Below are 57,116 nucleotides of genomic sequence, written 5' to 3' on the forward strand. Positions count from 1 at the left end.
GGGCGACACCCGCCTCCCGCACCTCCGGGCGGTCGAAGAACCGCTCCGCGCCCCGGAGCTGATAGGGCACGCCCGCGTCCGCGAGGGCCTGCTCGTAGACCTCGGACTGGGAGTTGACCCGGTAGAGCACGGCGATCTCACCGGCCGGGACTCCGGCGGCGATCAGATCCCGGATACGGCGGGCGGTGCCCTCGGCCTCGGCTGGTTCGTCCGCGTACTCCAGGTAGGCGGGTTCCGGGCCGGACTCGCGCTGCGAGACCAGTTCGAGCCGGTGCTCGGCGGCCCGCCCGCGGGCCTGCGTGAGCAGCCCGTTGGCCAGATGGACGACCTGGGGCGTGGAGCGGTAGTCCCGGACGAGCTTGACCACCGTGGCCCGTGGGTGGCGGGTGCGGAAGTTGAGCAGGTGGTCGGGCGTGGCTCCGGTGAAGGAGTAGATCGTCTGGCTTGCGTCGCCGACGACGCAGAGGTTGTCCCGGTCGCCGAGCCAGAGATCGAGGAGCCGCTGCTGGAGCGGGCTCACGTCCTGGTACTCGTCGACGACGAAATGCTGGTACTGACGGCGGACGTGATCGGCGATGTCGTGGCGGTCCTGCAGGATGCCGACGGTGAGGAGCAGCACGTCCTCGAAGTCGATCACCGTGCGGTCCCGCTTCAGCTGCTCGTACATCGCGTAGACCTGGGAGATCTCGGCGGGATCGCGCGGGGCGTCCCGCTGGGACTTGGCGACCACGGCCGGATAGTCGGCGGGCACGGTCTGGGTGACCTTGGCCCACTCGATCTCGCTCGTGACATCGCGCAGCTCATTGCGGTCGAGCCGGATGCGGCAGCGGGCCGCCGCCTCGGCGACCAGCTGGACCTTGCGCTCCACCAGCCGGGGCAGATCGCCACCGACTGCTTTCGGCCAGAAGTACTGGAGCTGCCGCAGCGCCGCGGAGTGGAAGGTACGCGCCTGCACCCCGCCGGCTCCGAGCTGGCGCAGGCGCCCGCGCATCTCGCCGGCGGCACGGTTGGTGAACGTGACGGCAAGCACACTCGTCGGCTGGAGTATCCCCGCGCGCACCCCGTACGCGATGCGGTGCGTGATGGCCCGCGTCTTGCCCGTACCGGCTCCGGCCAGCACGCATACCGGGCCCTGCAGGGCCACGGCGACCTCGCGCTGCTCGGGGTCGAGCCCGTCGAGGACGGCGTCGGCGGTGTCGGGGACCTGGGGGAAGAGGGTGGAATGCGTTGCTGATGTCACCCCGCCATGCTGCCAGGTCGAAAGGGGCGGCCGCGGAAGTTGTCCACAGGGGTGCCGCATCTGTCGTACTAATACGAAGGGGGGAGCGGCCCCCTGCCGAGGGTTCCCGGCCGACGTGGGGGCGGCCCCGGGAATGGTGGCCAGGTCACGTACGTTCCCCTTCCGTGCGGCAACGCACGTCCCGGATTCTCCGTGTGACCCCGTCGTGATGGACGGGTGTGACGGAAGAGACCACGACGGGACGTGACGGGATTGCCGTGACCGATGAGACAGAGGAGCGCGAAGACATGCCGGGCACTGTGACGATGTACAGCACCACGTGGTGCGGCTACTGCCGTCGGCTCAAGGGCCAGATGGACCGCGAGGGCATCGCGTACACCGAGATCAACATCGAGCAGGACCCGGAGTCGGCGGCCTTCGTCGAGAAGGCGAATGGCGGGAATCAGACGGTGCCTACCGTCCTCTTCCCGAACGGCTCGACCTTGACGAACCCGAGCCTGGCCCAGGTGAAGCAGGCACTGGGCGCCTGACCCGCAGCACGGACACGACCCCCGACCGGCCCGGCGCCGGATCGGGGGTCTTCGTGTATGCCCGCACCCGCGCGACGCGGCCCTCGCGTCGGCGCGACCGGTGCTGCGCTCCGCCCAGGGTCGCGCCGGCCGTCTCGTCCTCGGTGATCGTGCCGTCCGACCGCCGATTGCCCGCTGCCGCGTCAGCTCGCGCTGACCGCTCGCCAAGCCAGACACCGGCCCCGCCCGCACAAACCGACTATCGACTGCCGACTGCCGACTGCCGACTGCCGACTGCCGACTGCCGGATCAACTCGCGCGGACCGGCTTCGGGAGCGGCTTGCCGTACCAGATCTCGATCAGGCGGGCAGCGATCGAGATGCCGAACGGCGGCAGGATCTCGCCCGACTCGAAGGCGGCCGTCAGCTCCTCGCGGGAGAACCAGCGGGCCTCCTCGATCTCCTCGCCGTCGACGTTGATGTCGAACGTCGTGGCCCGTGCCATGAAACCGAGCATCAGGCTGGAGGGAAAGGGCCAGGGCTGGCTGGCGACGTAGTCGACCTCGCCGACCGTGATGCCCGCTTCCTCGAACACCTCGCGGGCCACGGACTGCTCGATGGACTCGCCCGGCTCGACGAAGCCGGCCAGTGTGGAGAACCGGCCCTCGGGCCAGTGGACCTGGCGGCCCAGCAGTGCGCGGTCCTGGTCGTCGGTGACGAGCATGATGACCGCCGGGTCGGTACGCGGGTAGTGCTCGGCGCCGCAGGCCTGGCAGCGGCGGATGTGGCCGGCCGCCGCGATGACCGTGCGTTCGCCGCAGCGCGAGCAGAAGCGGTGCAGCCGCTGCCAGTTCTCCAGTGCCACCGCGTGCACCATCAGGCCGGCGTCGCGGGCGCCCAGGAGCAGGCCCGCCTCGCGCAGGCCCGCCGGGCGGGCGGACTGGTCCATGCGGCCCGGCAGCGAGTCCTTCTGGAGGGCGAAGTAGCTGACGCCGTCCTCGTCGGTACCGAGGAAGTAGCGGTGGGTCTCGGTGACCGGCGCCTCGAAGGCGGGGGTCATCACGAGTTCGGTGCCGTCGGCGGTGTCGTCGATCAGCACCTGCCCGCCGGACACGACGAAGACCCGGGTCGTCGGGTGGCTCCACGCGGCGGCCAGCCAGGCCTCGTCGAGGCGGTGGTGCGCCGCGCGGTCGATGCCGCTCGGCGCGGTCAGACCGATGGGCCGGTCCGTGGTGGCGTTGTCGAAGGTGCTCACAGGTGCTTCCTACTCCCCCGGGATGGATCGGGTGTTCAGAGGATTCAGCGGAGTGCGGCTGCCAGTTCGCCCCAGAGGTGGGCGGTGGTCTCCACGCCCTTGAGCAGCAGGTCGAGTTCGACCTTCTCGTTGGGGGCGTGCCAGCCGTCGGACGGTACGGAGATGCCCAGGAAGAGCACGGGTGCGCCGAGCACGTCCTGCAGGTCGGCGGCGGGTCCCGAGCCTCCTTCACGGGTGAAGAGGATCTTCTGGCCGAAGGCCCGTCCCATCGCGCGGGCCACGGCCTGAAGCGCGGGGTGGTCCAGCGGCGTGAGGCAGGGGCGGGTGGCGGGGAGGAAGGTGATCCGGTGGCGGATGCCGGCCGGGATGCGGTCCTCGGCCCAGGCCCGGACGGCCTTCTGGACGTGGTCGGGGTCCTGGCCGGCGACCAGGCGGAAGCTGATCTTGACGAGCGCGGAGGACGGGATGACCGTCTTGCTTCCGGCGCCCTGGTAGCCGCCGCCGATCCCGTTGACCTCGGCGGTGGGGCGGGCCCAGATGCGCTCCAGCGTGGAGTAGCCGGCCTCGCCCGACGCGGCCCCGGACCTGGCGGTGCGCAGCCAGGTGGCCTCGTCGAAGGGCAGCTCGGCGAAGAGGGCGCGTTCGGTGTCGGTGAGTTCGGCGACGCCGTCGTAGAAGCCGGGGACGGCGACCCGGCCGTCGGTGTCGTGGAGGGCCGCGACGAGGCGGGCGATCTCCGTGGCGGGGTTGGGGACGGCGCCGCCGAACGATCCGGAGTGGATGTCCTGCTCCGGCCCGTGCAGCTCGATCTCGCACTCGGCGAGGCCTCGCATGCCGGTGCAGACGGTCGGGGTCGTCTCGTCCCACATGCCGGTGTCGGAGACGATCACGGCGTCCGCGGTGAGCCGGGCGGCCCGCTGCTCGACGAGGGCGCGGAAGTGCGGGGAGCCGGACTCCTCCTCACCCTCGACCAGGAGTTTGAGATGGACGGCGGGGGTGGTGCGGCCGGTGGTGGCGAGGTGGGCCCGGACCCCGAGGGTGTGGAAGAACACCTGCCCCTTGTCGTCGGCGGCGCCACGCCCGTACATCCGGCCGTCCCGGATCACCGGTTCGAAGGGGTCGGTGTCCCAGCCGTCCTCGCGGGCGGCGGGCTGCACGTCGTGGTGCCCGTACACGAGGACCGTGGGGGCGTCCGGGTCGTCGGAGGGCCACTCGGCGAAGACGGCGGGCGCACCGTCCGTCTCCCAGATCTCGGTGACCGGGAAACCGGTCTCCTTCAGCTTGGCGGACAGCCAGGCGGCGCTGCGCCGTACATCCCCGTCGTGCTCCGGCTGCGCGGATACGGACGGGATGCGCAGCCACTCGGCGAGGTCGTCGAGGAAGGGTGCGCGGTGCTGCTCGGTGTACGTACGGACGGCGCTGTCCGGGGTGTCGCTCATGACCTTCAGCTTATCCGTCCGTGGGAGGTGGCTCGTCCAGGAGGATGCGCTCCAGTTCCGGGCGGCCCGGGAGGCGGGCGGGGCGGACGCTCTCGCCGCTGCGCACGAAGAGGAAGGTGGCCGTGACGTCGGTGAGCGGCAGCCCGTGCAGCTCGGCCCAGGCCAGCCGGTAGACGGCGAGCTGGAGGGGGTCGGCGGTGTTCGTGCGGCTGGTCTTCCAGTCGACGATCTCGTACGTGTTCCCCGTGCGGTACACCGCGTCGATACGGCCCCGGATCACCCGGCCGGCGAGGGTGATCTGGAACGGCGTCTCGACGCGGTAGGGGGTGCGGCGGGCGTACGGGGTGCGCTCGAAGGCCTCCTTGAGCTCGGCGAGATCGCGCTCGTCCGCGATGTCTGCGTCGCTCCCGTCACCGCCGGGCAGCTCGTCGGGGCCGAGCATGGGCAGCGGCAGCTCCTCGAAGCGGGACTCGACCCAGGCGTGGAAGCGGGTGCCCCGGCGGGCGGCGGGCTGCGGGGGGCGGGGCATGGGGCGGGCCAGTTCCTGGGCGAAGCCGTCGGGGTCGTCGGCGAGGCGCAGCAGCTGGGTGGCGGAGAGCGAGGCGGGTACGAGGACGTCGCGCACCGTGGCGCGGGCCCGGCGCAGCTCTCCGGCGAGGGCGTCGAGGTCGCGGTCCCAGGAGGCGAGGGTGCGGGACTCCTCGGGGGTGAGGCGTGCGGGGAGGTGCTCGGGGGCGCGGGCCGCCGGGACGTGCGGGGCGACGGGGGTCCGGGGCAGGCCGTCGTCGGGGAAGGGGGCCTCGTCCAGGAAGGGGTCGTCCTCGGGAAACGGCTCGTCGTCCGGGAACGGCTCGTCGTCCGCGAAGACCTCCTCGACGTGAGGCCCGTCCGAAGGGTGCGGCGGCGCCGTGGCAAGCGCCTCAAGGTGAGCCATGACCGTGTCGGCGGCGGCCCGGCGGCGGGCGAGCGCGGCGCCGTCGAGGGGCAGCGGCCAGGCGTGGTCGGCCGTGGCCTCGCCGAGGGCCGGGTTCTCCTCGTCCTCGGCGGGCTCGTCCGCCCACGCCTCGATCTCTCCGTGTCCGGCCGCGCAGTGCTCGTACAGCGCGTGCAGGAAGGCGGACGGGCCGCGCGGCTTCTTCTGGCTCGGCCCCCACCAGTGGCCGGAGCCGAGCAGCAGGGTGCGGGGCCGGGTGAAGGTGACGTAGCCGAGGCGGAGCTCCTCGGTGTGCTGGTGCTCCTTCATCTCCTCCTTGAAGCCCTTGAGCCCCTTGGCGTCGAAGGAGTGGAGGACGGGCAGCGTGGCCGTGTCGCCGCGCAGGGCGTGCGGCAGGACCTGGGGCTGGGAGGTCCAGGCCTCCCGGGACCTGCCGCTGGGGAACTGGCCGGCGACCAGGCCGGGCACGGCGACGACGTCCCACTCCAGGCCCTTGGACTTGTGGGCGGTCAGGACCTTGACGGTGTTCTCTCCGCCGGGCAGCGCGTTGTCCAGGCCCTTCTCGTACTGCGCGGCGGTGCGCAGGAAGCCGAGGAAGGCGAGCAGCGTCGCTTCTCCGTCGACGGCGGCGAACCGGGCTGCGACGTCGAGGAAGTTGGCGAGGGTCTCGCGGCGGCGGGCCGCCAGGGCCTGGGGCGAGGCCGAGAGCTCGACCTCCAGGCCGGTGGTGGCGAGGACCCGGTGCAGGACGTCCATCAGAGGGTCGGAGAGCGAGCGGCGCAGGTCGCGCAGTTCGGTGGCGAGGCGGGCGAAGCGGATGCGGGCCTCGGCGGAGAACGGCAGGCGGTCGTCCTGTTCGCCACCGGAGTCGAGGAAGGTGTCCAGGGCGTCGGCGAGCGAGATCACCTCGGCCGGGTCGATGCCCTCGACGGCCTCGGCGAGCCGGCGGTCGGGGTCGAAGCCGTCGTCGTCCGCGCGGGCTGCGCGGTGGACGAGGAGGCGGGCGCGGCGGCCGAGCAGGGCCAGGTCCCGGGGGCCGATCCGCCAGCGGGGGCCGGTGAGCAGCCGGACCAGGGAGGCGTTGGCCCCCGGGTCCTGGAGGACCTCGCAGACGGCCACGAGGTCGGCGACCTCGGGGAGGTGGAGCAGCCCGGAGAGGCCGACGACCTCGACGGGGATGTCCCGGGCGACGAGCGCGGCCTGGATCTCGGGGAAGTCGCCCGCGGTGCGGCACAGGACCGCGATCTCGCCCGGGGCCTTGCCGGTGCGCACGAGGTGGGCGATCGAGTCGGCGAGCCAGTCGAGCTCCTCGGCGTGGGTGCGCAGCAGGGCGCAGCGGACGAGGCCGTCGCGCTCGGCGCCCGGGGCGGGGCGCAGGGCCTCGACGCCCTCGTGCATGGCGCGCAGGGGGGCGGCGAGCCCGTTGGCGAGGTGGAGGAGGCGGCCGCCGCTGCGGCGGTTCTCGCTGAGGGAGTAGCGGGCGGCCGGGGTGCCGTCGGTGTGCGGGAAGTGGCTCGGGAAGTCGTCGAGGTTGGCGACGGAGGCGCCGCGCCAGCCGTAGATGGCCTGGCAGGGGTCTCCGACGGCGGTGACGGCGTGTCCGGACGCGACGCCGTCGGGGCCGCTGCCGAAGAGGGCGGAGAGCAGGAGGCGCTGGGCGACGGAGGTGTCCTGGTACTCGTCGAGCAGGACGACGCGGTACTCCTCGCGCAGGATCGCGCCGACCTCGGGGCGGGTGAGGGCGAGCTGGGCGGAGAGGGCGATCTGGTCACCGAAGTCGAGGAGGTCGCGGCTCCGCTTCGCCTCCCGGTAGCGCCGGGCCAGGGAGAGCAGCTCACGGCGGGCCTCGGCGGTCTCGGGGATCGTGCGCAGTTCCGCGTTGCTGAGCTTGGCGGTCTCCAGGGTGCGGAGCAGCTCGGTGTCGTACTCCGCGAGCTGTCCGGGGCGCACGAGGTGCTCGGCGAGCTCCGCGTCGAGGGCCAGCAGATCACTGACCAGGGTGGGAAAGGACCTGGTCAGGGCCGGGTAGGAGCCGGGCGCCTCGCGCAGGACGCGGGCGGCGAGCTGGTAGCGGGTGGCGTCGGCGAGGAGGCGCGTAGTGGGTTCGAGTCCTATCCGCAGCCCGTGCTCGGTGAGGAGCCGGCCGGCGAAGGCGTGGTACGTGGAGATGCCGGGCTCACCCGGGGGGTTGTCCGGGTCGATGATGTCCGGGTCGGTGACGCCGGCGGCGATCAGGGCCTTGCGGACGCGTTCGGCGAGCTCGCCCGCCGCCTTGTTGGTGAAGGTGAGCCCGAGGACCTGCTCGGGGGCGACCTGACCGGTCCCGACCAGCCACACCACGCGCGCCGCCATCACCGTGGTCTTCCCCGACCCGGCCCCGGCGACGATCACCTGTGGGGCGGGCGGCGCGATGATGCACGCCGTCTGCTCCGGGGTGAAGGGGATCCCCAGCAGCTCCTTGAGCTGCTCGGGATCGGTGATACGTGAGGACACTCCACAGAGGCTAACCGGCAGGACCGACAACCCACGAAGCCGTGAGGGTCGGCCGGGGTGAGGGCCCCTGCCCCTGTCCTGACGGCGCACAAGCGGCGACAGACCGTCTAAATTGACTGCTTGTCTCATCAACAGCCTTACGAGGACGGTCACATGAGCGCCGAAGCACCCGCCCCTGACGCCGCGGACCTCAGGAAGCGCATCGACACCACGAAGGCGCACCCGGCACGGGTCTACGACGTCTTCCTCGGCGGCAAGGACAACTACCCGGCCGACCGCGAGGCCGCTGCCACGGCCCTGGCCGCCAATCCGCGCGCGTACCTCACCGTGCGGCACAACCGGGACTTCATGCGGCGGGCGGTGACGCTCGCCGCGAAGGCCGGCATCCGGCAGTTCCTGGATGTCGGGACCGGGCTGCCGACCCAGCAGAACGTGCACCAGATCGCCCAGGCGATCGCCCCCGACGCGCGCGTGGTGTACGCCGACAACGACCCGGTCGTCCTCGTCCACGCGCAGGCCCTGCTCACCAGCGGTCCCGAGGGCCGCACCGACTACGTCGAGGCGGACCTGCGCGACCCCGCCCGGATCCTCGAGGCCGCCCGCCGCACCCTCGACCTCGACCGGCCCGTCGCCCTCGTCCTCGCCGCCGTCCTCCACTTCATCGAGGACGACGAGGCCTACCCGATCGTCGAGCAGCTCCTCGACGCGTTGGCGCCGGGCAGTCTCCTCGTACTGAGCAATGTCAGCTCGGACCTGAACCCCGAGCAGGTCGGGCAGATCACGAGGTCGTTCAAGGAGCGCGGTTTCGCGATGGTCCGCCGTTCGCACGCGCAGGTCGGGCGTTTCGTGACGGACAACGGGCTGGAGATGCTCGACCCCGGTGTCGTCCCGGTGCACCGCTGGCGGCCCGAGCAGGTCGTCGACCTGCCCGAGTCCCAGGACCCGGATCCGGAGTTCGTGGCAGGGCTGGACGCGCTGGACCGGACGCGTTACCAGGGGATCAACGACGTCACCGACGCCGACGTCAGTGTGTACGGGGTGGTGGCCCGCAAGCCCTGACGGCCCCGGCGGGTCCGATCCGGCTCAGTCCAGGACGTGCCGGCCCTCCGGCTGCGCGCTGCACGAGGCCCTGAAGGTGCAGTGGGTGCAGTGCTGGCCCGTGGAGGGGGTGAACCGTTCGTCCAGGACCCGGCCCGCAGCGGTGGCCAGCAGATCGGAGACCCATTCGGTCTCGGGCGGCTGCTGGGCCTGCACCTTGGGTACCGCGTCACCGCCCTCCTTCCGGGGGGCGGGCTGGCGCAGCTGTACGAGTTCGGCACCCCCGGACTCGGGACGCGTGCCGTCGAAGACCTCGTCGACCGCGCCCTCCCGGACGGCCAGCTGGTACACGGCGAGCTGGGGGTGGCGGGCGACCTCGTCCTTCGTCGGGGACTGCTTGCCGGTCTTGAAGTCGACGACGTAGGCCCGGCCGTCGGCGTCACGTTCGACACGGTCCATGGAGCCGCGGATGCGCACCTCGTACTCGCCTGCCTCCAGCGTCACGTCGAAGTCGTGCTCACTGGCGGCCGGGGTGCGGCCGGTGCGGTCCATGACGTGCCAGCGCAGGAAGCGTTCGAGGGCGATGCGGGCCTGCTCCTTCTCCTGCTGCGACTTCCAGGGCGCGTCGAAGACCAGCCCGTCCCAGACCGAGTCGAGCCGCTCCATGAGAACGGCCAGGTCGGCCGGCGTCCGGCCGGAGGCCACTTCGTCGGCCAGGACGTGGACGACGTTGCCGAAGCCCTGGGCCGCGGTCGCCGGGGCGTCGGCCTTCACCTCCCGGCCCAGGAACCACTGGAGCGCGCAGGTGTTGGCGAGCTGGTCGAGCGCGCTGCCGGACAGGGCGACGGGCTGGTCCCGGTCGCGCAGCGGGACGGCCGAGCGGGTCGGCTCGTACAGGCCCCACCACCGGTAGGGATGGGCCGACGGCACGAGCGGCTGCCCCTCGTCGTCGCTGAGGGCGGCGAGGCGGGCGAGGCGGTGGGCGGCCTCCTCGCGCAGCGCGTCGGAAGCCGCCGGGTCGACGGTGGTGGCGCGCAGCTCGGCGACGAGGGCGGCGACGGCGAGCGGGCGGCGCGGGCGGCCGGTGACGTCGCGTGGTTCGACGCCGAGCTCGGTGAGGAAACGGGACGGCTGGTCGCCGTCGTCGGCGGGCGCCTTGACCGCGGTGACGATCAGTCGCTCGCGGGCGCGGGTCGCCGCCACGTAGAACAGCCGGCGCTCCTCGGCGAGAAGGGCGCCGGGAGTGAGGGGTTCGGCGAGGCCGTCACGGCCGATCCGGTCCGCTTCGAGCAGCGAGCCACGACGGCGCAGGTCGGGCCAGAGGCCTTCCTGTACTCCGGCGACGACGACCAGGCGCCACTCCAGGCCCTTGGACCGGTGCGCGGTCATCAGCCGTACCGCCTCGGGCCGCACGGAGCGCCGGGAGAGGGTGTCGGCGGCGATGTCCTGGGCGTCGACCTCCTCCAGGAAGTTGAGCGCGCCGCGGCCGCCGGTGCGCTCCTCCGCCCGGGCCGCGGTGTCGAAGAGGGCGCAGACGGCATCGAGGTCACGGTCGGCGTTGCGACCGCCCGCGCCCCCGCGCAGCGCGGCGCGCTCCAGCCTGGCAGGCCAGGGGGTGCCGGACCACAGCGCCCACAGGGCCTCCTCGGCGGTGCCGCCGGCTTCGAGGAGCTCGCGCGCCGTGCCCAGCAGCGCGCCGAGGCGCTGGGCGCCGCGGGCGTACGCCGGGTCGTGCGTCACCAGCCGCTCCGGTTCGGCGAGCGCACGGGCGAGCAGTTCGCCGGAGGGCGCGGGCACGCGGTTGCCGGCGGCGCGCTCCTCGTCGCGCAGGGCCCGGCCGAGCCGGCGCAGGTCGGCGGCGTCCATGGAACCGAGGGGCGAGGCGAGGAGGGCCAGGGCGGTCTCGGTGTCGAGCCAGGAGGGGGCCCCGGCAGGCTCCTCCCCCTCGGCCGCCGCCCGGCGGAGCGCCGCCGTGGCCACCGTGCGCAGGGCGGTCAGCAGCGGGGCCACCGCCGGTTCGTGGCGCAGCGGCAGGTCGTCGCCGTCGACCTCCAGCGGCACGCCGGCCGAGGTCAGTGCCCGGCGGACGGCGGGGATGGTGCGGCCGCCGGCCCGGACCAGGACGGCCATCTCGTGCCACGGCACCCCGTCCTCCAGATGCGCCCGGCGCAGCAGGTCGGCGATGTTGTCGAGCTCGGTGGACGCGGTGGGGTAGGTGTACGTCTCGACGCTGCCGCCCTCGCGGACCGCGCCGAGCTCCCGGTGGGCGCGGACCTTGGCCGACGGCAGCCGGGTGAGGGGCATCCGGCGGGTCAGGAGCCGGGTGGCGGCGAGCAGCCGGTCGCCGGAGCGGCGTGAGGTGGTGAGGACGCCGACCGGGGCCGGGGCACCGTCCGCGCGCCGGAAGATTTCCGGGAAGTCGAGGATGCCGTTCACATCGGCGCCCCGGAACGCGTAGATCGACTGGTCCGGGTCGCCGAACGCGATCAGGTTCCGGCCGCCGCCGCCGCCCGGGGTGCTCCCCCGGTTCCCGGCCAGCGCGTGCAGCAGCCGTACCTGCGCCGGGTCGGTGTCCTGGTACTCGTCGACGAACACGGTGTCGTAACTGCCGGCCAGCAGCCCCGAGACCTCGGGGCTCTCCGCGAGCAGCACGGCGCGGTGGACGAGTTCCGCGTAGTCCAGCACCCCCTGGGCGTCCAGTACGTCCAGGTACTCGGCGAGGAACGCGGCGGCCGCTCCCCAGTCGGGCCGGCCGGTGCGCCGGGCGAAGTCGGCCAGGGCGTCCGGGCCGAGGCCCAGCTCGCGGCTGCGGGCGAGCACGGCCCGCACCTCGTCGGCGAAGCCGCGCGTGGTCAGGCAGGCCCGCAGTTCGTCGGGCCAGCGAATGTGGTCGTGGCCCTCCTTCTCCAGGTCGAGCTGGCCGGCCAGCAGATCGCGGACGGTGACGTCCTGCTCCGGGCCGGAGAGCAGCCGCAGCGGGTCCGCGAAGAGGTCGGCGTCCTGATGGGCGCGCACCAGGGCGTAACAGAAGGAGTGGAACGTGGTGGCCTGCGGTCCTCGTACGGCCCCGAGCCGGGCGGCCATCCGGTCGCGCAGCTCCACGGCGGCCTTGCGGCTGAAGGTGAGGACCAGGATGCGGGCCGGGTCGCCGCCCCTGGCGACACGGGCGGCGACCGCTTCGACGAGCGTGGTGGTCTTGCCGGTCCCGGGGCCCGCGAGGACCAGCAGCGGGCCGCCGGTGTGGTCAACCACCGCCCGCTGCGCCGCGTCCAGGAGAGGGGGATCCACGGAGCCCGGCAGGGTACGCACCAGCCGGTACGCGCCCGTGGTCCGACGCCGTGCCTGACGGTGCGGACTGTTCCGGGTGGTGGAGGAGGAGCTCACGTTGGGATCGCCGGTCCTGGTGGGTGTGCTGGAGGTGAGGGCGCGGCGCGGGCCGCGAACTGACGACGCTACTCCCGCGAGGCCCCCGATCGGGGCGGGACGGGTGCGTGGATCGTCACGTTCCGCCGGGCACGCCGGCCGGTCACGGCCTCCGCTTCACGCTTCCAGCAGGTCGCACGGGCCCGGCTCCGCCCGATGTGCCGCCGAATGGCGGAAGCTGTCAGGTGTGAGCTCCCCCGCCGTCGTCGCCCCCCTGGCCCGCGCCGCCGTCCCACCGTGCACGCCGCATGTCCAGACGCGGAACATGGCCCCCGGCGGCCCGCGAGGCCTCGCGCAGGGGGGTGCTCTCCTCGCGGTAGTGATCCAGCGCACGCAGTTCGTGGCCGGGCAGCAGCGCGCCGTCGGCGCGCACCACGCGCCACCACGGCACCGCGCTCCCGTACAGCGCCATGACCCGGCCGACCTGGCGCGGTCCGCCGTCCCCCAGCCACTCCGCGATGTCGCCGTAGGTCATGACGCGGCCGGGCGGGATCAGTTCGGCGACGTCGAGCACGCGCTCCGCGTACTCCGGCAGCGCGTCACTCGTCGGGTGTTCGCTCATCCGGCCCATCCTGCCGTACGCCGCCGACAGTCCGGCCCGTGCCGTGTCCGGTCGCACACGGAGTGTGCACGCGAAGGGGATGGGGCGTATCTTGCGCATCGCGCGGTCGCGCATCCCACCCTGATGCCCCCCTCCGCCCGCCGGCCGTGCCACCATCATCCGGGCGGTGACCGGTGATACGAGAAGACGAAGACCAATCAGAGGCGACGAAGGAGCAGGGCGTGCAGCCACCGAAGGCGGCCGACGCCTCTGACGCCGAGCCGCACCCCGAGGGGAGCGGTCAGGAGCCCGGCGCCGGCCCGCGGACGCCCCCGGAGCACCTGGCCGGCTCGACGCTGTCGACCTCCGAGGCCGAGCTCTCCGACCGTGTCTCCGGTGACGAACCCCTGCTCCCCGCCCGGGTGCACCGCCCCTCGGATCTGCTGCGGCTCCTCATCGGGGTCCTGGCGATCGTCGTGCTGTTCGCCGTCGCCGCGTTCGCCCACGGCACGACGACCGGCCTCGAACAGGACATCAACAAGGGCACCGGCCAGGCGCCCGATCTGCTCATCAAGCTCGCCGGCCTGGTCTCCAGCATCGCCGTGCTGCTCGTCCCGGTGGCCTTCGCCATCGAGCGGCTGATCAAACGTGACGGGCTGCGCATCGCGGACGGGGTGCTGGCCGCCGTGCTCGCGCACGGGGTGACGCTCGCCACGGATCTGTGGGTCGCCAACTCCGCACCCGGCACCATTCAGGACGCCCTCACCCAGCCGCAGCCCGGCGACGCGCTCACCGACCCCGTACACGGATATCTGGCCCCCGTGATCGCCTATATGACGGCGGTCGGCATGGCGAGACGGCCGCGGTGGCGGGTCGTGCTGTGGGTGGTGCTGCTGCTCGACGCCTTCGCCATGCTGGTGGGCGGCTACACGACCCCGTTCTCGATCATCCTCACGGTACTCATCGGCTGGACGGTCGCCTACGGCACGCTGTACGCGGTCGGCTCGCCGAACGTCCGGCCGACCGGCCAGCACCTGATGGCCGGGCTGCGCCACGTCGGCTTCCGGCCGGTCACCGCGATGCGGGCCGATGACGCGCCCGACTCGGGCGACCAGAGCGACCGCGGGCGCCGCTACGTGGTCTCGCTGGAGGACGGCCCGCCGCTCGATGTGACCGTCGTGGACCGCGAACAGCAGGCGCAGGGGTTCTTCTACCGCGTGTGGCGCAGGCTCACGCTGCGCGGCATCACCCAGCGGCGCTCCATCCAGTCGCTGCGCCAGGCACTGGAGCAGGAGGCGCTGCTCGCGTACGCGGCGATCGCCGCCGGGGCCAACGCCCCGAAGCTGATCGCCACCTCCGAGCTCGGCCCGGACGCCGTGATGCTGGTGTACGAGCACATCGGCGGGCGTTCCCTGGACGCGCTGGAGGACTCCGAGATCACCGACGACCTGGTACGCGGCGCCTGGCGTCAGGTGCAGGCGCTCCAGTCGCGGCGGATCGCGCACCGCAGGCTCACCGGTGACGCCATCCTGGTGGATCGTTCCGGCAAGGTGTTCGTCACGGATCTGCGCGGTGGCGAGATCGCGGCGGGCGATCTGGTCCTGCGGATGGACGTAGCCCAGCTGCTCACCACCACGGGCCTGCGGGTGGGCGCCGAGCGGGCGGTCGCGGCCGCGCTGGCGGTGCTGGGGCCGGACGCCGTCGCGGACTGTCTGCCGCTGCTCCAGCCGATCGCGCTCAGCCGCTCCACCCGTGCCCATCTGCGCAGGCTGGCCCGGGAACGCTCGCAGCGCGAGCGGGAGGCCGTGCTGGAGGCGTCGGACGCGGCGAAGCGGGCCCGGGCCCATGACGCGGAGCGTCCCGAGGACGCCGCGCGCAAGACCGCCCGCAAGTCGCAGCGCACCGAGAAGCAGGCCGAGAAGCGGGCCATGGACGACGCCCTGGACGGCGCCCGCGAGGAGGACCTCCTCTCCCGGATCCGTCAGGAGGTGCTGCTGATCCGGCCGCAGGCACCGGTCGAGCCGGTCCGGCTGGAGCGCATCAAGCCGCGGACCCTGTTCAGCTTCATCGCCGGTGCCATCGCCGCGTACTTCCTGATCTCGCAGGTCACCGAGGCCGACTTCGGTGCGGTGGTCGAGGAGGCGGAGTGGGGCTGGGTGGCGGCCGCGCTCGGCTTCTCGGCGCTCAGCTACATCGCGGCGGCGATGAGCCTGCTCGGCTTCGTACCGGAACGGGTCTCGTTCGGCAGGACGGTGCTGGCGCAGGTCGCCGGCTCGTTCGTGAAGATCGTGGCCCCGGCCGCGGTGGGCGGTGTCGCCCTGAACACCCGCTTCCTCCAGCGTGCCGGCGTGCGTCCGGGGCTCGCGGTCGCGAGTGTCGGCGCCTCGCAGTTGTTCGGGCTGGGGTGCCACATCCTGCTGCTCGCGGCGTTCGGGTACCTGACGGGCACGGAGAAGACGCCGTCCTCCCTCACCCCGTCCAGAACGGTGATCGCCGGGCTGCTGACGGTCGCCGTGCTGGTGCTGGTGGTGACGGCCATCCCGTTCATGCGGAAGTTCGTCGTGACCCGGGTGCGGTCGCTGTTCGCCGGGGTCGTGCCCCGCATGCTCGACGTCGTGCAGCGGCCGCAGAAGCTGCTGACCGGAATCGGCGGGATGCTGCTGCTGACCGGTCTGTTCGTGATGTGTCTGGACGCGTCGGTCCGGGCGTTCAGCGGTCCGGACACGCCGCACCTCAGCTACGCGAGCATCGCGGTGGTCTTCCTCGCCGGCAACGCGCTGGGGTCTGCGGCGCCGACGCCGGGCGGTATGGGCGCGGTCGAGGGTGCGCTGACCCTCGGCCTGATCGCGGTCGGCCTGCCCAAGGAGGTCGCGGCGCCCGCCGTGCTGCTGTACCGGCTGCTGACGCTGTGGCTGCCGGTGCTTCCGGGCTGGCTCTGCTTCAACCATCTGACGCGCAAGGGCGAACTCTAGGACGTCGTGTCCACCCGCTTGGACCGGCGCCCCGTGCACCCCCCGGGGCGCCGCCGCACGATGGAGCGATGAGGACCTCCCCTGCCCTGCGCGCCGCGGCCCTCGCCGCCACCGTGACCGTGCTGCTTCCGCTCGCCGGCTGTTCGGACGGGGGTGACACGGATACGGGGGGCCGATCGCAGAGCACTCCGCGGGCGGCCGAGGCCGCCGCGACCACCACCCCCGCCGGCCTCGCCTCCCAGCAGCTGAAGTGGAAGCCGTGCCCCGCCCCTTCACAGGCGCAGGGTGGCGGGGCCTCACCGTCCCCGCTGCCCGGCGGGGCCGTCTGGGAGTGCTCGTTCATGGATGCCCCGCTCGACTACGCGGAGCCGGAGGGCGAGACCATCGAGCTCGCGCTCATCCGGGCGAAGGCGATCAACGAGAAGAAGCGGATCGGTTCTCTGATCTTCAACTTCGGCGGCCCCGGCGCCTCCGGGGTCGCGACGCTGCCCGCGTTCGGCACGGAGTACGACAAGCTCCGCACGCGGTACGACCTGGTGAGCTTCGACCCGCGCGGAGTCGGCCGCAGCGCGGGCGTGGAGTGCGAGGACGACGCTCAGCTGGACGTGCGGTACGAGGGCGACGGCACGCCCGACGACGCGGCGGAGGAGAAGGAGTTCACCAAGGACACGAAGACGTACGTGGCGGCCTGCGAGAAGAACTCGGGCGAGGTGCTCCCCTTCGTCGGGACGACGAACGCCGCACGCGACATGGACCTGATGCGGCAGGTCCTCGGCGACGACAAGCTGTACTACTTCGGCATCTCGTACGGCACCGAACTGGGCGGCGTCTATGCGCACTTGTTCCCCGAGAAGGTCGGCAGATCGGTTCTGGACGCAGTGGTCGACCCGACCGAGGACGCGGAGCAGTCCTCCCTCGGCCAGGCCAAGGGGTTCCAGCTCGCACTGGACAACTTCGCCAAGGACTGCGTGGACCGGGGGGATGCCTGCAAGCTGCCCGGCTCCACCGCCGAGGAGGTCGAGCAGGCAGTGGCCGGGCTGCTCGACGGGCTGGAGACGAAGCCCATCCCGGGTATCGGCTCCCGGAAGCTGACGCAGACGCAGGCCACCACCGGCATCGCGGCTGCGCTCTACTCCAAGGAGACCTGGCCGCTGCTGGAACAGGGCGTGGACGAGGCCGACGGCGGCAACGGCGCACTGCTCCTCGCCCTCGCCGACTCCCTCAACGGCCGCTCCGAGGACGGCCACTACGACAATTCCGCCGCGGCCAACACCGCGATCAACTGCGCCGACTCCAAGGAGCGGTTCACCCTCGACCAGACCAGGGCGAAGCTCCCTGCGTTCCACGCGGCCTCACCGGTCTTCGGCGACTACCTCGGCTGGGGTCTGATGGCGTGCACCGGCTGGCCGGTGGCGGGTGCCTGGGACACCCCTGACGTCAGCGCCGGGGGCGCCGCCCCCATCCTCGTCATCGGCAACACGGGTGACCCGGCCACCCCGTACGCGGGCGCGAAGGCGATGGCCGAGGAGCTGGGCGAAGGGGTCGGTGTCGAGATGACGTACAAGGGCGAGGGCCATGGCGCGTACAACAGCGGCAGCGCCTGCGTGCAGAAGGCGGTGGGCGGATATCTGCTGGACGGCGAGGTGCCGGCGGACGGAAAAGTCTGCGGCTAGGCACTCCCCGGGCGCGCCTACCATGGGCGAACTGCCGGACCGGCAGGCACGACGGGGAGGGACGTACACGTGGTCGCATACGGACGTGCCGGGGCGCTGGCCGCCGCCGCACTGCTGCTGACGGGGGTGCTCGCGGGCTGCGAGGACGCCGCCGACGACAAGCCGGGCAGGCCCGGGGACCGGACCACGGCCTCGGCAGCCTCGCCGTCGGCCGCCCCCTCGGCCGATGCGAGCGGAAAGCCCCTGCCCGCGGCCCTCACGTCGCAGCGCCTGGCCTGGAAGCGCTGCAAGGCCCCCGAGGGCGGCACCGCTCCGGGCTCGGCCTGGCGGTGTACGACGGTCAGGGTGCCACTGGACTACGCGAAGCCGGACGGCGACACGATCGGGATCGCGTTGATCCGCAAGGAGGCCCGGGACAAGGGCCGGCGGCTCGGCTCGATGCTCTTCAACTTCGGCGGGCCGGGCGGCTCGGGAGTCTCCACCCTGCCGCGCGCCGCCGGTTCGTACGGGGCGCTCAACACCCGCTACGACCTGGTGAGTTTCGACCCGCGCGGGGTGGCCGGGAGCGCCGGGGTGCGGTGCCGCACGGACCGGGAGCAGGAGAGCTCCTACCGCAAGATCGACATGACGCCGGACACGGCGGCGGAGGAGGCGGCGTTCATGAAGGACGGCGCCGGGTTCGGCGCCGGCTGCGAGAAGCGCTCGGGCAAGGTCCTGCCGTTCGTCGGCACGACGAGCGCGGCCCGGGACATGGACCTGATCCGCGAGGTCCTCGGCGACAGGAAGCTGACGTACTTCGGCATGTCGTACGGCACCGAACTGGGCGGCACGTACGCGCACCTCTTCCCGAAGCACGTCGGGCGGACCGTCTTCGACGCCGTGGTCGACCCGACCGCGGACACCACCGGCCACGCCCGCAACCAGACGACCGGCTTCCAGCGTGCGCTGGAGAACTACCTCAAGGACCGCGGCCAGGATCCGCGGGCGGGCACCCGGCGCATAGCCGCGCTGCTGAAGCGGATCGATGCCAAGCCGCTGCCGACCGGTACGGGCCGCGAGCTGAACGAGTCGCTGGCGATCACCGGGATCGTGCTGCCGCTCTACTCCAAGGACAGCTGGCCGGTGCTCACGCAGGCCCTGGACGAGGCGGAGGGCGGCAAGGGCTCCCTGCTGCTGCAGCTCGCCGACTCGTACAACGGCCGTGACGAGAACGGACATTACGACACGCAGAACCATTCGCAACGGGCCATCTCCTGTGCCGACACCAAGGCCAGGCCGACAGCGGCCGAGGCGAGGGCGTTGCTGCCGGAGTTCAGGAAGCTGTCCCCGGTCTTCGGGCCGTTCCTGGCCTGGGACACCGCCGGCTGGTGCGCCGACTGGCCGGTGGCGGGCGAGCACGACACCCCGGAGGCGAGCGCACCGGGCGCCGGTCCGATCCTGGTCGTGGGTACGACGGGCGACCCGGCGACGCCGTACGAGGGTGCGCGCAGGATGGCTGACGAGTTGGGCAAGGGCGTCGGCGTCCTGCTCACCAACAAGGGCGAGGGGCACGGCGCGTACGGCGGGAACAGCTGTGTGACGTCGACGGTGGACGCGTACTTCCTGGACGGGAAGGTGCCGGCGGACGGCAAGACCTGCTCGTAGCGGGCGGCGCATGACGAAGGGGCCGGTCCGCGTGGTGCGGACCGGCCCCTTCGGTGCGTTCAGCCTCTAGTACACCGGCTTCTCGGGCTCGATCTGGTTGACCCAGCCGATCACGCCGCCGCCGACGTGCACCGCGTCGGCGAAGCCCGCCGACTTGAGGACCGCGAGGACCTCGGCGCTGCGTACACCGGTCTTGCAGTTCAGGACGATGCGCTTGTCCTGCGGGAGGTCCTGGAGGGCGTTGCCCATCAGGAACTCGTTCTTCGGGATCAGCTTGGCACCGGGGATCGCGACGATCTCGAACTCGTTCGGCTCGCGGACGTCGATGAGCTCGATCTTCTCGTCCGCGTCGATCCACTCCTTGAGCTGCTTGGGAGTGATCGTGGAACCGAGCGCCGCCTCCTGGGCCTCCTCGGACACGACGCCGCAGAAGGCCTCGTAGTCGATGAGCTCGGTGACGGTCGGGTTCTCGCCGCAGACCGCGCAGTCGGGGTCCTTGCGGACCTTGACCTGGCGGTACTGCATCTCCAGCGCGTCGTAGATCATCAGCCGGCCGACGAGCGGGTCGCCGATGCCGGCGAGCAGCTTGATGGCCTCGTTGACCTGGATGGAGCCGATGGACGCGCAGAGCACGCCCAGGACACCGCCCTCGGCGCAGGAGGGAACCATGCCGGGGGGCGGCGGCTCCGGGTAGAGGCAGCGGTAGCAGGGACCGTGCTCGGACCAGAAGACGGACGCCTGGCCGTCGAACCGGTAGATCGAGCCCCAGACGTACGGCTTGTTCAGCAGGACCGCGGCGTCGTTGACGAGATAGCGGGTGGCGAAGTTGTCCGTGCCGTCCACGATCAGGTCGTACTGGGCGAAGATGTCCATCACGTTCTCGGCTTCGAGCCGTTCCTCGTGAAGGATCACGTTCACCAGCGGGTTGATGCCCAGCACCGAGTCCTTGGCCGACTGGGCCTTGGACCGGCCGATGTCGGCCTGGCTGTGGATGATCTGGCGCTGCAGGTTCGACTCGTCGACCTCGTCGAACTCCACGATGCCGAGCGTTCCGACACCGGCGGCGGCCAGGTACATGAGAGCCGGCGAGCCGAGACCGCCGGCGCCCACACAGAGCACCTTCGCGTTCTTCAGCCGCTTCTGTCCGTCCATCCCGACATCCGGGATGATCAGGTGGCGGGAGTACCTGCGGACCTCGTCGACGGTGAGCTCAGCAGCTGGCTCGACCAGGGGTGGCAGCGACACAGGAACCTCAACAATGCAGGTGGTCGGTTTCTACGTACTTCGGCTACGTACGGTTGTTCTTGCCGTAACACTGCCACGCCCCCTCTCATTCCGAGATAGCAGGTCCGATCCTCGAGACAATTTCGTCCCAGTACCTGGGCAGTGTCGCAAATGGATCGCTTTGCCCCCGACTGTTTCCGGGACGGACCTCCTGGGTGCGGTCCGTGAAGAAGATCGTCCCGGCGCCCTGCCAGCGGGCGACGCGCATCGCCTCCTCCAGATGGGTGCGCGGTACACCGTGGACGAAGTGCGCGAAACGGTCCGGCGGGTAGGCGGCGGTCCACTCCGCCACCTGCGACCAGCGGTAGTCGGTCCATGAGCCGCGGAAGGTGACCAGCTGGTCGGCGGCCTCCGCGTAGCCGGGATGCGGATGGGTGTCATGTCCGAGCACGAGGTGTCCGGCGTGCTGCGCGCCGTCCCGGTCCGCCAGGAGGGCGGACAGGGTGCTGGTGAGACGACGGACGGTGGGGAGGTCCGGGCGCCCGCCCGGGCAGCGGTCGAGGTAGAACCCGTCGACCCGGTACCAGTCCAGGTAGGACTGCGCGTCGGCGACCACCTCACCGAAGGGCCGGTTTCCGTGCGCCAGGTCGAGCCGGCCGAGCAGCCGCCCGGCAGGGGTCCGCGCGGAGCCGGGCGGCTCCTCGCTCTCCGCGGCCCGTTCGCGGGCGTTGCGGAACCGGCCCGCGGCTTCCAGGCATTGGGGGTCGGGGCGGATGCCGGGGCCGTTGTCGATGTCGAGGACCGCCCAGTGCAGCGGGGTGCCGGGGCGGGCCAGTTCGGCCCATTCGGCCGGGGCGAGCAGCGGGTGCGCGCAGCCGGGGACCCCGAAGCCGAGCTGCTCGGCGCCACTGGTCCGGCGGGGGGTGCCGGTACTGGTCAGATACGGCACGCCGCCTCCATCCAGATGTCGGCGAGGGACTCCTCCAGATTGATCCGGGGGCGCCAGCCGAGCCGGTCCCTGGCGGTGCGGACGTCTGCCTGCTGCCAGGCACCGCAGCCGTCCGGGTAGGGGGAGGGCGTGACCGACAGATGTTCCATGACCGATTCGGCGGAGGTGCGGGGTGCGCCGATGGGCAGGCGTGCGGGGGGCGTGTCCAGCTCGTGCAGTGCGCCCGCGTATCCGGCGACCTTGGCGAGCACGGCCGCGGCGTCCCGCAACCGCACGGCCCGGCCGGTACCGATGTTGACGACGCCCTGGGCGGCGGAGAGCGAGGCGGCGTGCACGGCGCGCGCGACGTCGCGCACATCGACGAAGTCGCGCTGCACGCCGAGGCCGCTGAGCTTCAGCTCGCCGTCGCCCGACTGCATGGCCCGGCGCATCGCCTCGGCGAGCCGGCCGAGCGGGGAGCCGGCCGGGGTGCCGGGGCCGACCGGCGAGAAGACCCGCAGCACGACCGCGTCGAGGCCGGAGCCGAGGACGAGCTCGGTGGCGGCGAGCTTGCTGACGCCGTACGGGCCGCCAGGGCGCGGGATGGCGTCCTCGGCCGTGGAGGAGCCGGGCTGCGAGGGACCGTACTCCGAGGAGCAGCCGACCTGGACCAGCCGGGCGGTGCAGCCGCTGCGGCGCATCGCCTCGCAGACGGTGGCGACGGCGACGGTGTTGTGACGGGTCAGGTCGCGGGCCCCGCCCCGGGTGGCTCCGGCGCAGTTGACGACGACGCCGGGGTGGACGGCGTCCAGGAAGCGGGTGAGCGCTCCCGGGCTGCCGCCTGCGAGGTCGAACCGCACGTCGGCGTCGTCGCCGCGGCCGAGCGCCGTGAGGTGGACGGCCGGGTCGGCGAGCAGCCGGTCGGCCACGAACCGGCCGAGGAATCCGTTGGCTCCGAGCAGCAGCACCCTCATCGCGCGCCCCCTGAGTGCCGACGGCGGGCTGCCGGTGCGGGGGATCGGTGGGTCATGTCCGGTGTCTCCTTGGGGCAGTTGCGTACGGTGCGGAACGGGACCCGCGGCGTCGGCTCCGCGGGGTCTGTGGGGTGCGTCAGGCGGCGGTGTGGGCGGATGCCCGCGAGAGGGCGACGGTTGCGGTGGTCAGCAGCCCGAGCGCGGCCGCGCCGCAGGCGACGGCGGGGACGGCCCCGGTGCCGCCCGTCGCGATGAGTGCGTCGACGGGGCGGGCCAGGGCGTCGAGGCCGGGCAGCCGGCCGGCCAGGATCAGGGCGGGGGCGGCGACCTCGACGGCGCAGGCGGCGGCGAGGCCGGTGGCGGCCGCTTCGGGGAAGCCGTGGACGGTGAGGAGGCGGGCCAGCAGGAGGAGCACCCCGAGCGTCGCCGCCCCGGCCGGGGCGCCTCCCCCGCCGATTCCGAGGCGGGCCAGGTACAGCAGCCCGGCGAGGACACAGAGGAAGAAGGCGACGGCGGCGAACAGCAGGGGGCGCACGCCTGCGGCGAACTCCTCCAGCGCGCGGCTTCCGTTGAGTTTGCGGTGCGCGTGCACGGAGAAGAGGTGGGCACACCAGGCCGCCGGAGCGACCGCCACGGCGAGGCCGAGAAGCGGCGCCGGAGTGATGTCCCAGGGACCTTCGGGGCCACCGCTGAGAAGCTGGTGGAGCAGGGCGTCGCCGAACAGGACGTAGCCCAGCAGCCAGCACCCGAAGAGACCGGAAGCACCGGACGACCGCCCGTCGGCGCAGAGGGGTCCGGTACGCAGGGCGAGAGCGAGCCCGATCAGCGCGAGGAGACCGCCGCCGGTGCCGACGGCGAGCCGCGCCCCGCCGTCGAGCACCCCTTCGGTGAGCCGCAGCGTGACGAGGGTCGCGAGGCAGGCGGCGCCCGGAAGGAGGGCCCGGAGCGACCATGCGGCGCGCGTCTCGATGTCGCGCACCGGTGCGAAGGACGCCCCGACGGGCTCCCCCGCGACACCCGGTACCCGGGCGAACAGCTCCTCGGCGAGCGAGAACACATCACGGTGCCGGTAGCGGGCGGCAGTGCGGTCGGTGACTCCGTGGGCCTCCAGCCCGGCGGCGATCTCCAGGGGGTCGACGGCGCGCTCGCAGAGCTCGCGGTGCCGGTGCATCAGGGACTTCACGGGATCGGCGGGCCCGCGCCGCCCGGTGGCGAGCTTGCGCGCCGGGGCGGTGTGGGCGACCTCGGGGGCCCGGGGGGCGGGGTCGTGCGCCGGGCCGTCAGTAGGCGTCGGGGCGTCAGTAGGCGCCGTGCCCTCGGCAGGCGCCGGACCGCCGGTAAGCGTCGGGGCACCGCAAGGCGTCGGGGCACCAGAAGGCGCCGGGCTGCCGGCAGGCGCAGGGCCGTCGGCAGGCGCCGGACCGCCGGTAAGCGTCGGGGCACCGCAAGGCGTCGTGCCCTCGGTAAGCATCGGGCCCTCGGCAGGCGCCGTGCCGCCGGCAGGCGCAGGGGCCCCGCAAGGCGTCGGGCACGACGCCGGGTCGTCGGCGGTGGGCGGGGTGAGGTCGGCTCCGGGGGGCGCGGGGGCAGGCGCGGGCGGGGGCGCGGCGTCGCGGCCCGTGATGTCGGGCTCCGGGTGCGACGCGCTCCCGGCCCCGTTCCGCGGCGGGCTCCCCGCCCCGTCGGAGGGCGCGGCGGACGGCCCCCAGGCCGGTTCGGAGACATCGGCGAGCAGGGTCCCGGAGGCGGACGCCCACGAGCGGTGGTCACCGTTGCTGCTGGTCATCGGCGATCCGATTACCTCGGGCGCTTCGGTCGGGCGGCCCATCGTCGTTCCTCCGTGCTCTTCACCGAGTGCGGCGGATACGCCGGTCGGTCCCGGTCGGTCGGTACGGCCCGGCGCGGCCGCCTCCTGGTCACACATCGCCGTCCCCCGCGCCGCCGGCTGTCGCCCCGACGTGCTGCACGGCCCAGCTGGGCGTCCGCCCGGCCGGCTCCTGGGCCGGTTCCCCGCCCGGCTCCGGCCACAGGCCGAGTACATGGACCTCGGGCGGAGTGGCGAACGGGCGCGGCCCGGTGTCGTCGGCCGGTACCGGCCCCCTGCGCACGGGCGCCTGCGCGATCAGCTCCAGGTAAATGCCGCGAAATGCCGCAAGGTTCTGTTCGACGGTGAAGAGTTCGAGTGCGCGGGCGCGGGCCGCGGCTCCCAGGCGCGCACGGCGCTCCGGGTCGCGCAGCAGCGCAAGGCAGGCGTCCGCGAGCGCCCGTGGATTGCGCGGCGGCACCACGAGTCCCGTGCCGCCGATGACCTCCACCACCGCGCCGACATCCGTGGACACCGTGGCCCGGCCGCAGAACATCGCCTCGACCAGGCTGATCGGGAAGCCCTCGACCACGCTGGACAGCACCACGACCCCGCCCGCCGCGTACGCCTGGGCGAGATCGGGGATCTCGGCCCCTCCGATCTCCTCGAAGGAGACGGGGCTGTCGCCGACGGCGTGCGCGTCCACGGCCTCGTCCGGGAACAACTGTGCGGCGAGCGCCCGGCAGTGGGCGAGGTAGGAGGCGCCCTCCGGCCCCTGGGCCGCCGCACCGATGATCCGCAGCCGGGCATCGGGCTCGGCCCTGCGCACCTCGGCGAAGGCATGCAGCAGGGCGATCAGGTCCTTGGCCGGCTCGATCCGGCCGACCCAGACCAGCGTGTCCGGGCCGCCGTCGTCCTCGCTCTCGCCGAGGACCGCGAAGCGTCCGGACTCCATGCCGGGATGGACCGTGCGTACCTTGGCGGGTTCGGCGCCGCAGCGCTCCTGCCAGCGGCGGGCGTGGGTGTTGCCGGGGGTGATCAGCGCGGCCTGCCGGTACACCTCGGTGGCGAGCTGCCCGTGGAAGTTCGCGAGCAGCGCGCGCACCGGCGCGCTCACGGGTCTACCGGTGTCCGCGAGATAGTGCGCGCGCAGTTGCACGGCGTGCTCCGTGACGAGGAGCGGCACCCCGAAGAAGCGCTTGGCCAGCAGTCCCGGCAGCGCGGCGGCGCCGCCGGAGGCGGCGTGGCAGAGGTCGACGGCACCGAGGCTCTCCTCGTCGTACCAGTCGAGGGAGAGCGGGCGCAGCACCCGGTCGAGCTCCGCGGCGAAGGCGAGGAGGTCGGGGACGGTGGCGGTCTGGACGGTGCGTCCGGTGCCGGGCGCACGGCAGGCGGTCTCCAGGATCCGCATCGCGGTCTCGGAGCGCAGGGCGGCGGGCAGTCCTCCGTACTCGCAGGCCAGTTCGGCCAGTCCGTAGAGGCCCTCGGTGAACTGCGCGCCCGTGAGCCGCACATCGGCGAGCGGCGCGCCTTCGCCCCCGTCTCCCCGCTCGCCGCCGGACGCGCCCCCCACGCACACCGAGGTCGCGAGCGCCGTGAAGTGGGTGATGAAGCGCCGTCGTTCGCGCCGCCCGTACGTCCGCGCGCCCCCGCCGGTCAACAGCCGCGAGAGCCGCCCTCTGGGGGCATGGAGGCCGAGGGTGTCCTCGTCGGCGGTCCACAGAGGTGCGGTCCGCACCCGGCTGACCTGGGGCGGGAGCTGAACCCAGCCCTGCGCCTCCTGTTCGGCGCTGCGGCTGAGCGCGAAGAGATCGAACTCGTGCTGCGCGAGCCCGCGCACCAGACGGTCGCACCAGAGTCTGGACTCACCGGACGCATACGGATAGCCACCGTCGGTGAGCAGTCCGATCCGCACGAGCACACCCCCGATCTCCCTTGTGGGCGGCCGCCGTTGGATCGGCGACTCGCAGCGGGACGACCGTAAGCGGATACGCCGGTGGTGCGACGGACGGTTGTCCGTCGCACCACCGAAAGGGGTGAACCGTCGTAACTTTCCCGCCCCGGTAGCGTTCTGTCGCGCTATAGAGGCGGTCGGTCACACAGCGTCAGGCTGCGGCCAGCTCCTTGCGGGCCGCGCGGCGCATCGCCGCGAGTGCCGGATCGAGAGCGGGCACGGCCGCCAGCAGCTGCCTGGTGTACGGATCGCGGGGTTGCGCGTACACCTGCTCCACCGGGCCCTCCTCGACGATCCGGCCCCGGCGCATGACCGCGACCCGGTCGCTGACCTGCCGTACGACGGCGAGGTCGTGTGCGATGAAGACCAGGGCGAGCCCCAGTTCCTGCTGAAGCTCCGCCAGCAGGGCGGTCACCTGGGCCTGGGTCGTCACGTCGAGGGCGGAGACCGCCTCGTCGCAGACGATGAGCTCCGGTTCGGCGGCCAGGGCCCGGGCGATGCCGACCCGTTGGCGCTGGCCTCCGCTGAACTCGTGCGGATAGCGGTCGTACTGCTCGGGGTCGAGCCCGACGCGCTCCAGCAGATCTCGTACGCGCGCCCTGATCACCTCCTCGTCGCGCTCCCCGCGGGCCCGGAGCGGGTCGGCGACGGACTCTCCGACGGAGCGGCGCGGGTTGAGCGAGGAGACGGGGTCCTGGAAGACCATCTGCACCCGGGCCGTCCGGTCGATCCGGCCGGACGTGGGTTCCAGCAGGCCGACGAGCATCCGCCCGAGCGTGGTCTTGCCGCTGCCGCTCTCACCGACGATGCCGAGCGTCTCGCCGCGGCGCACCGTGAGGGAGACCCCGTCGACGGCGGCCAGGGCGGACTTCCCCCGGCCGAAGACCTGGCGCACGCCCTCGGCCTCGACAAGGGCCGCACCCTCGGCCTCGGTCCGTGCCGTCGCCGCCGGCGATGCCTGGGGCGCGATGCGCGGCACCGCAGCCAGCAACGCCTTCGTGTACGGCTCGCGGGGGGCGCCGAGCACCTCGGCCACCGGTCCGCGTTCCACGGCGAGGCCCGACCGCATGACGAGCACGTCGTCCACCGACTCGGCCGCCACACCGACGTCATGCGTGACCAGGAGCAGTCCCATGCCGGTCTCCCGCCGCAGATCGTGCAGCAGGTCGAGGATCTGGGCCTGGACGGTGACGTCGAGCGCGGTCGTCGGCTCGTCGGCGATCAGGAGCTGGGGCTCGCACGCCAGCGCCATCGCGATCAGCGCCCGTTGGCGCATCCCGCCGGAGAACTCGTGCGGCCGGGAGCGGGAGCGGCGTACCGCGTCCGGAATCCCCACCCGGTCCAGTACCTCCACCGCCCTGGCCCGCGCCGCCCGCCGGGAGACGCGGTGGTGGACGCGGTACACCTGGGCGATCTGGTCGCCGACCGCGTAGTAGGGGTCCAGCGAGGAGAGCGGGTCCTGGAAGACCATGGCGGCCTTCGCCCCGCGCAGCCGGCGCAGTTCGGCGTCGGGGGCAGCCTGTACGTCCACACCGGCGACCCGGATCGAGCCGCCGACCTTCGCGCCGGTCCCGCGGTGCAGGCCGAGCAGGGCGTAGGCGGAGGCGCTCTTGCCGGAGCCGGACTCGCCGACCACGCCGAGCGCGCCGCCCGCCTCCAGCGAGAACGACAGTCCGCGCACGGCGTGGACATCTCCGAAGGAGATCGTCAGATCGTCGACCTCGATGAGACTCATGACAGCACCACCCGTCGGTCGGCCATCGCCTGGAGGATGTCCGCGACGGCATTGGCAAGGACGACGACGAAGCCGGTGACGAGCACCAGGCCGACGACGACGGGGAGGTCCACCTGTTTGACGGCCTCGACGAGTTCGCGGCCCACTCCCGGGATCCCGAACAGGGACTCGGTGAGCACGGCGCCGCCGAACATCGAGCCGACGTCGAGTGCGCCCAGCGCGATCACCGGGGCCAGCGCTCCGCGCAGCGCGTGGCGTCCGACGATGGTCCGTTCGCCGACCCCGTACGCCCTGAAGGTGCGCACATGGTCCTCGGCCAGCGTCTCCAGCATCGAGGCACGGGTCATCCGGGCGTACGGAGCGGCGGAGATGAGCGCGAGCGAGATCCACGGCAGCAGCAGGTTCCAGGCCCACTGCTCCGGGTTCTCGGTGAAGGGGACGTAGTCCGGGAAGGGCAGGATCCGGAGCGCCGTGACGCAGATGATGATCAGCAGCAGGCCGATCACGAAGACGGGCGTGGCCATGCCGGCCAGGGTGATCCCAGTGAGGATGCGTTCGGTCACCCGGCCGCGCCGCCACACGGAGAGCAGTCCGGTACCGACCCCGAGCAGCATCCACAGCACGAACGCGCCGACGACGAGCGAGGCGGTGGCGGGCAGCTTGGCGAAGATCAGCTGGGTGACCTGCTGACCGCTCTGGTAGGAGAGCCCCAGGCACGGGGCCTGGCAGTGCACCACACCGGTTCCGGTGGAGTAGTCGTGGCCCGCGACCAGGCTCTGCAGGAAATGCGCGTACTGCACGTACACCGGATCGTCGAGGTGCAGTTGCTCGCTGACCTGGGCGACCTGCGCGGGCGAGCAGCGCGGGCCGCAGGCGATCTGCGCGACGTCACCCGGGGCGACGTAGAAGGCGGCGTAGACGACGATGCTCAGGGCGAGGAGGACGAACAGCGCCCCGCCGAGGCGTCGCAGCAGGAACCCGCTCATGCTCCGGCCTCCTTCTTGCGTCCGGTGCCGATCCGCAGCCGGGAGGCGGCGCGCGGGTCGAGCGCGGTGCGTACGCCCTCGCCGAGGACGGTGAGCGCCAGCACGGTGACGAAGAGCAGCAGGGCCGGGATGAGCAGATACGTGGGCGCCGCCTGGTACCAGGTGTCGGCGTCGCTGAGCATCTGCCCCCAGGACGGCGTGGGCGGCTTGATGCCGACGCCGAGGAAGGACAGCGCCGCCTCGACGACGATGTTGCCGGGGAAGAGCAGGACGGCGTACGTGATGACGGGTGCTGCCAGCGAGGGCAGCAGCTCACGCCGGGCGATCTGCCAGGAGCCCCAGCCGCTGAGCCGGGCCGCCGCGACGTGGTCGCGCGACTTCAGGGACAGCGTCTGGGCGCGCACGATCTTCGAGATGCCGGACCAGCCGACGAGACCGACGATCACGGCAATCAGCACCGGGCGGGGAAAGCCTGCCGGAACGACGGCGAGCGCGCCGAGCGCGGTCACCATGACCGGCAGGGCGACCACGACGTCGGTGACCCGGCTGAGTGCCTGGTCGACGAAGCGGTTGCCGAGTCCGGCGGAGAGGCCTACGCCGACGCCGATGATCACCTGGAGGAGGGTCGCGCCGAGCGCGACGCCCAGGGAGACCCGGGCGCCGTACGCGACGCGGGCGAACAGGTCGCGGCCGGTGAGCGGTTCGACGCCGAGCCAGTGTTCCGCGCTGATGCCGCCGAACGAGCCGAGCGGAACCCCGCCGGTGGCGGAGTCGACGAGATCGGGGTGGTATGCGGTGGCGTTCTGGCCCTCGATGCCCGTGAGCAGCGGCGCGGCGAGCGCGAGGAGGACCAGCAGGGCGACGACGGCCGCCGCCACGAGGGCGGCGCGGTGGGCGCGCAGGCGGCGCCAGAACGGATGGGCCCCGGAGGCGGGGGCCGCTACGGCCCCCGCCTCCTTGACCAGCAGTGCTTCGGCCATGGTTACTTGACCGCGACCTGCGAGATGTCGAGAACGCCGGTCCAGTCGCTGATCACGACGTTCTTGACGGACTCGCCGTACAGGCGCTTGTAGACCGGGTGGAACAGCGGCACGGTCAGCGCCTGCTCACCGACCTTCTTGTCGAGCGCGCCCCAGCGCTTCGCCGCGGCGCTCAGATCGGTCAGCTTGTTGATCTCGTCGATCTCCTTGTTGACGGCGGGATCGTTCAGCTGGGCGGAGTTGAAGTTGTACCCGGCCTTGACGATCTGGCGTCCGTCGAAGATCGGGGCGAAGAACGGACCGCCGGAGGGCCAGTCGGCACCCCAGCCGCCGAGGAAGAAGCCGGGCTCGGTCTTCACGTTGTAGACCGTGTCCGAGTAGGCGTTGTCCTCCAGACCCCGGAGTTTGACGGTGATGCCCGCCTTCTTCAGCGCCTCCTGGAGCGCGGTGGCGATCTCCGGGCTGGTGGCGAAGTTCTTGTCGTTGTTGTGCGTGAGGGTGACGGTCAGCCCGTCGGGGTAGCCGGCCTCCTTCAGCAGTTCCGCGGCCTTGGCCGCGTTGCCGGACTTCCCGGCCGGGAAGGCGTCGTACGGCGTGTGCCCGAAGGACGCCTGGTCGGGCAGGAAGGTGGTGGCGGGCTCGGCGAGCGAGGAGCCGCCGGCGGCGTTGACCACGGAGGTGCGGTCGACCGCGTACGAGATGGCCTGGCGGACCTTCGGGTTGTCGAAGGGCTTCACCTTCGGGTTGAAGGCGATGTAGTTCGTGTAGCCGAAGTGGCCGGTGCCGACGCGGGCGGCGAGCTTCTTGTCACCGGTGACCTTGGCGAGTTCGGCCGGGCCGAGGTTGGTGTCGGTGGTGACGGCCGCGGCGTCCGCGCCCTGGGAGGCGGACAGCCGCTGGTTGATGACGGCGGAGTCGAGCCCTGAGCGGACGTCGATCCGGTCGGGGTAGGCCTTGCGCTCCTCGTCGGTGGCTGCCGACCAGTGGGTGTTGCGCTCCAGGACCAGCCGCTCGCCGTCGCCCTCGTTCCTGACGACCTTGTACGGGCCCGAGGAGAGCGGGTGCTCCTCGTACTTCGTTCCGGTGTCCTTGGCCTTCGGCACCGGCGTGGTCTGTGTCTGGGTGGCCAGGTAGGGGAACTCGCCCTCGGGCTTGTTGAGGTGGAAGACGATGGTCTTCGCGTCGGGCGTCTCGATCGAGGCGAGGCCCTTCTTGTCCTTGTACGGGCCCTGGTAGCCGGCCCCGCCGATGAGCCAGTCGCGCAGGTAGGGCGCACCGCCGGAGAGTTCGGCCGCGAAGGAGCGCTCGATGCCGTACTTGATGTCGGCGCTCGTGATGGCGGTGCCGTCCTCGTAGGTGAGGCCGTCCTTGAGGGTGTACGTCCAGACGGTGGCGTTCTTGCTGGGCGTGCCCAGGTCGGTCGCCAGGTCGGGGACGACCTTCGAGCCTGCCGCGCCGGCCTCCCGGTTGCGGGTGGTCAGCGTACGGAAGACGAGGGAGGGGACGTTGCCACCGCCGGAGGTGTAGAGCCGCGCGGGGTCGAAGTCCTCCTGCGGGCTGCTGTTGAGGACGGTGAGCGTGCCGCCCTTCTTGGGTGCGCCCGCCGCACCGGAGGTGTCGTCGCTGCCCTTGCCGCTGCCCTCGGGCCCGCAGGCCGCGGCTCCCGCGGCCACGGCGAGTACTGCGGCGGCCGCTGCTACGCGGCGCGATATGACGGACGGATGACGCATCGGAAGATGACCTCTCGGAGTACTGCCTGAATGGGGAAACGGAAGGTGATTCCGCGCAGGCGGCGACGAGAGGCATATGCACACGACCGGTCGGAAAAAATGAGGTGACCGGAACACTGGAACTGCCGCGCCTGCGGACGGAGTACGCCCGGGCGCGGGAGTCGGGGAAGGGCGGTCCGGGCCATCAGGGCTCGGACGGGGGGCCGACGTGCGCGCGGGCAGGCGTCAGCAACAGTCGATGTCGGCGACGCTGTGCCCGGTCACGCCGATGAGCGCCAGCTCGATGGCGGCGCGGTCGGTGGTGAGGGGGCTGCGTGACATGCCGAGAAATATGGGTGACGGCCTGCCCGATGTCAACGCGATATGAGACGGTCGTCTCATCATACGGACGGAAGATCGCGCAGGGCCGCCCCGACCGGGACGGAAGCACCCGCCGACCGGTCAGCCCGACATCCCCCCTGCCGGGCTCAACCCTTCGGGTAAACCCAGGCGTTGGGGCGGCACTTGATGCCGTCGATGTCGAGCGACTTGGTCTGCTGCTGCATGACCGGGGCGAGGGCACCCTTCGTGCCGCAGCTCACATGGTTGTGGCCCAGCCGGTGGCCGACCTCGTGGTTGATCAGCATCTGGCGGTAGGCGAAGAGCTTGTCCGGCCCGAAGGTGGACGAGCCCTGGGCCCAGCGGTAGGCATTGATCATCACGCGCTCGGTGGCGGCGGAGTCACAGGAGACGTTGTCCTCGGTCGTGTCCAGCCCCGACTTCTCGCACCACTCGCCCGTGGTCCCGGGGCTGGCCAGCGTGATGACGAAGTCCGGCTCACCGGTGGAGATCCGTTCGAAGGTCATGTCGCCGTCGTGGGCCCAACTGCGGTCGTCGTTGAGGGTTTTCTGGACCGCCTGGGCGAAAAGTGCGGAGTCGAGACCGAGCCCGTGCTCGACATCGATCCGGTAGCGGTACTTGTGCCCCTTGCCCGGGGCCTTCGCCGTGCCGGCGACCGTCTCGAATTTCCCCGATGCGGTCAGCTTCGGCGCCAGCGGATAGGCCTTGGCCATTTTCTGCTCGTACGAAAGGGGCTTGACCGCCGCCGCCTCGGGAGCGGGCGTCGTCCGCGTGTCCGAGCGTGAGGTGTCGCTCTCGCCCTCGCGGTCCACACCGGCGGCCTGCGCGGCGCCGGACCGGCTGCCGCTGTCGTGGGCGACCTGGCCCGCCACGATCACCGCGAGCACGGTCGTCACGGCGGCCGCGGCGATACCGGTGAAGGTACGGCCCTTTCCGCCCTTGGCATCCGTGGCGCCCTTGGCCTCTTCGGCGGGAGCAGCCGCTCGGGAGTCCGTCTCCGGCGGGCGCTCGTCCCACTCTGTGACGGAGCGGTACGGATCGGCCGGCCCGGGCGGAGTCGCGGCCGGACGCCGGGGGGCGGCCGGGGCCGACGGGCTGTCGAACGCCTCGACGAACTCACGCCGCGGTCCCGGTATCAGCGGCCTGGCAGCGGTCTCCCGCGCGTTCCGCGACGCCTGCGGGTCCCGCTGCCCCTGCGGGTTCTGCGGTCCCTGCGGCCGTCCGGGCGCCTGGGCCTGGCTGCCGACGCGGGCCGGTCCCGTGCCGTGCGGCGGGGCCGGCCGATCGCCGTACCGCCCGATGGGCCCGGTCCCCCATCCGCCGCCGGGTTCACGCTGTTCGGGATGGCCGCCGCGCACCTGGGGAGTGCCCTGGTACGGCGTGTGGCCGTCGGTGCCGGGAGCCGCGTCGCCCGGCCGTCTGCGCCGGCCGTTGCCGACTGCGGGCCGGGCGCCCTCGCGCTCCGCTTCCGCGCTCGCCTCGAAGGGCCCTGTCTCGGGCGCCCTGGGCGCAGGGCCCTTTCGGCTGTGTCGTCCCACGCCCCGGATCAGCTCCCGCCGCATTCGTCGAGCAGGTCCCGGAACGCCTGGGCGACCGCCTCCGGGTACTCCATCATCGCCACGTGCCCGGCGTCGGGCAGTGTCAGCAGTCGCGCATCGCGGAAGGCCGCGGACGCCCTGCGTGCCATCCGGTACGAGACGAGCCGGTCCCGTCCGCCGTACACGAGCTGGGTCGGTGCGAGCACCCGCTCGGCCTGACGCCACAGCCCGTGCTGCCCGCCCAGTGTGTACGCGTCGACGATGCCACGTGCCGAGCGCGCCATCGCGTCCCAGAAGTAAGGCAGCGCCAGCCGCCGCTCCATTTCGGCCACCGCTTCACGGAAGCCGTCCGCGGAGACACGTGCCGGATCGCCGTAACAGAGTGCCATGACTGCGCGGGTGCGTTGTTCCGCGCTCCAGTCCCGGGTCATCCGGGCGAACAGGGAGACGACTCCCGGAACGGCGAGCAGTGCGGTCGGCGCGGCCGACAGCTGTACCCGGATCTCCGGGAGCGCGGGCGAGATCAGGGTCAGGGTGCGCACCAGGTCGGGCCGGACCGCCGCGACCCGGGTCGCCACCGCGCCGCCCAGCGAGTTGCCGAACAGGTGGACGGGGCCCCGCTCCCCCGCGTCGAGGAAGCGGATCACCGCGCGGGCGTGGCCGGTGACCGAGTAGTTGCCGTCGTCCGGCGGAGGGGAGTCGCCGAAACCGGGCAGGTCGACCGCCTCGCAGTCCAGCACGTCCTGGAGCAGCGGCATCAGCGCCGTCCAGTTCTGCGAGGAGCCGCCCAGACCGTGCACGAAGAGCGCGGGCGCCAGTCCGCTCCGCTCCTGCGGCCTCGAACGGACGGTCAGCGTCAGCCCGGGCAGCGTGACGGAGCGAAGCCTCTCCCCCTCCGCGACTCTGACGGCGCTCACCGTGGGGGCCACCGCTGCGGCGGCGGCACGGACTCCCGGCAGCTCGGTCGAAGACATGCGGCAATGTTACGAGACGATCACACGGTGGTTCATGTGTTCGCCATCACAGACCGCACGGCGGCTTCGAGGGGTAGCCGTCGCGGACCGCATGGCGGCTTCGAGGGGTAGCTCCTAGGCTCGGAGCAAGGAAGGGAGTCACCATGACGGTCGACCCCGGTGACCCGGAGAGCTTCGAGAACGTGCAGCCGGACGAGCCCAGCCAGGAGGCACCCGACGCGGACGCCGCCGAGCAGCACGCGGATCTGCGTCCGGAGGACGACGAACCGCTGACGGATGTTGACCGGAACGGTGCGAACGAGGCGGATGCGGCGGAGCAGGCCCGCGTCGTCCCACAGGATGAGGACGATTACCGCTGATACGCCCCGCTATGCGGCGGGGGGTGCGGAATCTGCGGCTACCGCAGTCGTCCGGTCCGTGAAATTCTGCGTCCGCGCCGCGCATACCAGGGTTACCCAAAAGTACGATGTCGGTATGGCGCAGCGTGCACGGAACTGCTGGGTCCGATCACAATTTTGGGAGGCGGCGTGACAGCCATCGAGCAGACCGAGGCGGCGCGCCCGCGGGGCACTCGTTTGCCCCGCCGCGCCCGACGCAATCAGCTCCTGGGTGCCGCACAGGAGGTCTTCGTCGCGCAGGGGTACCACTCCGCCGCGATGGACGACATCGCAGAGCGGGCCGGGGTCAGCAAGCCGGTGCTCTACCAGCACTTCCCGGGCAAGCTGGAGCTCTATCTGGCCCTGCTCGACCAGCACTGCGAGTCGCTGCTGCTCGCGGTGCGCACGGCGCTGGCGTCGACGACCGACAACAAGCTGCGCGTGGCCGCCACGATGGACGCCTACTTCGCGTACGTCGAGGACGAGGGCGGCGCCTTCCGGCTGGTCTTCGAGTCGGACCTGACCAACGAGCCCGCCGTGCGCGAGCGGGTCGACCGCGTCTCGCTCCAGTGCGCCGAAGCGATCTCCGACGTGATCGCGGGTGACACCGGGCTGTCCAAGGAAGAGTCCATGCTGCTCGCGGTCGGGCTGGGCGGGGTGTCCCAGGTGGTCGCCCGTTACTGGCTCTCCAGCCGGTCCGCCATCCCGCGCGACACCGCGGTTCAGCTCCTCACCTCACTGGCCTGGCGAGGCATCGCGGGCTTCCCCTTGCACGGCCTCGATCAGCACTGAGCGGGCGCCCGGAGCCGGTGTTCGCTGCGGGCGTTGCCCGTGGAGCCCTGTCCCGTCCCCTCAGCGGGCTAATGTGTGCTGCGTACGGCGCGGTTCACCGCGCAGGGATGACCGTCGGAGGGACATAGCCGTGGAGGTCAAGATCGGGGTGCAGCACACGCCCCGGGAGATCGTTCTGGAGAGCGGGCTTTCCGCCGAAGAGGTCGAGAGCGCGGTTTCCGAGGCTCTCGCCGGCAAGGCGCAGCTGCTCAGCCTCACGGACGAGAAGGGCCGCAAGGTCCTGGTGCCGGCCGACCGGATCGCCTACGTGGAGATCGGCGAGCCCAGCACACGACGGGTGGGGTTCGGCGCGCTGTAGCGGCACGCACGGACACAGAGACCGTGGAAGCGGCCCGGTGGGGATTCTCCCCACCGGGCCGCTTTCCGTTGTGCCGCAGGTCCGGACGGCCGCACGAGGCGCGAACGGACACGCTCCGGCCGTGGACGGATCCGGACGGCCGCACGAGGCGCGAGCGCACACGCTCCGGCCGTGGACGGCGGGGTGGGCGAGGCCGTCATTCCTGTGCGGCGCCTGAGCTAAGCCTGTCCACGGGAGGATTGCCTTCCGCTGCCCGGGGGTAGTACGGCCTACGACCGATTTGCCCGCCCTCCCACCTGCGAGGTGATCGTCTGTGATCTTGGAAACCCTGGGCTCCGTCGTGCTGGGACTCGCCCTCGCCTGGGCGGCCCTGCACACCCTGTCCCCCCGGCTCCCCTCCGCCCGCGCCGTGCTCGGCACCGGTGCGCTCGGAGCACTGTTCGGCGCCGGTCTCACCCACTCGGTGCTGGGGCCGGGCCACGCGGCGGCCACCCTGGTGGGCTCGGTGCTGATCTCCGCGGTGACGCTGTCCCTGCTGCTGAGGCCGCGCAACCGCCGGCTCAGGCGGTCGGCGGCGGCCTGACGTCCCCGCGGTCGGGGGGAGCGCTACGCAGCAAGCCCCAGGGCGGCCATCCGCTTGGTGTGCGCCTCGGTGATCCGGGAGAACATCCGGCCGACCTCGGCCAGGTCGAATCCGTCGGCCACCCCGCCCACCAGCATGGTCGACAGCGCGTCACGGTCGGCCACCACCCGCTGCGCCTGCGAGAGCGCCTCGCCCATCAGACGGCGCGCCCACAGCGCGAGCCGTCCGCCGAGCCTCGGGTCCGCCTCGATCGCGGCGCGCACCTTCTCGACCGCGAAGTTGCCGTGCCCCGTGTCGTCGAGCACGGCGAGGACGAGGGAGCGGGTGTCCGAGTCGAGCCGGGCCGCGACCTCCCGGTAGAAGTCACTGGCGATCGAGTCGCCGACATAGGCCTTCACCAGGCCCTCCAGCCAGTCCGAGGGCGCGGTCTGGCGGTGGAAGTCGTCGAGGGCTTTGGCGAACGGCTCCATGGCGCCGGTCGGCTCCACCTCGATCGCGGTCAGCCGGTCCGTCAGCCGCTCGAAGTGATGGAATTCCGCGGACGCCATCTTCGCCAGCTCCGCCTTGTCGGCCAGGGTCGGCGCGAGTTTCGCGTCTTCGGCGAGCCGCTCGAAGGCCGCCAGCTCCCCGTAGGCGAGTGCTCCCAGCAGGTCGACGACGGCGGCCCGGTACTGCGGCTCGGCGGACGCGGTGGCCCAGTCCTGGTCGGCGATTCTGGTGGATGTGGGGGCTTCAGTGGCGTTGTCAGGCGTCTCCATGAACCGCAGAATAGCCCGCCCGGTGAGGGGTGGAAGGGTCCGGCCGCCGACTGACGTCACACCGTTCCGATGAATTCGCCCAACACAGATGCGCGGATCCGGGGTACAGTGGTATTGCGCTTACTGAGCATTTTGCAACTGCTCGTTGCGCGAAATTGAATGAGGATGCCCGGTCGGTGGCCCGATCGGCTCCGACCCGACAGCCCTCCACGCGGTGCGTACGACACGTACGACCGCAGATGAGGGGCCCCCTCAGCGGCACGAGCGCTCGAGCGACGGCAGTGGTCCCGCGCCACCCGGCCCATCAACGGCCGGAAGACCAACCCAGGCACGGTACGACCCCCTTCGTTCGCCTCGGACCGCGTTTCACAGAAGAGGCAGCACCCTGACTACGTTCCGAGACCTCGGGATCCTTTCCGAGACGGCCGAAGCCCTCGAGGCAGTCGGCATCACGTCCCCCTTCCCCATCCAGGAGATGACGCTCCCCGTAGCGCTCTCCGGCTCCGATGTCATCGGGCAGGCCAAGACCGGCACCGGCAAGACGCTCGGCTTCGGCCTGCCGCTGCTGGAGCGCGTCACCGTCCTCGCGGACGTCGAGGCGGGCCGGGCCCAGCCCGAGAAGCTGACCGACGCCCCGCAGGCGCTGATCGTCGTTCCGACCCGCGAGCTCTGCCAGCAGGTCACCAACGACCTGCAGACCGCCGGCAAGGTGCGGAACGTCCGCGTTCTCGCCATCTACGGCGGCCGGGCGTACGAGCCCCAGGTCGAGGCCCTCAAGAAGGGCGTCGACGTGATCGTCGGCACCCCGGGCCGGCTGCTGGACCTGGCGGGCCAGCGCAAGCTGGACCTGTCGCGGGTCCGCGCCCTCGTCCTCGACGAGGCCGACGAGATGCTCGACCTGGGCTTCCTGCCCGACGTCGAGCGCATCATCACGATGCTGCCCGCGAAGCGCCAGACGATGCTGTTCTCGGCGACCATGCCGGGCGCGGTCATCAGCCTCGCGCGCCGTTACATGTCGCAGCCGACGCACATCAACGCCACGTCGCCCGACGACGAGGGCACGACCGTCAAGAACACCGCGCAGTACGTCTACCGCGCGCACAACATGGACAAGCCCGAGATGGTGTCGCGCATCCTGCAGGCCAACGGCCGCGGACTCGCGATGATCTTCTGCCGCACCAAGCGCACCGCGGCCGACATCGCCGAGCAGCTGGAGAAGCGCGGTTTCGCCTCCGGCGCGGTCCACGGCGACCTCGGCCAGGGCGCCCGCGAGCAGGCGCTGCGCGCCTTCCGCAACGGCAAGGTCGACGTGCTCGTCTGCACCGACGTCGCGGCCCGCGGTATCGATGTCGAGGGTGTCACCCACGTCATCAACTACCAGTCGCCCGAGGACGAGAAGACCTATCTGCACCGGATCGGCCGGACCGGCCGTGCGGGCGCCAAGGGCATCGCGATCACGCTGGTCGACTGGGACGACATCCCGCGCTGGCAGCTGATCAACAAGGCCCTGGACCTGAAGTTCCCGGACCCGCCGGAGACGTACTCCACGTCGCCGCACCTGTACGAGGAGCTCGACATCCCGGCCGGCACCAAGGGTGTCCTGCCGCGCACCGAGCGGACCCGTGCGGGCCTGCGGGCCGAGGAGATCGAGGACCTCGGCGAGACGGGCGGCCGCGGCCGCAAGTCCGCCGCCGCGGCGGCCCCCGCCGTCCGCGAGGAGCGCCCCCCGCGGACGCCGCGTCAGCGTCGTCGCACCCGGGGCGGTTCGAGCGCGGAGGAGAACGCCGTGACGGTGCCCGCGCCCGCCACGGAGATCACCGAGGCTCCCGACGCCGTTGAAGGCCCGTCCGAGCCGCGCACCCCGCGCCGCCGCAGGCGCGGCCGGGTCGGCGCCGCGGACGTCGCAGCCGAGGCGGCGGTGGCCGTGGCCGAGGCTCCGGCCGTCGTCGTCGAGACCGAGCCCGAGACCGCACCCGAGCCGAAGAAGCGGACCAGGACCAGGGCTGCCAAGGCCGAGGTCGTGATCGACGCCCAGCCCGAGGCGGAGCCGGTCACCGAGCCGAAGAAGCGGACCAGGACCAGGGCCGCGAAGGCCGAGGTCGTGATCGAGGCCGAGATCGAGGCCGCCGAGCCGGCGGCCGAGGCGAAGCCGCGTCGTCGCCGCGCCCGGGCCGTCAAGCCGGTGACGCAGGAGGCCGACTTCCAGACCGCTCCGGTGGCCGAGCCCGCAGCCGAGGCGACGGTCACCGCGCCGCGCCGTCGCGCCCGGGTGATCAAGCCCGCCGCGGACGAGGTCGACTTCCAGATCGCGCCGATCGCCGAGCCCGAGCCGGACTCCAGGACGCGCCGCCGTCCCCGTGCGGCCGCGAAGCCGAAGGCGGAGGCCGTGGCTCAGGCCCCGGTCGCCGAGGGCGAGGCCAAGCCGCGCCGCCGCCGGGCCCCGCGGACGGCTGCCGCCAAGTCCGAGGGCTGAGCACGCGTCGACGATCACCGGACGGGCCCGAGGGATCACCTCGGGCCCGTCCGGCGTTCCCCGGCATGACGGACCTCGCCCACGGCCGTAACCTCGTGCCATGAGCAGGCCACCCACCTTCATTCCGCCGCCCTGCGCCCGCCCCCGCGCCCTGCACACCGAGCGCGGGGACTTCGCCGTTCTGGACGCCGTACCGCGTACGCCAGAGCGGGGCACCGTGCTCCTCCTTCCCGGGTTCACCGGCAGCAAGGAGGACTTCATCGCACTGTTGCAACCGCTCGCCGACGCCGGCTACCGCGCCGTCACGGTCGACGGGCGCGGCCAGTACGAGACGCAAGGGACGGACCGTCAGGAGACGTACGCCCAGAGCGAGTTGGCTCTTGATGTACTCGCGCAGACCGCCGCCCTCGGTCTCGGGGACGGCGCGGTCGACCTGCTCGGCCACTCACTCGGCGGGCAGATCGCGCGCGCAGCCGTGCTCCTGGACCCCGCGCCGTTCCGTTCGCTCACGCTGATGTCCTCGGGGCCCGCCGAGGTCGTCGAGGCCCAGCAGGTCAAGCTGAAGATCCTCGGGGACGCGCTCGCCACGATGAGCATGGACGACGTCTGGTCCGCCATGCGCGCCCTCGATCCGCCGGCCGAGGCGGAGACGGGCGGCGAGGACCTGCGGCGGCGCTGGCTGTGTCACCACCCCGCGCAGTTGATCGCCACCGGCCGGCAGTTGGCGACCGAACCGGACCGGGTGGCCGAGCTGGCCGCCACGGGGCTGCCGGTCCATGTGATCTCCGGCGAGCGCGACGACGTCTGGCCGGTGCGACTGCTCGACGAGACGGCGGTACGCCTCGGCGCACGCCGGACCCGGATCGAGGGCGCCGAACACTCCCCCAACACGGACCGGCCGGAGCCGACGGCGGCCGCGCTCGTCTCCTTCTGGGACGGTCTGTAGGCAGCCCGGAGGGCGGCGGCACCCCGGGGGCGGCAGCTGGGTCAGTACTGCGCCTGGAGATGCTGCCAGAAGCCGTCACGCAGCGCCCTGCGCAGATGGGCGTGGCCACGCAGCGAGTGCTGGAGCAGCCGTTCGGCCTCGACCAGCAGGTCCTGGTCGACCGAGCCCGGCAGGTACGGATGTCCCGGCAGCAGGTCGGCCAGGGACTCCCGGCCACGGGCGGAGAGCCAGGTGGCGGCGATCTGCGCACCGACGAAGCGGACGTCGTCGCGCGAGGGCGCGGGGGTGTCCTCCTCGTAGGTGGTGACGGGCCGCCTGGTCACGTACGGGCGGCAGAAGTCGAGGTCGAAGGTCCGCTGGCTGTCCACCTCCCAGAGCAGCGGCTCGGCCTGGTTGCGTCCTTCCGCGGCCTCGATGCCCCACAGGTGGACCCGGGCCCCGTACCCCTGCGCGGCCTCGACGGCCGACACCAGGTCCTCGTCTCCGCCGACCAGGGCGGCGTCGCTGATGGCACGGTGGCGGGCGAGGGATTCGAGGTCGGTGCGGATGAGTGAGTCGACGCCCTTCTGCTGGTTGTTGGCGTTGAGGTTGCCCAGCCTGACCTTGACGTCGGGGAGTTCGGCGATGGACTGCTGCTCGACGGTGTGGATCCGGCGCCTGGCGCCGTCGTACCAGTACACGCGCAGCAGTCTGCTGTCCGCGAAGATGGTGCGGGCCTTGTCGATGAAGGCCTCGATCAGCCCTTCGGCGTCGAGGTCGAAGGAACGCCGGTCCTCGGTGCCGGTGACGAGCAGCCCGGCCGCGGCGTACACGTAGCCCGCGTCCACGAAGATCGCGTGGGTCGACGGGGTCTTCGACACCTCGGCGAGCATCCGCAGCAGCAGTTCGTTGGTGCGGTCCAGACGATCGGCGGTCTCTGCCTCGTTCATGCGGGCCTCGTCGCGGGAGCCGTGGTCCGCGCCTGCTCGGTTACCTGCTGGTACTTAGACATCCAAAAAATTTCCTTAGCGTAGGGAATGATTGCAGGGAGCAAGCCGTTGTAACCACCGTGGGGCGCGGGGCAGGGATGCCCGTGCGCTCCACATCCTTGCGGACGGGCCACCCGTCCTCCCAGTAGTTCTCCAGCAGGAGGATCAGACGAAGGGAAGCCATATGCGCTTCGAGATCATGCGACTCGACGATGTCGACGGTACCGCCGTGGACAGCACCGTCGTGGACGCCGCCTCCGTCAACCGGATCGTGCAGCAGGCCGCAGCAATCGGCCAGCGCATCTATATCCGCCCGGCCGAAACCTCGGCTTCGTAACACCTTGCCGACGCAGTAGAGACGCCGACGTACAAAGACGAAGCGCCCCCGCACGGATGGTCCGTGCGGGGGCGCTGTGGTGCCCGGGGCGCGCTCAGGCGTTCTGGATGACCTGGGTGACGCCGTTGATGATCTGCTGGACGGCGATGGCGGACAGCATCATCCCGGCAAGCCTGGTGACCAGCACGACCCCGCCGTCCTTGATGACCCTGATGATCAGCAGCGAGTAGCGCATGGTCAGCCAGAGCACGACGTGCATGACGATGATCGCCGTCCAGACCGAGACCTGGCTGCCGACCGTGTCGGCGTGCTGCACGGCGAGGATCACCGAGACGATCGCTCCGGGACCGGCGAGCAGCGGCATACCGAGGGGGACGAGTGCCACGTTGACGTCCTTGGTCTGCGTCGGCTCGTCGGTCTTGCCGGTCAGCAGATCGAGCGCGATCAGCAGCAGGAGCAGTCCGCCCGCGATCATCAGCGCGGGGACGGAGACATGCAGGTAGTCCAGGATCTGCTGGCCGAGCAGCCCGAAGACGGCGATGACGCCGAAGGCGACGGCGACCGCCTGCAGCGCCATTCTGCGCTGCATCCTGGCGGGGCGGCCCGCGGTGAGGGCGAGGAAGATCGGGGTGATCCCGGGCGGATCCATAATCACGAAAAGGGTGAGAAAAAGGGATCCGAACACAGCGACGTCGAACACAGTGAGCCTTGCGAGGAGAGAGCGGAAATGCGGCGGGGAGGAGCGCACGCCCTGCCCGCAACCGTGGCGCGGCGCACGACAGTCACGGCGGGGGGCGGTGCGTGGGGACGAGCGGCGTCACGCCGCGCGCGGCGGCGGGGCGTGGACGTGAGGGGTGGCGCGTGGGCCGTTACGGAGCGAGGGGTCCGCCGGCGCCCGGCACCGGGAAGGCTCCCGTGGCGCGCCGGGTGATCTCGCCGTAGATCTCCGGGTCGGTGGTGTACTCGCCGAGCGCCACGGTCTTGCGGCTGCCGTGGTAGTCGCTGGACCCGGTCGTGAGCAGGCCGAGCTCGCGGGCGAGTCCACGCAGCCGGGCCCGGGTGGGCTCGTCGTGATCCATGTGGTCGACCTCGATACCGTCGAGCCCCGCGGCGGCGAGCTTCGCGATCGAGGACTCGGGGACCACTTCGCCGCGCTTGACGGCGGCGGGATGAGCGAAGACGGTGACGCCGCCGGCGGCCTTGACCAGCCGGATCGCCTCGAAGGGGTCGAGTTCGTGCTTCTCCGCGTACGCGCGCCCGCCGTCGGCGAGCCACTCCGGCGTGAAGGCGTCGGAGACGGTCTCGACGACGCCGAGCTCGACGAGCGCGGTGGCGATGTGCGGCCGCCCGACCGAGCCGTCCCCGGCGATGCGTGCGACCTGTTCCCACTCGACCGGGACGCCCAGTTCGCGCAGCTTGCGCACCATGGTCCGCGCGCGCGGCACCCGGTCGTCGCGCACCAGCTCGCGCTCGCGCGCCAGTTCGGGCTCGTCGGGATCGAAGAGATACGCCAGCATGTGCAGGCCCACGCCGTCGATGCGGCAGGACAGCTCGGCACCGGTGACCAGCGTGAGGCCCTCGGGGAGCGCGGCCTTCGCCGCGGCGTGGCCGCGGACGGTGTCGTGGTCGGTGAGTGCGACGACGTCGAGCCCGGCGGCGGCGGCGTTGCGCACCAGCTCGGCGGGGGTGTCCGTGCCGTCCGACGCGGTGGAGTGGGTGTGCAGGTCGATGCGCACGACACGTACTCCAGATGCTCGCGGTCGGGTGGGGAACGCTCAAGGATAACCGGCGCACGGCCCCCTCCCGGCCCGCTCAGGGTCCCGTCAGCAGGCGGGGCGTGAGGGCGCCGCAGGGCACCAGCTCGACCTCTCCCCCGGCGTCGCGCAGATCGGTGAGCACCAGCTCGTCGTACATCAGGAGGCCCGACTGCTCGGGCCAGACGATCGCCCAGAGCCAGAGCCCGCGCGCCTCACCGGCGAAGACGGCCCGGTCGGCGGGGGCGTCCTTCACATGCCAGAGCGGGGTCGGCCGGCCGGCCGCGAGCACCTTGACGTCCGGCGGACCGTCGACCCGGAGCAGTGGGCCGGGATCGGGCCCGTCGATCCCGGCGAACCGCGCCCCGAGTCCGACACCGAGCTCCTCCGCCACGAGCAGCAGTTCACCGATCCCGCCGAGCGGCCCCGGCCCGGAGCAGGCAAGGGCGGTGGCCCGGCCGCCGCTGCGGTCGTCCCCCACAGCCGCGACTCCGGTGAAGAGCCAGCCGACCGGCAGCGGCCAGGGCATCCACACGGGCACCTGGGCGCGGTGCACCACCACTCCGAGCGCTTCGACGCTGGGCGGGATGACCGGCTGCATCGGATACACGCTGCCGTGCATGTCGCACTGCCAGGTGTCGTCGAAGAAACCGGGCGCCTTGACCCGGCCTCCGCACTTCGGGCAACTGGGTTCGCCCCTCATAGCGACCAACGGTCCTCCCCGGCCGTCTCCGCGTCAAGGACGATCACCCTTCCGCAGCGTGGCTCCGACCAGGGAATTTAGATGTAACTTGCACTTATTAGGCGCTCTAACTTATTCTGTGGACAACACACCGGTCTAGTGGAGAGCGAGAAGTCCCATGCAGGGAGAGGATCCGTTCGAACAGGGAACGGCGAGCATCCTGCGCCAGCCGAAGGCCGTCTGGGCCACGGCGGGCGCTTCCGTGGTCGCGTTCATGGGAATCGGTCTGGTGGACCCGATTCTCCCGTCCATCGCGAAGGGGCTGGAGGCGACCCCGAGCCAGGTCTCCCTGCTGTTCACCTCGTACTTCCTGATCACGGCCGTCGCGATGCTCGTCACCGGCTTCGTCTCCAGCCGCATCGGGGGACGCAAGACGCTGCTGGCCGGTCTCGCGCTCGTCGTGGTCTTCGCCGCGCTCTCCGGCACCTCGTCCTCCGTCGCCGAACTCGTCGGCTTCCGGGCCGGCTGGGGCCTGGGCAACGCCCTCTTCGTCTCGACGGCACTCGCCGTGATCGTGGGCGCCGCGGCGGGCGGCAGCTCGGCGGCGATCCTGCTCTACGAATCGGCGCTCGGCCTCGGCATGGCCTGCGGGCCGCTGCTCGGGGCGCTGCTCGGTGACGCCAGTTGGCGCTACCCGTTCTTCGGGACGGCCGCACTGATGGCGATCGGCTTCGTCTGCATCACCGCGTTCCTGAAGGAGCAGCCCCGGCCGGCGCGCAGGACGTCCCTGCTCGACCCGCTCAAGGCGCTCGGCCACCGCGGCCTCGCCTCCGTCGCGACCTCGGCGTTCTTCTACAACTACGCGTTCTTCACGATCCTGGCGTTCACGCCGTTCGTGCTGAACATGACCCCGTACAAGTCCGGCGCCGTCTTCTTCGCCTGGGGCCTGCTGCTGGCGGTCTTCTCGGTGCTCGTCGCGCCGCGGCTGCAGAAGCGCTTCGGCTCGCTCAAGGTGGTCGGCGCCTCGCTTGTGCTGCTCGCCGCGGACCTGGTGATCCTCGGGTACGGCAACCACACGACGGCGATCGTCTGCACCATCGTCTCCGGCGCCTTCATCGGCATGAACAACACCGTCTACACGGAGCTGGCGCTCGGCGTCTCGGACGCGCCGCGCCCGGTGGCCAGCGCGGGCTACAACTTCGTCCGCTGGTTCGCGGCCGCCGCCGCGCCCTACCTGGCCCCGAAGATCGAGGAGTGGAGCAACATCCACATCCCGTTCGTGGTCGCCGCCGTCGCCGCCGTCGTCGGTGCGCTCGTGGTCCGGGTCCGGCGCTCGGCCCTGACGCACGAGGCCGAGGAGCTGGAGCCGAAGCACGCCACCGAGGACGGCGTCACGGTCTTCGCCAACTGACCACCCCCACCGCCCGCAACGCCCCGCACACGACTCCCGGCCGTGGGCGGGGCCCTCGTGTTCCGTTCGTCTCAGTCCAGGGCGGCCGAGGCCCGCAGCGGATCCCGCAGATCCGTCCCCTGCGCGAGCCAGCGCTCCTGGAGTTCCTGCCCGCCCCGGACCCGCTTCCAGGCCGCCTCGTTGTGCGTCATCGGCAGCAACGGCAGGAAGCGCACCGGCTCCAGCGGCTCGTCCAGTTCCAGGTCCTCCACCAGCCCCCCGGACCCGGCCACCAGCACGGAGCTGAACGGCGCCCCGGGCCACAGCGGTTCACCCACGTCCAGGGAGGCGCCCGGCGCCACGACGACCCCCTCCACCTGCGGCGAGGCCGCCAGCACGGCGAGCTTGCGCAGCACCTGGTCGGTGTCGGCGAGGCCGGCCCGTACCGAGAGGACCAGCTCGGCGCGCGGGCCCTTGACCGGGTCGGCGAGCGTGGCGGTCGGATCGGCCATCGGCTGGGCGGACATGCCGAGGGTGGCGTACCTCACCACGTCTCCGTCGATGAACCGGAGCACCTCGATGCGGTCCGTCCCGAGAAACGTCACTGCTGCGCGTGCGTCCGGTTCACCCAGGGCCGTCCGCAGACGTGCCTCGACCAGAGCAAGAATTTCTGCCATGCCGCGAGCATAGGACGCGTATGGAACGGGCAAAGTAAGGGATTGGCCCTGTACCGGCTGCTAGCCTGGGGTGCCGGTCGGGACAGCACGCAGAAGCGTCGCTCTCAAGTCCCGACGAAACGTCATCCCCTACGGGGGACCGACCGGAGGAGGTGGGGCTGCGGTGGATCCAAGTCGACCGTGCAGTACCAACCGCTCTTCCGCTCGACACCTTTCTTCTGTGATCTGACGCCTTCTCGGTCAAAGCCTCCGGCATTTCGCACGACGGAAGAGCACTCCTTTTTTGCCTGTCTGTAGCGAACGCCGTCGTCGTGCCTCCGCGGTGCCGCCCGCTTTGCGGACGTGAGCCCACGTCCCCATTCCGGGCTGTTCCACGCCTGCGCAGACGGCCCTCCGTGAAGGAGCCAGCCATGTCGATGATCCGTGACCTGCGCGCTGTGGTGCGCCCGTCCCTGCGCAAGACCAACACCCTGCACAGCGGTTACGACACCACGCGCGACCCGTCCGCCTCCAGCGCGGTCGTCGACTGCGCGGTCTACCGCGACGGCCGCCGCATCGCCGAGGAGGACGGCACCTGCCGTACGCCGCACGAGGCGATGCTGCGCGTACGGGAGAAGGGCGGCTTCGCCTGGATCGGCCTCCACGAACCGACCGAGGAGGAGTTCGCCGGGATCGCCCGGGAGTTCGGGCTGCACCCGCTCGCGGTGGAGGACGCCGTCCACGCCCACCAGCGGCCGAAGCTGGAGCGGTACGACGACACCCTGTTCACCGTCTTCAAGACGATCCACTACGTCGAGCACGCCGAGCTGACCGCGACCAGCGAGGTCGTCGAGACCGGCGAGGTGATGTGCTTCACCGGCCGGGACTTCGTCATCACCGTGCGGCACGGCGGCCACGGCTCGCTCCGCGCGCTGCGCCACCGGTTGCAGGACGACCCCGAACTGCTCGCCAAGGGCCCTTCCGCGGTCCTGCACTCCATCGCCGACCATGTCGTCGACGGGTACATCGCGGTGGCGGAGGCGGTGCAGGACGACATCGACGAGGTCGAGATCGAGGTCTTCTCCACCCCGGACAAGGGCAGCCCGCGCGGTTCGGACGCCGGCCGGATCTACCAGCTGAAGCGCGAGGTGCTGGAGTTCAAGCGGGCCGTCTCCCCCCTGTTGCGCCCGATGCAGCTGCTCAGCGAGCGGCCGATGCGGCTGATCGACCCGGACATCCAGAAGTACTTCCGGGACGTCGCCGACCACCTGGTCCGGGTGCAGGAAGAGGTCATCGGCTTCGACGAACTGCTGAACTCGATCCTCCAGGCCAACCTGGCGCAGGCGACCGTCGCGCAGAACGAGGACATGCGCAAGATCACGTCCTGGGCGGCCATCATCGCCGTACCGACGATGATCTGCGGCGTCTACGGCATGAACTTCAAGCACATGCCGGAACTCCGCTGGACGTACGGCTACCCGATGGTGCTGGGCTTCATCGGTGTGGTCTGCTTCTCCATCCACCGCATGCTCAAGCGCAACGGCTGGCTCTGATCCCGGTGGGCGGGACCCTCTAAGCTCTGGCCCATGACTGCTGCTGACACGCTGCTCGGGCCGGCCCTCGTCGAGGAGGCCACCAAGAAGTCGGGCCTCATCTGGGTGCGCGGCACCGGTCCCGCGCGGGCGTTGTGGCATGTGTGGCACGAGGGAGCGGCGCATCTCGTCGGGGACGGCCCCGGCGAGCAGCCGCTCCCGGCCGGGCTCACCGACGGGGCCACCGCTGAGGTGACCGTCCGCAGCAAGGACAAGGGCGGCCGGCTCGTCGCCTGGTCGGCCTCGGTGGGGCAGCTGGCCCCGCACTCCGAGGAGTGGGAGGCCGCGGTCGCCGAGCTCAAGGGCAAACGGCTCAACGCACCGGACGCCGAGCAGATGCCCGAACGGTGGGCGCGCGAGTGCCGGATCCTCCGGCTGACACCGCTCGACTCCCGGACGGACCTGCCCGACACCTCGGGGGCGGCCGCTCCGCTGCCCACCACCGCGACCACACGGCTGCCGGTGCCGGCCGGGCTTCCGCGGCTGCTGAAGCGGTCGCTGCACAGGCCGTAGCTACGAGGAGGAGGACGACTTCGGCAGCTGCTGCCCGTAGTCGACCGTCTCGTCCTCCGCCGGGGCCGCCAGCGCGAAGTCCTTGCCCCAGTCGGCGAGCGTCACGACGCCCCCGCCGCCGCCGCGCGCGAAGCTCAGCGGGTACGGGGTGCCCTCCAGGGACACGTCGAGGGCGCCGCCCTCCCCCTGACCGCCCAGGATCCGGACGGTGCGCACCCCGCCGACCTTGTCGCGGTCGCCCTTGCCGACCTTGCCGTGCAGCGTGAGCATCCCGTCCAGCAGCACCTTCTTGTCCGTGAAGCCGCGCAGCTGCTTGTACGTGGGATCGTCCTCGGGGACCCTCACGTACTTGTCGTCCAGCTTGTCGGCGGCCGCGCCGCCCGCGTCGCCCGTCCGCCCGGCGCCCGACTTCTCGTCGTCGTGGTTCCAGAAGCCGGCGCCGGCCTTGAGATAGAGCTCGTCACCGATCCGCAGCAGCTCGAAGGTGCTGTTCTTCGAGGTGACGGAGCCGGCACCGCCCTTGTCCTTCAGTTTCATGTCGATCTTGTACGTGCCGCCCTTGCTCACCAGCGTGCCGGCCAGCCGGACCGCGTCGGCGGAGCCCGCCGCCGTCCGGGCCTTCTTCTCGATCTCCGGACCGGTCAGTCTGCCGATGCCGTTGGTCCCCTCGTCCGGATCCTCACCCGCGCACGCGGTCAGGCCCGCGGTCAGCCCGGCGCAGAGCACGAGGGCGAGGGTGGCGGTCCGGCGGCGAGCCCGGACGGGCGGGACGAAAGAGGTCACAGGCGCACTGCCTCTCATCTGCATGGCGGGGGTGGCAGACGGCAGCGTACCCGTGCGGCCTACGTCTTCCGGCAGAGAGCCTTACGGACGGCTCGCCGGGGCGCCACGGAGCGGCACGGGCTAGCCTGATCACGTCATAAGGGTGCAAGAGCTGTCGGAACAGACCGGATGCGTCAGAGCGTCGGCGGAACGAGGAGGCGCACGCATGGCCCCAGGCACGCCCCGCGTCTTCGTCTCGCACCTGTCCGGCGTACCCGTCTTCGATCCCAACGGCGATCAGGTGGGCCGGGTCCGCGACCTGGTCGCGATGCTCCGGGTCGGCGGCCGGCCGCCCCGGCTGCTCGGCATCGTCGTCGAGGTGGTGAGCCGGCGCCGGATCTTCCTCCCGATGACCCGGGTGACAGGAATCGAGTCGGGACAGGTCATCACCACCGGCGTGGTCAACATGCGGCGCTTCGAACAGCGGCCCACCGAACGCCTGGTGCTCGGCGAGTTCCTCGACCGGCGGGTCAGCCTGGTGGAGACCGGCGAGGAGGTCACCATCCTGGACGTGGCCATCCAGCAGCTCCCGGCCCGTCGCGACTGGGAGATCGACAAGTACTTCGTCCGCAAGGGCAGGGGCGGGGCGCTGCGCCGCAAGGGCGAGACCCTGACCGTCGAGTGGTCGGCGGTCAGCGGCTTCTCGCTGGAGGAGCACGGGCAGGGCGCGGAATCGCTCGTCGCCACGTTCGAGAAGCTGCGCCCCACCGATGTGGCCAACGCCCTGCACCACCTGTCTCCGAAGCGCAGGGCGGAGGTCGCCGCCGCCCTGGACGACGACCGGCTCGCCGACGTCCTGGAGGAGCTCCCCGAGGACGACCAGGTGGAGATCATCGGCAAGCTCAAGGAGGAGCGCGCCGCGGACGTCCTGGAGGCCATGGACCCCGATGACGCGGCCGACCTGCTCTCCGAGCTGCCCGAGGCGGACAAGGAGCGGCTGCTGACGCTGATGCGTCCGGACGACGCGGCCGACGTGCGGCGCCTCATGTCGTACGAGGAGCGGACCGCGGGCGGTCTGATGACCACCGAGCCGATCATCCTGCGTCCGGACGCGACGGTGGCCGACGCGCTCGCCCGGGTACGCCAGTCGGACCTCTCCCCCGCGCTCGCCGCGCAGGTGTACGTGTGCCGCTCGCCGGACGAGACGCCGACGGGCAAGTACCTGGGCACGGTGCACTTCCAGCGGCTGCTGCGCGACCCGCCGTTCACCCTGGTCAGCTCGATCGTCGACAGCGACCTCGTGGCGCTGCCCCCGGACACCCCGCTGTCGGTGGTGACGAGCTATCTGGCGGCGTACAACATGGTCTCGGTCCCCGTGGTCGACGAGAGCGGCTCGCTGCTGGGCGCGGTGACGGTCGACGACGTCCTGGACCACCTGCTGCCCGACGACTGGCGGGAGACCGACTTCCACGGCCGCGAGGGGGTGCCCGGTGACCGGTGAGGACCGCTCCAGGGCGTCGAACGGCTCGACGGCGCTGACCCGCGCCCCCCGGGCCCGGCTCGATCTGCCGAAGGCCCCGCGCCGGCGTCTGCTGCCGGAGTACGACCCCGAGGCGTTCGGCCGCTTCTCGGAGCGCATCGCGCGCTTCCTGGGCACCGGGCGGTTCATCGTCTGGATGACGCTGATCATCATCCTGTGGGTGGTGTGGAACATCTTCGCGCCCGAGCCGCTGCGGTTCGACGAGTACCCGTTCATCTTCCTGACCCTGATGCTCTCGCTCCAGGCCTCCTACGCGGCCCCGCTGATCCTGCTCGCGCAGAACCGGCAGGACGACCGCGACCGGGTCACCCACGAACAGGACCGCAAGCAGAACGAGCGCTCCATCGCCGACACCGAGTACCTGACCAGGGAGATCGCGGCCCTGCGGATGGGCCTCGGGGAGGTCGCCACCCGCGACTGGATCCGCTCCGAACTGGAGGACCTGGTGAAGGACCTGGACGACCGGCGGGTCCTGCGGTCCGCCGAGAGTGACGAAGACCGCTGACGGGGCTACCCACGCGTAGGACCGAGCGCCGTACCATCGTCCGTATGGCTACGGAAGACGCGGTGCTTGAGGCACTGGCGACAGTGAACGACCCGGAGATCCACCGCCCGATCACCGAGCTGGGCATGGTGAAATCGGTCGAGATCGATCCTGACGGTGTGGTCGCTGTCACGGTGTATCTCACCGTCTCCGGCTGCCCGATGCGCGAGACGATCACCAAGAACGTGACGGACGCGGTCGCCCGCGTCGAGGGAGTGTCCCGCGTCGAGGTCACGCTCGACGTCATGAGCGACGAGCAGCGCAAGGAGCTCGCGTCCTCGCTGCGCGGGGGCACGGCGGAGCGCGAGGTGCCGTTCGCCAAGCCCGGTTCGCTGACCAGGGTGTACGCGGTGGCCTCCGGCAAGGGCGGCGTCGGCAAGTCCTCGGTGACGGTGAACCTCGCGGCCGCGATGGCGGCCGACGGGCTCAAGGTCGGTGTCGTGGACGCGGACATCTACGGGCACAGCGTGCCTCGGATGCTCGGTGCGGACGGCAAGCCGACCCAGGTCGAGAACATGATCATGCCGCCCTCGTCGCACGGGGTGAAGGTCATCTCCATCGGCATGTTCACCCCGGGCAACGCCCCGGTGGTGTGGCGTGGCCCGATGCTGCACCGCGCACTCCAGCAGTTCCTCGCCGACGTGTACTGGGGCGACCTGGACGTCCTGCTGCTCGACCTGCCGCCGGGCACGGGCGACATCGCGATCTCCGTGGCGCAGCTGGTGCCGAACGCGGAGATCCTGGTCGTCACGACCCCGCAGCAGGCCGCGGCCGAGGTGGCCGAGCGGGCCGGCTCCATCGCCGTCCAGACCCACCAGAAGATCGTCGGCGTCGTCGAGAACATGTCGGGCATGCCGTGCCCGCACTGCGACGAGATGGTCGACGTGTTCGGCTCGGGCGGTGGCGCGCGGGTGGCCGAGGGGCTGACGAAGACCGTCGGCGCCGAGGTACCCGTACTGGGCTCCATCCCCATCGACGTACGGCTGCGCGAGGGCGGCGACGAGGGCAAGCCGGTCGTGCTGTCCGACCCCGACTCCCCGGCCGGCAAGGCCCTGCGCTCCATCGCGGACAAGCTGGGCGGCCGTCAGCGCGGCCTGTCCGGCATGTCCTTGGGCATCACCCCGCGCAACAAGTTCTGACCGCGGGCACGACGTGCAAGGTGCCGGGACCCGTCGGTCCCGGCACCTTGCGCGTCGCTGATGATCCCGTCGGCGACTACGCGTACGACGCGATGTCCTCGACGACCGAGAATCCGAGCCCGTACGCGCTCATGCCGCGTCCGTACGCCCCGATGTGCACGCCGTGCGCGGACCCCGCGAGCACCCAGCCGAATTCGGACTCGCGGTAGTGGAAGGGCACCGGCACGCCGTCGACCGGCAGCGACAGCGCCGACCAGGCGGGGCCCTCCAGGTCGTCGGCGAGCTCGAACGCCGTCTCCGTCTGCTGGTCCAGCCAGTCGTCGCGCAGGGTGTGGTCCAGCTGCGGGGGCCACGTGTAGGCGAGCAGGCCCGAGCCCGCCAGCCAGGCCGCGGAGGAGACCGTCGTCGCGTCCAGGACCCCCGTGCCGTCGCCGCTGCGCCGTACCGGGCTGCTGGCCACGGTCACGACCACCGCGAAGCGCTGCTTGTCCGCGCCGGCTTCGCCCCGTACCGATGGCTCGTCACCGTGACCGGTGGAGCCGTGCTGCACCGTGCCGTCCGCGGCGGTGCCCACCTGCATCAGCCAGCGGCGCCCGGTGAAGGCCTCGTCCAGTCCGTACCAGGGGAACGACGCCTGCAGATAGCCGTCGACCGTGAGCCGGGCCGCCGGCACCCCCTCCGCCGTGGCTGTGTCCGGCGCACCATCCGCGCCCACCCGACTCGTTGTCTCCATCTGCCCGGCCGCCTCCTCCGTCATCAAGGTCCGGAGCGGCCCGCCCCCCGCGGGCGTACTCACAACCGGACAGATGGAGAATAGCCATACCGTCCGGACGAGTCGGGATTGACGGGTGTCAGGTGGCGTCGGCGTCGAACGGCGGGGGGTCGGTCTTCGTGGGCTGCTCACGCTTCTTGAGCAGGTCGGGAGCGCCCGCCGAGCCGTTGGCCGCGGTGACCGTGGAAGCGCCCGACACGCCGCTCTTCGCCTCGACGGCGGAGGTCTCGCGCCCGTTCACCGCGTCGGTGACCTCGGCGACCTCCTTGCGCAGGTCGAAGCTCTCCCGGATCTCCTTCAGCCCCAGGTCGTCGTTGCCGTCCATGAGCTGCTTGCGGACGAACGTCTTGGGGTTGAGGTCCTCGAACTCGAAGTCCTTGAACTCCGGGCCGAGCTCCGTACGGATGTCTTCCTTGGCGCTCTCCGAGAACTCCCGGATCTTGCGGATGAAGCGCGAGGCGTCCTGGATGACCTTGGGGAGCTTGTCCGGTCCGAAGACGAGTACGCCGATGATGGCGAGCGCCACCAGCTCGAGTGGGCCTATGTCATTGAACACCTTGCGGCTCCTCGTGTTCTCCGCGACCAGGTCGGATGAGGTCTCGACCCGGCCCACGGTACCCGGCGAAACTGTCCGGGCGGTAGCTCCCCATGGCTGTCACGTGCCCGTCGCCGAGCCGAGTGTCAAAGACATGGACAGGTCTTTACCACCCCGGGTCAGCGTGAGCTCCAGCCGGTCACCCGGCCGGTGCGAGCGGATCTTCACTATCAGCTCCTCCCCGCTGTGCACCCGCCTGCCGTCCACTTCGGTGATGACGTCACCCGGCTGGATGCCCGCCTTCGCCCCCGGGCCTCCCGCGGTGACGGAGGACTTGCCGTCGGCTCCCCCGGACCCGACCTTGGCGCCGTCCCCCGTGTACTTCATGTCCAGACTCACGCCGATCACCGGGTGGGTGGCCTTCCCGGTGTTGATCAGTTCCTCGGCCACGCGCTTGCCCTGGTTGATCGGGATGGCGAAGCCGAGCCCGATGGAACCTGCCTGGCCGCCCTCCGTCGTCGAACCGCTGTCGGCGGCGCGGATGGCGCTGTTGATCCCGATCACGTGCGCGTCGGTGTCCACCAGCGGGCCGCCGGAGTTGCCCGGGTTGATCGGGGCGTCGGTCTGCAGCGCGTCGACGTAGCTGATGTCGCTGCCGTCACCCTTCTCGCCGCCCGCGGTGATCGGACGGTCCTTGGCGCTGATGATGCCGGACGTGACGGTGTTGGACAGGTCGAAGGGTGCGCCGATGGCCACCACCGGGTCTCCGACCTGCACGTTGTCGGAGTTGCCGAGGGGCAGGGGCTTCAGCCCGGAGACGCCGCTGACCTTGACCACGGCCAGGTCGTAGCCGCTGTCCTTGCCGATGATCTCGGCGCTCGCTGTCTCTCCGCCGCTGAACGTCACGGTGATCTCACCGGAGGAACCGGCCGGGGCCACCACGTGGTTGTTGGTCAGGATGTGGCCCCGGTCGTCCAGGACGAAGCCGGTGCCGGTGCCCGATTCGGCGGAGCCGCTGACGTGCAGCGTGACCACGCTGGGCAGGGCGCTCGCCGCTATGCCCGCGACGCTGTCGGGGGCGCGACCGCCGCCGTTCCTCTCGTCCTGGGGCAGTTCGACCGCGGTGAGGCCGCCGTTGCGCTCTATGTAGGCGCCGATGCCGCCACCGATACCGCCCGCCACCAGGGCGAGGAGCAGCGCGCCGACGAGGACCGGTCCGCGCCGGTTCCTCCGGCGGCCGTCGGGGCCGGGCGGCGGACCGGGCTGCGTGATGAGCGGCTGCCGGGGCGCGCCCCAGGGGTCGTACTGGAGCCACTGCGGCGAGGCGGGTCGGGGGTGCGGCGGGGAGTGCGGCGCCTGGGGCTGCGGGTGGGCGGCCTGCGGGTGCGGCGGCGGGGCCTGGAAGGCGGGCGCGGGGGCCGGGGCGGGCGGGAGCGTCATGCCGGAGCCGTTCGTCCCCGCGTAGGGCGGGGGCACGGGGGTGCCGTGCGCCGGGGTCGGGCGCTGCACCGGCGGTGCGGGCGCCCAGGGGCCGGGGCCGCCGTAGGGCGGGGTGCTGTACTGGTCGGGCTCATGGAGCGGCTGCGGGGCCTGCGGCGCGGCCTCGGTCGCCTGGTGCGCGGTCTCGGCTGTCCCGGGCTCGGCTGCGGCGGCCTCGTGCGGCGCGTCCTGCGGTGTCTCTCCTGCGGCCGGGGCGACGGCCGGGGGCCACGCGTCCTCGACGGGCGACGGCTCCTGGGACGCCGTGCGCGTGCCGCGCCCCGGCGTGGGCCGGCTCCACCACTTCGCCTTCGGCTCGGTGGTCTTCCCGTCGTCCATGTTCTCCCCGCAACTGCCGCGACCGGCCTCTGCGCGCCCGCACAGGGGCGCCCCTCCGGAAAATCCTGCCGGAATTCAACCAGGTTTACGGATGACCTGCGCAGTCCCGTACGGACACCGTCATCAGTGACGGGGCGAAAGGGGCAGGCCGTGCTGGGCGGTGGCCGCCGCTCCGGCGGCCGTGGTCGGGGTCCGGGACGGGTCCGCGGAGGGCGCCGGGGAGATTCCGCTGCCGAGGGTCCGGGCGACCAGCGGATTGCTCGCGTCGGGACGTATCAGCGACGGCGCGGACACGGTGGTCTGCACGGGAAGCGCGAACGGATTCCCGTCGAGACCGCCGCTGCCGAGGAGGGAGGGCGCCGCGGAGAACGTCAGCGGCGCGGCGTTCACCGCGAGCGAGAACGGGTGGTCGGCGCCGGCCGCGGCGAGCGTGCCGTGGCTGCCGCCGCCGCGACGGCTGACGGCACCGCTCTGGGCGCGGGCGTCGGCGTCGAGCGGGGCGACGGTGCTGCCAGGGCCCTCGGCGCGCGTGGGGATCTCGGTCGCGGAGTCCGTCGGCAGGGCGCCGCCGAGTGCGATGGCGGCGAGCGAGACGGCACTGGCGGCGGCGAAGGCGAACCGGCGTCCGCGCCAGGGCGAGCGGTCGCCCTCACGGCCGACCTCGTGGATCCGGAAGACGGAACCGGCCTGTGCGGCGGGCATCACCGCGGTCGAACCGTGCAGCGCCGGGAGGTAGCCGAAGGTGGACGGCAGGGAGCCGTCCGACGGTGATTCCGCCCGGCTGCCGGAGGGACGCATCACGGGAAACACGCCGTCCCCGAAGCGTCCCGGGTCACCGGGTCTTCCCCAGGTGTCGTCGTCACCACCCGGTCCGCCGGGAAGGCCCTGGAGCCTGGCAAGGAACCCCTCGGAGGGTGAGGGCGGGGCCGACTGCGCGAAGACACTCTTCAGACGCCGCTGGGCGGCAGCCTCGGCCTTGCACTTGGCGCAGGTCGCGAGGTGGGCGAGCACCCGGTCGCGGGCGTCGTGCTTCAGCTCGCCGTCGACAAGCGCGGCGAGGCGGTCCCCCAGGTGTTGTTCCGCGGAGGTCGGACCTGTGCCACTCACGCCGTGCCTCCCTCCCCTGACACGAGGGCGCCCGCCAGCGACCGCTGCTCGGCACGGGCCTCGGGCGAGCGGTGCTGCAGCGCCTTGCGCAGGTGCGAGCGCCCGCGGTGGATACGGCTGCGCACGGTGCCGAGCTTCACGCCGAGTGTCGCGGCGATCTCCTCGTACGAAAGACCCTCGATGTCGCACAGCACGACCGCGGCCCGGAATTCGGGCGCGAGGGTGTCCAGCGCCTGCTGGACGTCCGCGTCGAAGTGGGTGTCGTTGAAGACCTGCTGGGGCGACGGCTCGCGGCTCGGAAGCCGCTCCGCCGCGTCGTCCCCGAGGGAGTCGAAGCGGATGCGCTGCTTGCGACGGACCATGTCCAGGAACAGATTGGTCGTGATGCGGTGCA

48 protein-coding genes (2 of these 48 running past the window's edge) are annotated in these 57,116 nt (G+C 71.9%); 18 read left to right on the forward strand and 30 right to left on the reverse strand.

Annotation, left to right across the window (positions count from 1 at the left end; genetic code table 11):
- On the reverse strand, window positions 1–1,300 hold the 5' portion of the coding sequence (locus tag ABZ434_RS20845) for an ATP-dependent DNA helicase UvrD2 (protein ID WP_359138725.1). Its footprint begins 950 nt before the window's first position; 1,300 of the gene's 2,250 nt are visible here — the first part of the coding sequence; its start codon is at window positions 1,298–1,300; its stop codon lies off the left edge, out of view.
- Between the two features lie 227 nt (window positions 1,301–1,527).
- Here ABZ434_RS20845 and ABZ434_RS20850 point away from each other — a divergent pair, with 227 nt between their 5' ends.
- Entirely contained in the window at window positions 1,528–1,770 is a 243-nt protein-coding gene (locus ABZ434_RS20850) for a mycoredoxin (RefSeq protein ID WP_359138728.1), read from the forward strand.
- A 288-nt stretch (window positions 1,771–2,058) separates the two neighbouring features.
- Here the strand turns inward: ABZ434_RS20850 and nudC are convergent, their stop codons facing one another.
- The 3 genes from nudC to ABZ434_RS20865 are packed head-to-tail and all read right to left on the reverse strand — an operon-like array spanning window position 2,059 to window position 7,869.
- Complete coding sequence (gene nudC, locus ABZ434_RS20855) at window positions 2,059–3,003, reverse strand: NAD(+) diphosphatase (RefSeq protein ID WP_359138730.1); 945 nt, start codon at window positions 3,001–3,003, stop codon at window positions 2,059–2,061.
- 44 nt (window positions 3,004–3,047) lie between these two features.
- A complete protein-coding gene (locus ABZ434_RS20860) occupies window positions 3,048–4,442 on the reverse strand; it encodes a dipeptidase (protein WP_359138733.1) in 1,395 nt (464 codons plus the stop codon).
- A 10-nt stretch (window positions 4,443–4,452) separates the two neighbouring features.
- Window positions 4,453–7,869 carry an ATP-dependent DNA helicase gene (locus tag ABZ434_RS20865; protein ID WP_359138736.1) on the reverse strand — a complete coding sequence of 1,139 codons (3,417 nt, stop codon included), beginning with the start codon at window positions 7,867–7,869 and terminating at the stop codon, window positions 4,453–4,455.
- 153 nt (window positions 7,870–8,022) lie between these two features.
- Between ABZ434_RS20865 and ABZ434_RS20870 the strand changes: the two genes are divergently transcribed.
- Window positions 8,023–8,928 (forward strand): SAM-dependent methyltransferase, encoded by a 906-nt coding sequence (locus ABZ434_RS20870; RefSeq protein ID WP_359138739.1) that lies wholly within the window; start codon window positions 8,023–8,025, stop codon window positions 8,926–8,928.
- A gap of 24 nt (window positions 8,929–8,952) precedes the next feature.
- Here ABZ434_RS20870 and ABZ434_RS20875 read toward each other — a convergent pair whose 3' ends face one another.
- Window positions 8,953–12,291: an ATP-dependent DNA helicase gene (locus ABZ434_RS20875; RefSeq protein ID WP_359138742.1), complete on the reverse strand. Its 3,339-nt coding sequence runs from the start codon at window positions 12,289–12,291 to the stop codon at window positions 8,953–8,955.
- Between the two features lie 220 nt (window positions 12,292–12,511).
- Window positions 12,512–12,892 carry an MGMT family protein gene (locus tag ABZ434_RS20880; protein ID WP_359138745.1) on the reverse strand — a complete coding sequence of 127 codons (381 nt, stop codon included), beginning with the start codon at window positions 12,890–12,892 and terminating at the stop codon, window positions 12,512–12,514.
- 221 nt (window positions 12,893–13,113) lie between these two features.
- Between ABZ434_RS20880 and ABZ434_RS20885 the strand changes: the two genes are divergently transcribed.
- The 3 genes from ABZ434_RS20885 (at window position 13,114) to ABZ434_RS20895 (ending at window position 19,160) form a co-directional block, all read left to right on the forward strand.
- Complete coding sequence (locus ABZ434_RS20885; protein ID WP_359138748.1) at window positions 13,114–15,843, forward strand: lysylphosphatidylglycerol synthase domain-containing protein; 2,730 nt, start codon at window positions 13,114–13,116, stop codon at window positions 15,841–15,843.
- Between the two features lie 68 nt (window positions 15,844–15,911).
- A complete protein-coding gene (locus ABZ434_RS20890) occupies window positions 15,912–17,516 on the forward strand; it encodes an alpha/beta hydrolase (protein WP_359138751.1) in 1,605 nt (534 codons plus the stop codon).
- A gap of 69 nt (window positions 17,517–17,585) precedes the next feature.
- Window positions 17,586–19,160: an alpha/beta hydrolase gene (locus ABZ434_RS20895; RefSeq protein WP_359138753.1), complete on the forward strand. Its 1,575-nt coding sequence runs from the start codon at window positions 17,586–17,588 to the stop codon at window positions 19,158–19,160.
- A 66-nt stretch (window positions 19,161–19,226) separates the two neighbouring features.
- Here the strand turns inward: ABZ434_RS20895 and moeZ are convergent, their stop codons facing one another.
- The 12 genes from moeZ to ABZ434_RS20955 form a co-directional block, all read right to left on the reverse strand.
- Window positions 19,227–20,405: an adenylyltransferase/sulfurtransferase MoeZ gene (gene moeZ, locus ABZ434_RS20900; RefSeq protein WP_359138764.1), complete on the reverse strand. Its 1,179-nt coding sequence runs from the start codon at window positions 20,403–20,405 to the stop codon at window positions 19,227–19,229.
- A gap of 85 nt (window positions 20,406–20,490) precedes the next feature.
- Entirely contained in the window at window positions 20,491–21,333 is an 843-nt protein-coding gene (locus tag ABZ434_RS20905) for a spherulation-specific family 4 protein (RefSeq protein WP_359138768.1), read from the reverse strand.
- On the reverse strand, window positions 21,321–22,286 hold the full coding sequence (locus ABZ434_RS20910) for an NAD-dependent epimerase/dehydratase family protein (protein ID WP_136329483.1): 966 nt from the start codon (window positions 22,284–22,286) through the stop codon (window positions 21,321–21,323). Before ABZ434_RS20910 ends, ABZ434_RS20905 begins: the two co-directional genes overlap by 13 nt.
- Before the next feature lie 136 nt (window positions 22,287–22,422).
- Window positions 22,423–23,757 (reverse strand): hypothetical protein, encoded by a 1,335-nt coding sequence (locus tag ABZ434_RS20915; protein ID WP_359138895.1) that lies wholly within the window; start codon window positions 23,755–23,757, stop codon window positions 22,423–22,425.
- A 445-nt stretch (window positions 23,758–24,202) separates the two neighbouring features.
- Window positions 24,203–26,005 (reverse strand): DUF3492 domain-containing protein, encoded by a 1,803-nt coding sequence (locus ABZ434_RS20920; protein WP_359138898.1) that lies wholly within the window; start codon window positions 26,003–26,005, stop codon window positions 24,203–24,205.
- 190 nt (window positions 26,006–26,195) lie between these two features.
- Entirely contained in the window at window positions 26,196–27,779 is a 1,584-nt protein-coding gene (locus ABZ434_RS20925; RefSeq protein ID WP_359138771.1) for an ABC transporter ATP-binding protein, read from the reverse strand.
- Entirely contained in the window at window positions 27,776–28,765 is a 990-nt protein-coding gene (locus tag ABZ434_RS20930) for an ABC transporter permease (RefSeq protein WP_359138774.1), read from the reverse strand. Before ABZ434_RS20930 ends, ABZ434_RS20925 begins: the two co-directional genes overlap by 4 nt.
- Window positions 28,762–29,745, reverse strand: a complete 984-nt coding sequence (locus ABZ434_RS20935) for an ABC transporter permease (RefSeq protein ID WP_359138777.1) — start codon at window positions 29,743–29,745, stop codon at window positions 28,762–28,764. The genes ABZ434_RS20930 and ABZ434_RS20935 overlap by 4 nt, the downstream gene beginning before the upstream one ends.
- A gap of 2 nt (window positions 29,746–29,747) precedes the next feature.
- Window positions 29,748–31,475 carry an ABC transporter substrate-binding protein gene (locus ABZ434_RS20940; RefSeq protein ID WP_359138779.1) on the reverse strand — a complete coding sequence of 576 codons (1,728 nt, stop codon included), beginning with the start codon at window positions 31,473–31,475 and terminating at the stop codon, window positions 29,748–29,750.
- Between the two features lie 225 nt (window positions 31,476–31,700).
- Window positions 31,701–31,796, reverse strand: coding sequence for an Ms4533A family Cys-rich leader peptide (locus ABZ434_RS20945; protein ID WP_359138782.1), 96 nt, complete (start codon window positions 31,794–31,796; stop codon window positions 31,701–31,703).
- Between the two features lie 146 nt (window positions 31,797–31,942).
- The gene (locus tag ABZ434_RS20950) at window positions 31,943–33,376 is read right to left on the reverse strand and encodes a DUF3152 domain-containing protein (RefSeq protein WP_359138785.1); all 1,434 of its coding nucleotides are present in this window, start codon (window positions 33,374–33,376) and stop codon (window positions 31,943–31,945) included.
- Window positions 33,361–34,326: an alpha/beta hydrolase gene (locus tag ABZ434_RS20955; RefSeq protein ID WP_359138788.1), complete on the reverse strand. Its 966-nt coding sequence runs from the start codon at window positions 34,324–34,326 to the stop codon at window positions 33,361–33,363. Before ABZ434_RS20955 ends, ABZ434_RS20950 begins: the two co-directional genes overlap by 16 nt.
- A 143-nt stretch (window positions 34,327–34,469) precedes the next feature.
- On the opposite strand from ABZ434_RS20955, the gene ABZ434_RS20960 reads away from it, so the two are divergent.
- The 4 genes from ABZ434_RS20960 (at window position 34,470) to ABZ434_RS20975 (ending at window position 36,436) form a co-directional block, all read left to right on the forward strand.
- A complete protein-coding gene (locus ABZ434_RS20960) occupies window positions 34,470–34,685 on the forward strand; it encodes a hypothetical protein (RefSeq protein ID WP_359138791.1) in 216 nt (71 codons plus the stop codon).
- Between the two features lie 168 nt (window positions 34,686–34,853).
- The gene (locus ABZ434_RS20965; RefSeq protein WP_328896205.1) at window positions 34,854–35,495 is read left to right on the forward strand and encodes a TetR/AcrR family transcriptional regulator; all 642 of its coding nucleotides are present in this window, start codon (window positions 34,854–34,856) and stop codon (window positions 35,493–35,495) included.
- A gap of 130 nt (window positions 35,496–35,625) precedes the next feature.
- The gene (locus tag ABZ434_RS20970; RefSeq protein ID WP_024490505.1) at window positions 35,626–35,853 is read left to right on the forward strand and encodes a DUF3107 domain-containing protein; all 228 of its coding nucleotides are present in this window, start codon (window positions 35,626–35,628) and stop codon (window positions 35,851–35,853) included.
- A 313-nt stretch (window positions 35,854–36,166) separates the two neighbouring features.
- The gene (locus tag ABZ434_RS20975; protein WP_359138795.1) at window positions 36,167–36,436 is read left to right on the forward strand and encodes a hypothetical protein; all 270 of its coding nucleotides are present in this window, start codon (window positions 36,167–36,169) and stop codon (window positions 36,434–36,436) included.
- A gap of 23 nt (window positions 36,437–36,459) precedes the next feature.
- On the opposite strand, the gene ABZ434_RS20980 is transcribed toward ABZ434_RS20975, so the two are convergent.
- Entirely contained in the window at window positions 36,460–37,194 is a 735-nt protein-coding gene (locus ABZ434_RS20980; protein WP_359138798.1) for a ferritin-like fold-containing protein, read from the reverse strand.
- 475 nt (window positions 37,195–37,669) lie between these two features.
- On the opposite strand from ABZ434_RS20980, the gene ABZ434_RS20985 reads away from it, so the two are divergent.
- On the forward strand, window positions 37,670–39,667 hold the full coding sequence (locus ABZ434_RS20985; protein WP_359138801.1) for a DEAD/DEAH box helicase: 1,998 nt from the start codon (window positions 37,670–37,672) through the stop codon (window positions 39,665–39,667).
- A gap of 100 nt (window positions 39,668–39,767) precedes the next feature.
- Window positions 39,768–40,613, forward strand: coding sequence for an alpha/beta hydrolase (locus ABZ434_RS20990; RefSeq protein WP_359138804.1), 846 nt, complete (start codon window positions 39,768–39,770; stop codon window positions 40,611–40,613).
- Between the two features lie 41 nt (window positions 40,614–40,654).
- Here ABZ434_RS20990 and ABZ434_RS20995 read toward each other — a convergent pair whose 3' ends face one another.
- A complete protein-coding gene (locus ABZ434_RS20995; protein ID WP_359138806.1) occupies window positions 40,655–41,542 on the reverse strand; it encodes an NYN domain-containing protein in 888 nt (295 codons plus the stop codon).
- A gap of 223 nt (window positions 41,543–41,765) precedes the next feature.
- On the opposite strand from ABZ434_RS20995, the gene ABZ434_RS21000 reads away from it, so the two are divergent.
- Entirely contained in the window at window positions 41,766–41,918 is a 153-nt protein-coding gene (locus tag ABZ434_RS21000; RefSeq protein ID WP_177328023.1) for a hypothetical protein, read from the forward strand.
- Window positions 41,919–42,012: 94 nt separating this feature from the next.
- On the opposite strand, the gene ABZ434_RS21005 is transcribed toward ABZ434_RS21000, so the two are convergent.
- The 3 genes from ABZ434_RS21005 to ABZ434_RS21015 form a co-directional block, all read right to left on the reverse strand.
- Window positions 42,013–42,618, reverse strand: a complete 606-nt coding sequence (locus tag ABZ434_RS21005) for a MarC family protein (RefSeq protein ID WP_359138809.1) — start codon at window positions 42,616–42,618, stop codon at window positions 42,013–42,015.
- Window positions 42,619–42,787: 169 nt separating this feature from the next.
- On the reverse strand, window positions 42,788–43,654 hold the full coding sequence (locus tag ABZ434_RS21010) for a PHP domain-containing protein (RefSeq protein ID WP_359138812.1): 867 nt from the start codon (window positions 43,652–43,654) through the stop codon (window positions 42,788–42,790).
- A gap of 76 nt (window positions 43,655–43,730) precedes the next feature.
- Window positions 43,731–44,375, reverse strand: coding sequence for a DUF6758 family protein (locus tag ABZ434_RS21015; RefSeq protein ID WP_359138815.1), 645 nt, complete (start codon window positions 44,373–44,375; stop codon window positions 43,731–43,733).
- A gap of 157 nt (window positions 44,376–44,532) precedes the next feature.
- Between ABZ434_RS21015 and ABZ434_RS21020 the strand changes: the two genes are divergently transcribed.
- Window positions 44,533–45,765, forward strand: a complete 1,233-nt coding sequence (locus ABZ434_RS21020; protein ID WP_359138818.1) for an MFS transporter — start codon at window positions 44,533–44,535, stop codon at window positions 45,763–45,765.
- Between the two features lie 71 nt (window positions 45,766–45,836).
- Here ABZ434_RS21020 and ABZ434_RS21025 read toward each other — a convergent pair whose 3' ends face one another.
- Entirely contained in the window at window positions 45,837–46,421 is a 585-nt protein-coding gene (locus ABZ434_RS21025) for a suppressor of fused domain protein (protein WP_359138821.1), read from the reverse strand.
- A 410-nt stretch (window positions 46,422–46,831) separates the two neighbouring features.
- Between ABZ434_RS21025 and ABZ434_RS21030 the strand changes: the two genes are divergently transcribed.
- Window positions 46,832–47,953 (forward strand): magnesium and cobalt transport protein CorA, encoded by a 1,122-nt coding sequence (locus tag ABZ434_RS21030; protein WP_359138824.1) that lies wholly within the window; start codon window positions 46,832–46,834, stop codon window positions 47,951–47,953.
- 33 nt (window positions 47,954–47,986) lie between these two features.
- Window positions 47,987–48,505, forward strand: a complete 519-nt coding sequence (locus ABZ434_RS21035) for a hypothetical protein (protein WP_359138827.1) — start codon at window positions 47,987–47,989, stop codon at window positions 48,503–48,505.
- On the opposite strand, the gene ABZ434_RS21040 is transcribed toward ABZ434_RS21035, so the two are convergent.
- Window positions 48,506–49,288: a hypothetical protein gene (locus tag ABZ434_RS21040; RefSeq protein WP_359138830.1), complete on the reverse strand. Its 783-nt coding sequence runs from the start codon at window positions 49,286–49,288 to the stop codon at window positions 48,506–48,508.
- Between the two features lie 205 nt (window positions 49,289–49,493).
- On the opposite strand from ABZ434_RS21040, the gene ABZ434_RS21045 reads away from it, so the two are divergent.
- Genes ABZ434_RS21045 through ABZ434_RS21055 form a run of 3 tightly spaced genes read left to right on the forward strand, consistent with a single transcriptional unit; the run spans window position 49,494 to window position 52,490 of the window.
- Window positions 49,494–50,768 (forward strand): CBS domain-containing protein, encoded by a 1,275-nt coding sequence (locus ABZ434_RS21045; RefSeq protein WP_359138833.1) that lies wholly within the window; start codon window positions 49,494–49,496, stop codon window positions 50,766–50,768.
- Window positions 50,758–51,312: a DUF1003 domain-containing protein gene (locus ABZ434_RS21050; protein ID WP_359138836.1), complete on the forward strand. Its 555-nt coding sequence runs from the start codon at window positions 50,758–50,760 to the stop codon at window positions 51,310–51,312. The genes ABZ434_RS21045 and ABZ434_RS21050 overlap by 11 nt, the downstream gene beginning before the upstream one ends.
- Window positions 51,313–51,356: 44 nt before the next feature.
- Window positions 51,357–52,490 carry an Mrp/NBP35 family ATP-binding protein gene (locus tag ABZ434_RS21055; RefSeq protein ID WP_359138839.1) on the forward strand — a complete coding sequence of 378 codons (1,134 nt, stop codon included), beginning with the start codon at window positions 51,357–51,359 and terminating at the stop codon, window positions 52,488–52,490.
- 76 nt (window positions 52,491–52,566) lie between these two features.
- On the opposite strand, the gene ABZ434_RS21060 is transcribed toward ABZ434_RS21055, so the two are convergent.
- From ABZ434_RS21060 to sigE, 5 genes are all read right to left on the reverse strand, one after another.
- The gene (locus tag ABZ434_RS21060; protein WP_359138842.1) at window positions 52,567–53,223 is read right to left on the reverse strand and encodes a hypothetical protein; all 657 of its coding nucleotides are present in this window, start codon (window positions 53,221–53,223) and stop codon (window positions 52,567–52,569) included.
- A gap of 118 nt (window positions 53,224–53,341) precedes the next feature.
- The gene (locus ABZ434_RS21065) at window positions 53,342–53,818 is read right to left on the reverse strand and encodes a sec-independent translocase (protein ID WP_359138845.1); all 477 of its coding nucleotides are present in this window, start codon (window positions 53,816–53,818) and stop codon (window positions 53,342–53,344) included.
- A gap of 99 nt (window positions 53,819–53,917) precedes the next feature.
- A complete protein-coding gene (locus ABZ434_RS21070) occupies window positions 53,918–55,615 on the reverse strand; it encodes a trypsin-like peptidase domain-containing protein (RefSeq protein ID WP_359138846.1) in 1,698 nt (565 codons plus the stop codon).
- 123 nt (window positions 55,616–55,738) lie between these two features.
- Window positions 55,739–56,722, reverse strand: a complete 984-nt coding sequence (locus ABZ434_RS21075) for a zf-HC2 domain-containing protein (protein ID WP_359138849.1) — start codon at window positions 56,720–56,722, stop codon at window positions 55,739–55,741.
- A protein-coding gene (sigE, locus tag ABZ434_RS21080; RefSeq protein WP_359138852.1) for an RNA polymerase sigma factor SigE crosses the window boundary here: on the reverse strand, window positions 56,719–57,116 show its 3' portion. It continues 364 nt past the right edge of the window; the window shows 398 of its 762 coding nt (coding positions 365–762); its start codon lies off the right edge, out of view; the stop codon is at window positions 56,719–56,721. Before sigE ends, ABZ434_RS21075 begins: the two co-directional genes overlap by 4 nt.

Origin of the sequence: Streptomyces sp. NPDC005761 (assembly GCF_040630635.1) — a bacterium.
GTDB lineage: Bacteria > Actinomycetota > Actinomycetes > Streptomycetales > Streptomycetaceae > Streptomyces.

What these genes read in the sequence shown, in the direction of transcription:
- ABZ434_RS20850 (WP_359138728.1), top strand. Translation starts at nt 1,528, where the DNA reads ATGCCGGGCACTGTGACGATGTACAGCACCACGTGGTGCGGCTACTGC.
- ABZ434_RS20860 (WP_359138733.1), bottom strand. Translation starts at nt 4,442, where the DNA reads ATGAGCGACACCCCGGACAGCGCCGTCCGTACGTACACCGAGCAGCAC.
- ABZ434_RS20870 (WP_359138739.1), top strand. Translation starts at nt 8,023, where the DNA reads ATGAGCGCCGAAGCACCCGCCCCTGACGCCGCGGACCTCAGGAAGCGC.
- ABZ434_RS20880 (WP_359138745.1), bottom strand. Translation starts at nt 12,892, where the DNA reads ATGAGCGAACACCCGACGAGTGACGCGCTGCCGGAGTACGCGGAGCGC.
- ABZ434_RS20890 (WP_359138751.1), top strand. Translation starts at nt 15,912, where the DNA reads ATGAGGACCTCCCCTGCCCTGCGCGCCGCGGCCCTCGCCGCCACCGTG.
- ABZ434_RS20910 (WP_136329483.1), bottom strand. Translation starts at nt 22,286, where the DNA reads ATGAGGGTGCTGCTGCTCGGAGCCAACGGATTCCTCGGCCGGTTCGTG.
- ABZ434_RS20915 (WP_359138895.1), bottom strand. Translation starts at nt 23,757, where the DNA reads ATGCTTACCGAGGGCACGACGCCTTGCGGTGCCCCGACGCTTACCGGC.
- ABZ434_RS20925 (WP_359138771.1), bottom strand. Translation starts at nt 27,779, where the DNA reads ATGAGTCTCATCGAGGTCGACGATCTGACGATCTCCTTCGGAGATGTC.
- ABZ434_RS20930 (WP_359138774.1), bottom strand. Translation starts at nt 28,765, where the DNA reads ATGAGCGGGTTCCTGCTGCGACGCCTCGGCGGGGCGCTGTTCGTCCTC.
- ABZ434_RS20935 (WP_359138777.1), bottom strand. Translation starts at nt 29,745, where the DNA reads ATGGCCGAAGCACTGCTGGTCAAGGAGGCGGGGGCCGTAGCGGCCCCC.
- ABZ434_RS20940 (WP_359138779.1), bottom strand. Translation starts at nt 31,475, where the DNA reads ATGCGTCATCCGTCCGTCATATCGCGCCGCGTAGCAGCGGCCGCCGCA.
- ABZ434_RS20945 (WP_359138782.1), bottom strand. Translation starts at nt 31,796, where the DNA reads ATGTCACGCAGCCCCCTCACCACCGACCGCGCCGCCATCGAGCTGGCG.
- ABZ434_RS20950 (WP_359138785.1), bottom strand. Translation starts at nt 33,376, where the DNA reads ATGCGGCGGGAGCTGATCCGGGGCGTGGGACGACACAGCCGAAAGGGC.
- ABZ434_RS20955 (WP_359138788.1), bottom strand. Translation starts at nt 34,326, where the DNA reads ATGTCTTCGACCGAGCTGCCGGGAGTCCGTGCCGCCGCCGCAGCGGTG.
- ABZ434_RS20960 (WP_359138791.1), top strand. Translation starts at nt 34,470, where the DNA reads ATGACGGTCGACCCCGGTGACCCGGAGAGCTTCGAGAACGTGCAGCCG.
- ABZ434_RS20980 (WP_359138798.1), bottom strand. Translation starts at nt 37,194, where the DNA reads ATGGAGACGCCTGACAACGCCACTGAAGCCCCCACATCCACCAGAATC.
- ABZ434_RS20985 (WP_359138801.1), top strand. Translation starts at nt 37,670, where the DNA reads ATGACGCTCCCCGTAGCGCTCTCCGGCTCCGATGTCATCGGGCAGGCC.
- ABZ434_RS20990 (WP_359138804.1), top strand. Translation starts at nt 39,768, where the DNA reads ATGAGCAGGCCACCCACCTTCATTCCGCCGCCCTGCGCCCGCCCCCGC.
- ABZ434_RS20995 (WP_359138806.1), bottom strand. Translation starts at nt 41,542, where the DNA reads ATGAACGAGGCAGAGACCGCCGATCGTCTGGACCGCACCAACGAACTG.
- ABZ434_RS21000 (WP_177328023.1), top strand. Translation starts at nt 41,766, where the DNA reads ATGCGCTTCGAGATCATGCGACTCGACGATGTCGACGGTACCGCCGTG.
- ABZ434_RS21015 (WP_359138815.1), bottom strand. Translation starts at nt 44,375, where the DNA reads ATGAGGGGCGAACCCAGTTGCCCGAAGTGCGGAGGCCGGGTCAAGGCG.
- ABZ434_RS21020 (WP_359138818.1), top strand. Translation starts at nt 44,533, where the DNA reads ATGCAGGGAGAGGATCCGTTCGAACAGGGAACGGCGAGCATCCTGCGC.
- ABZ434_RS21025 (WP_359138821.1), bottom strand. Translation starts at nt 46,421, where the DNA reads ATGGCAGAAATTCTTGCTCTGGTCGAGGCACGTCTGCGGACGGCCCTG.
- ABZ434_RS21030 (WP_359138824.1), top strand. Translation starts at nt 46,832, where the DNA reads ATGTCGATGATCCGTGACCTGCGCGCTGTGGTGCGCCCGTCCCTGCGC.
- ABZ434_RS21035 (WP_359138827.1), top strand. Translation starts at nt 47,987, where the DNA reads ATGACTGCTGCTGACACGCTGCTCGGGCCGGCCCTCGTCGAGGAGGCC.
- ABZ434_RS21045 (WP_359138833.1), top strand. Translation starts at nt 49,494, where the DNA reads ATGGCCCCAGGCACGCCCCGCGTCTTCGTCTCGCACCTGTCCGGCGTA.
- ABZ434_RS21055 (WP_359138839.1), top strand. Translation starts at nt 51,357, where the DNA reads ATGGCTACGGAAGACGCGGTGCTTGAGGCACTGGCGACAGTGAACGAC.
- ABZ434_RS21060 (WP_359138842.1), bottom strand. Translation starts at nt 53,223, where the DNA reads ATGGAGACAACGAGTCGGGTGGGCGCGGATGGTGCGCCGGACACAGCC.
- ABZ434_RS21070 (WP_359138846.1), bottom strand. Translation starts at nt 55,615, where the DNA reads ATGGACGACGGGAAGACCACCGAGCCGAAGGCGAAGTGGTGGAGCCGG.